This window comes from Diplocloster agilis (genome assembly GCF_019042275.1).
Taxonomy (GTDB): Bacteria; Bacillota; Clostridia; order Lachnospirales; family Lachnospiraceae; genus Diplocloster; species Diplocloster agilis.
This window is the reverse complement of sequence record NZ_JAHQCW010000025.1, coordinates 1-57,671: the sequence shown is the minus strand read 5'-3', so window position 1 is coordinate 57,671 and position 57,671 is coordinate 1. Positions and strand designations below refer to the sequence as shown.

At 49.3% G+C, this 57,671-nt stretch carries 47 protein-coding genes (1 of these 47 running past the window's edge); 5 read left to right on the top strand and 42 right to left on the bottom strand.

The window, feature by feature from the left end:
- From KTH89_RS14795 to KTH89_RS14730, 14 genes are all read right to left on the bottom strand, one after another.
- A protein-coding gene (locus KTH89_RS14795; protein WP_238722223.1) for a cofactor-independent phosphoglycerate mutase crosses the window boundary here: on the bottom strand, positions 1-5 show its start. The gene continues 1,201 nt to the left of window position 1, outside the view; the window shows 5 of its 1,206 coding nt (coding positions 1-5); the start codon lies at positions 3-5; its stop codon lies beyond the left edge, outside the window.
- A gap of 46 nt (positions 6-51) precedes the next feature.
- The gene (locus tag KTH89_RS14790) at positions 52-1,275 is read right to left on the bottom strand and encodes a homoserine dehydrogenase (protein ID WP_158346304.1); all 1,224 of its coding nucleotides are present in this window, start codon (positions 1,273-1,275) and stop codon (positions 52-54) included.
- A gap of 4 nt (positions 1,276-1,279) precedes the next feature.
- On the bottom strand, positions 1,280-1,723 hold the full coding sequence (locus tag KTH89_RS14785) for an ACT domain-containing protein (protein ID WP_158346301.1): 444 nt from the start codon (positions 1,721-1,723) through the stop codon (positions 1,280-1,282).
- Positions 1,724-2,573: 850 nt separating this feature from the next.
- A protein-coding gene (prfB, locus tag KTH89_RS14780; RefSeq protein ID WP_408639966.1) for a peptide chain release factor 2 occupies positions 2,574-3,699 on the bottom strand; the annotation gives its coding sequence in 2 pieces (ribosomal slippage) (positions 2,574-3,635 and positions 3,637-3,699; 1,125 coding nt in all).
- A gap of 106 nt (positions 3,700-3,805) precedes the next feature.
- On the bottom strand, positions 3,806-6,373 hold the full coding sequence (gene secA, locus KTH89_RS14775; RefSeq protein ID WP_238722221.1) for a preprotein translocase subunit SecA: 2,568 nt from the start codon (positions 6,371-6,373) through the stop codon (positions 3,806-3,808).
- 254 nt (positions 6,374-6,627) lie between these two features.
- Positions 6,628-8,274, bottom strand: a complete 1,647-nt coding sequence (locus KTH89_RS14770; RefSeq protein WP_238722220.1) for a thioester domain-containing protein — start codon at positions 8,272-8,274, stop codon at positions 6,628-6,630.
- A 221-nt stretch (positions 8,275-8,495) separates the two neighbouring features.
- Positions 8,496-9,026 carry a ribosome hibernation-promoting factor, HPF/YfiA family gene (hpf, locus tag KTH89_RS14765; RefSeq protein WP_158346295.1) on the bottom strand — a complete coding sequence of 177 codons (531 nt, stop codon included), beginning with the start codon at positions 9,024-9,026 and terminating at the stop codon, positions 8,496-8,498.
- Positions 9,027-9,165: 139 nt separating this feature from the next.
- A complete protein-coding gene (locus tag KTH89_RS14760; RefSeq protein ID WP_238722219.1) occupies positions 9,166-10,488 on the bottom strand; it encodes a D-alanyl-D-alanine carboxypeptidase family protein in 1,323 nt (440 codons plus the stop codon).
- Between the two features lie 204 nt (positions 10,489-10,692).
- The gene (gene hisA / locus KTH89_RS14755) at positions 10,693-11,478 is read right to left on the bottom strand and encodes a phosphoribosylformimino-5-aminoimidazole carboxamide ribotide isomerase (RefSeq protein WP_158346291.1); all 786 of its coding nucleotides are present in this window, start codon (positions 11,476-11,478) and stop codon (positions 10,693-10,695) included.
- A gap of 133 nt (positions 11,479-11,611) precedes the next feature.
- Positions 11,612-12,565, bottom strand: coding sequence for an ABC transporter permease (locus KTH89_RS14750; protein ID WP_158346289.1), 954 nt, complete (start codon positions 12,563-12,565; stop codon positions 11,612-11,614).
- A gap of 15 nt (positions 12,566-12,580) precedes the next feature.
- Positions 12,581-14,065 (bottom strand): sugar ABC transporter ATP-binding protein, encoded by a 1,485-nt coding sequence (locus KTH89_RS14745; RefSeq protein WP_158346287.1) that lies wholly within the window; start codon positions 14,063-14,065, stop codon positions 12,581-12,583.
- A gap of 92 nt (positions 14,066-14,157) precedes the next feature.
- Positions 14,158-15,213 carry a sugar ABC transporter substrate-binding protein gene (locus KTH89_RS14740; protein ID WP_238722218.1) on the bottom strand — a complete coding sequence of 352 codons (1,056 nt, stop codon included), beginning with the start codon at positions 15,211-15,213 and terminating at the stop codon, positions 14,158-14,160.
- Between the two features lie 59 nt (positions 15,214-15,272).
- Positions 15,273-16,298, bottom strand: a complete 1,026-nt coding sequence (locus KTH89_RS14735; RefSeq protein WP_238722217.1) for a zinc-dependent alcohol dehydrogenase family protein — start codon at positions 16,296-16,298, stop codon at positions 15,273-15,275.
- Positions 16,295-17,131, bottom strand: coding sequence for an alpha/beta hydrolase (locus KTH89_RS14730; RefSeq protein ID WP_238722216.1), 837 nt, complete (start codon positions 17,129-17,131; stop codon positions 16,295-16,297). The genes KTH89_RS14735 and KTH89_RS14730 overlap by 4 nt, the downstream gene beginning before the upstream one ends.
- A 337-nt stretch (positions 17,132-17,468) precedes the next feature.
- On the opposite strand from KTH89_RS14730, the gene KTH89_RS14725 reads away from it, so the two are divergent.
- Entirely contained in the window at positions 17,469-18,614 is a 1,146-nt protein-coding gene (locus tag KTH89_RS14725; RefSeq protein WP_238722215.1) for an ROK family transcriptional regulator, read from the top strand.
- 80 nt (positions 18,615-18,694) lie between these two features.
- Here KTH89_RS14725 and KTH89_RS14720 read toward each other — a convergent pair whose 3' ends face one another.
- The 8 genes from KTH89_RS14720 to KTH89_RS14685 all read right to left on the bottom strand — a co-directional run bounded on the left by KTH89_RS14720 (position 18,695) and on the right by KTH89_RS14685 (position 27,275).
- Positions 18,695-19,081 (bottom strand): hypothetical protein, encoded by a 387-nt coding sequence (locus KTH89_RS14720; RefSeq protein ID WP_158346277.1) that lies wholly within the window; start codon positions 19,079-19,081, stop codon positions 18,695-18,697.
- Between the two features lie 203 nt (positions 19,082-19,284).
- Positions 19,285-20,301 carry a LacI family DNA-binding transcriptional regulator gene (locus KTH89_RS14715; RefSeq protein ID WP_238722214.1) on the bottom strand — a complete coding sequence of 339 codons (1,017 nt, stop codon included), beginning with the start codon at positions 20,299-20,301 and terminating at the stop codon, positions 19,285-19,287.
- A gap of 323 nt (positions 20,302-20,624) precedes the next feature.
- On the bottom strand, positions 20,625-21,794 hold the full coding sequence (locus tag KTH89_RS14710; protein WP_158346273.1) for a M24 family metallopeptidase: 1,170 nt from the start codon (positions 21,792-21,794) through the stop codon (positions 20,625-20,627).
- A 31-nt stretch (positions 21,795-21,825) separates the two neighbouring features.
- Positions 21,826-22,200 carry a sensory rhodopsin transducer gene (locus KTH89_RS14705; RefSeq protein WP_238722213.1) on the bottom strand — a complete coding sequence of 125 codons (375 nt, stop codon included), beginning with the start codon at positions 22,198-22,200 and terminating at the stop codon, positions 21,826-21,828.
- Positions 22,201-22,371: 171 nt separating this feature from the next.
- Positions 22,372-23,382, bottom strand: a complete 1,011-nt coding sequence (locus KTH89_RS14700) for a LacI family DNA-binding transcriptional regulator (protein ID WP_158346269.1) — start codon at positions 23,380-23,382, stop codon at positions 22,372-22,374.
- Between the two features lie 293 nt (positions 23,383-23,675).
- A complete protein-coding gene (locus KTH89_RS14695; protein WP_238722212.1) occupies positions 23,676-24,716 on the bottom strand; it encodes an ABC transporter substrate-binding protein in 1,041 nt (346 codons plus the stop codon).
- A gap of 70 nt (positions 24,717-24,786) precedes the next feature.
- Positions 24,787-25,752: an ABC transporter permease gene (locus KTH89_RS14690; protein ID WP_238722211.1), complete on the bottom strand. Its 966-nt coding sequence runs from the start codon at positions 25,750-25,752 to the stop codon at positions 24,787-24,789.
- 20 nt (positions 25,753-25,772) lie between these two features.
- Positions 25,773-27,275, bottom strand: coding sequence for a sugar ABC transporter ATP-binding protein (locus tag KTH89_RS14685; RefSeq protein ID WP_238722210.1), 1,503 nt, complete (start codon positions 27,273-27,275; stop codon positions 25,773-25,775).
- Positions 27,276-28,034: 759 nt separating this feature from the next.
- Here KTH89_RS14685 and KTH89_RS14680 point away from each other — a divergent pair.
- Positions 28,035-29,534 carry a GNAT family N-acetyltransferase gene (locus KTH89_RS14680; RefSeq protein WP_238722209.1) on the top strand — a complete coding sequence of 500 codons (1,500 nt, stop codon included), beginning with the start codon at positions 28,035-28,037 and terminating at the stop codon, positions 29,532-29,534.
- A gap of 145 nt (positions 29,535-29,679) precedes the next feature.
- On the opposite strand, the gene KTH89_RS14675 is transcribed toward KTH89_RS14680, so the two are convergent.
- The 4 genes from KTH89_RS14675 to KTH89_RS14660 all read right to left on the bottom strand — a co-directional run bounded on the left by KTH89_RS14675 (position 29,680) and on the right by KTH89_RS14660 (position 34,338).
- Positions 29,680-30,924, bottom strand: coding sequence for a Gfo/Idh/MocA family protein (locus KTH89_RS14675; RefSeq protein ID WP_238722208.1), 1,245 nt, complete (start codon positions 30,922-30,924; stop codon positions 29,680-29,682).
- Positions 30,925-31,031: 107 nt separating this feature from the next.
- Entirely contained in the window at positions 31,032-31,856 is an 825-nt protein-coding gene (locus tag KTH89_RS14670) for a carbohydrate ABC transporter permease (RefSeq protein WP_158346258.1), read from the bottom strand.
- A gap of 1 nt (position 31,857) precedes the next feature.
- The gene (locus KTH89_RS14665; protein ID WP_158346256.1) at positions 31,858-32,724 is read right to left on the bottom strand and encodes a carbohydrate ABC transporter permease; all 867 of its coding nucleotides are present in this window, start codon (positions 32,722-32,724) and stop codon (positions 31,858-31,860) included.
- A gap of 225 nt (positions 32,725-32,949) precedes the next feature.
- On the bottom strand, positions 32,950-34,338 hold the full coding sequence (locus KTH89_RS14660; protein WP_238722207.1) for an ABC transporter substrate-binding protein: 1,389 nt from the start codon (positions 34,336-34,338) through the stop codon (positions 32,950-32,952).
- 317 nt (positions 34,339-34,655) lie between these two features.
- Here KTH89_RS14660 and KTH89_RS14655 point away from each other — a divergent pair, with 317 nt between their 5' ends.
- Positions 34,656-36,458, top strand: a complete 1,803-nt coding sequence (locus KTH89_RS14655; protein ID WP_238722206.1) for a sensor histidine kinase — start codon at positions 34,656-34,658, stop codon at positions 36,456-36,458.
- Positions 36,445-37,974 carry a response regulator transcription factor gene (locus tag KTH89_RS14650; protein ID WP_238722205.1) on the top strand — a complete coding sequence of 510 codons (1,530 nt, stop codon included), beginning with the start codon at positions 36,445-36,447 and terminating at the stop codon, positions 37,972-37,974. Before KTH89_RS14655 ends, KTH89_RS14650 begins: the two co-directional genes overlap by 14 nt.
- A 952-nt stretch (positions 37,975-38,926) precedes the next feature.
- Here the strand turns inward: KTH89_RS14650 and galE are convergent.
- Genes galE through KTH89_RS14635 form a run of 3 tightly spaced genes read right to left on the bottom strand, consistent with a single transcriptional unit; the run spans position 38,927 to position 42,022 of the window.
- The gene (gene galE, locus KTH89_RS14645) at positions 38,927-39,943 is read right to left on the bottom strand and encodes a UDP-glucose 4-epimerase GalE (protein ID WP_238722204.1); all 1,017 of its coding nucleotides are present in this window, start codon (positions 39,941-39,943) and stop codon (positions 38,927-38,929) included.
- 36 nt (positions 39,944-39,979) lie between these two features.
- Positions 39,980-41,095: a phosphotransferase enzyme family protein gene (locus tag KTH89_RS14640; RefSeq protein WP_238722203.1), complete on the bottom strand. Its 1,116-nt coding sequence runs from the start codon at positions 41,093-41,095 to the stop codon at positions 39,980-39,982.
- A gap of 3 nt (positions 41,096-41,098) precedes the next feature.
- Positions 41,099-42,022: a nucleotidyltransferase family protein gene (locus tag KTH89_RS14635; RefSeq protein WP_238722202.1), complete on the bottom strand. Its 924-nt coding sequence runs from the start codon at positions 42,020-42,022 to the stop codon at positions 41,099-41,101.
- Positions 42,023-42,221: 199 nt separating this feature from the next.
- On the opposite strand from KTH89_RS14635, the gene KTH89_RS14630 reads away from it, so the two are divergent.
- Complete coding sequence (locus KTH89_RS14630; RefSeq protein WP_158348860.1) at positions 42,222-43,112, top strand: helix-turn-helix domain-containing protein; 891 nt, start codon at positions 42,222-42,224, stop codon at positions 43,110-43,112.
- A gap of 43 nt (positions 43,113-43,155) precedes the next feature.
- Here KTH89_RS14630 and KTH89_RS14625 read toward each other — a convergent pair whose 3' ends face one another.
- The 13 genes from KTH89_RS14625 to KTH89_RS14565 all read right to left on the bottom strand — a co-directional run bounded on the left by KTH89_RS14625 (position 43,156) and on the right by KTH89_RS14565 (position 57,241).
- Positions 43,156-44,208: a DUF4340 domain-containing protein gene (locus KTH89_RS14625; RefSeq protein ID WP_238722201.1), complete on the bottom strand. Its 1,053-nt coding sequence runs from the start codon at positions 44,206-44,208 to the stop codon at positions 43,156-43,158.
- On the bottom strand, positions 44,205-45,731 hold the full coding sequence (locus tag KTH89_RS14620; RefSeq protein WP_238722200.1) for a GldG family protein: 1,527 nt from the start codon (positions 45,729-45,731) through the stop codon (positions 44,205-44,207). The genes KTH89_RS14625 and KTH89_RS14620 overlap by 4 nt, the downstream gene beginning before the upstream one ends.
- Before the next feature lie 14 nt (positions 45,732-45,745).
- Positions 45,746-46,609: an ABC transporter permease gene (locus KTH89_RS14615; RefSeq protein WP_158348704.1), complete on the bottom strand. Its 864-nt coding sequence runs from the start codon at positions 46,607-46,609 to the stop codon at positions 45,746-45,748.
- A gap of 1 nt (position 46,610) precedes the next feature.
- A complete protein-coding gene (locus KTH89_RS14610; protein ID WP_158348703.1) occupies positions 46,611-47,699 on the bottom strand; it encodes an ABC transporter ATP-binding protein in 1,089 nt (362 codons plus the stop codon).
- Between the two features lie 253 nt (positions 47,700-47,952).
- Positions 47,953-48,957: a PD-(D/E)XK nuclease family transposase gene (locus KTH89_RS14605; RefSeq protein ID WP_238722199.1), complete on the bottom strand. Its 1,005-nt coding sequence runs from the start codon at positions 48,955-48,957 to the stop codon at positions 47,953-47,955.
- 378 nt (positions 48,958-49,335) lie between these two features.
- Positions 49,336-49,959 carry a stage II sporulation protein R gene (gene spoIIR, locus KTH89_RS14600; protein ID WP_238722198.1) on the bottom strand — a complete coding sequence of 208 codons (624 nt, stop codon included), beginning with the start codon at positions 49,957-49,959 and terminating at the stop codon, positions 49,336-49,338.
- Between the two features lie 123 nt (positions 49,960-50,082).
- Positions 50,083-51,153, bottom strand: coding sequence for a Ger(x)C family spore germination protein (locus tag KTH89_RS14595; RefSeq protein ID WP_238722197.1), 1,071 nt, complete (start codon positions 51,151-51,153; stop codon positions 50,083-50,085).
- On the bottom strand, positions 51,150-52,250 hold the full coding sequence (locus KTH89_RS14590) for a GerAB/ArcD/ProY family transporter (RefSeq protein WP_158348699.1): 1,101 nt from the start codon (positions 52,248-52,250) through the stop codon (positions 51,150-51,152). The genes KTH89_RS14595 and KTH89_RS14590 overlap by 4 nt, the downstream gene beginning before the upstream one ends.
- Before the next feature lie 8 nt (positions 52,251-52,258).
- Positions 52,259-53,785: a spore germination protein gene (locus tag KTH89_RS14585; protein ID WP_158348698.1), complete on the bottom strand. Its 1,527-nt coding sequence runs from the start codon at positions 53,783-53,785 to the stop codon at positions 52,259-52,261.
- A gap of 117 nt (positions 53,786-53,902) precedes the next feature.
- Positions 53,903-54,571, bottom strand: a complete 669-nt coding sequence (locus KTH89_RS14580) for a GntR family transcriptional regulator (RefSeq protein WP_158348697.1) — start codon at positions 54,569-54,571, stop codon at positions 53,903-53,905.
- Between the two features lie 3 nt (positions 54,572-54,574).
- Complete coding sequence (gene ispE, locus KTH89_RS14575) at positions 54,575-55,447, bottom strand: 4-(cytidine 5'-diphospho)-2-C-methyl-D-erythritol kinase (protein ID WP_238722196.1); 873 nt, start codon at positions 55,445-55,447, stop codon at positions 54,575-54,577.
- A 213-nt stretch (positions 55,448-55,660) separates the two neighbouring features.
- On the bottom strand, positions 55,661-56,548 hold the full coding sequence (locus KTH89_RS14570; RefSeq protein WP_238722195.1) for a cation diffusion facilitator family transporter: 888 nt from the start codon (positions 56,546-56,548) through the stop codon (positions 55,661-55,663).
- Positions 56,549-56,593: 45 nt separating this feature from the next.
- On the bottom strand, positions 56,594-57,241 hold the full coding sequence (locus KTH89_RS14565) for a MarR family winged helix-turn-helix transcriptional regulator (RefSeq protein ID WP_238722194.1): 648 nt from the start codon (positions 57,239-57,241) through the stop codon (positions 56,594-56,596).
- Positions 57,242-57,671 lie beyond the last annotated feature (430 nt).

Here is a 57,671-nt window from a genome sequence, read left to right as displayed (position 1 = left end):
TTCATACTATCCTCCAGTGCCGCATTTTTTGCGTCTCATTAAAATTAGTGTTTAAATACGCTCTTCCACACGGATTCTTTTCAATATGCCAGGCACTTTCGCCGCTTTTTCCTCATAATCCGCCTCGCTCATCAGCCCTGTGACGAATCCGAACTCATCCTTGTATTCGGGAACCTGTACAAGCTTCACATCCCCGAACACTTCTTTTATTTTCCCCAAATCCGTGTCCGCGTTTCCGGAAATCCGCACAAAGAACTTACTTCTGGATTCCGCGATGTCACCCAGCTCCAGCTTCTGGCTGCTCCAGGATACCATGATGTTCCGGTTCTGGTGCTTCGCCGCGTCGATCACATCCGAAACCACTGCGCTGGCGGTCGGCAGTTTGCCGGCTCCGCTGCCATAGAACATCACGTCTCCTAACACATTCCCGTGCAGGAAAATAGCGTTAAATACGCCGCTCACGCTGTAGAGCGGATGATCTTCATTTAACAGAAAAGGGGCAACCATCGAATAAAACCGCCCATTCTCCTTCCGGCTGGTCGCCAGAAGCTTAATGGCCATTCCCATCTGCTTCGCATAGGCGATGTCATGTACCGTGATCTTCGTGATTCCTTCCGTATAGATATCCTGATAATCCACCTGCTGTCCCGCGGCCAGCGATGTTAAAATCGCAATTTTCCGGCAGGCATCATAGCCTTCCACATCCGCCTCAGGATTGCGCTCCGCGTAACCGCGGTCCTGCGCTTCCTTCAAAACCGTATCAAATTCCAGTCCCTCTTCCGACATCTTGGTCATGATATAATTCGTCGTACCGTTCAGTATACCGGTAATCTCGTCGAATTCATCCGCTGTCAGAGATGAATTTAAAGGCCGGATAATTGGTATTCCGCCGCCTACGCTGGCTTCAAACAGATAGTTGATATTCTTTTCCTTGGCAATCGCCAGCAGCTCGGCTCCGTGCTTCGCAACCAGCTCCTTGTTGGAGGTGCAAACGCTTTTTCCCGCCAGAAGGCAGCGTTTGGAGAATGTATAAGCCGGTTCCACACCGCCCATTGCCTCCACGACGATTTTAACCTCCGGATCATTTACAATCGTCTCAAAATCATGCACCAAAACCGGTTCCACCGGATCTCCCGGGAAATCCCTCAGATCCAGAACATACTTCACCCGGATCTCCTGGCCGGCCTTCTGATCGATGCTGCTCTGATTTGTATCTAATACTTCCACAACTCCGGACCCTACCGTTCCGTATCCCAATACCGCGATTTTAATCATCTCGTCACTCCCTAGCTAATATTTTAATATAATGAATTCCATTGTTGCGCTCAATCGTATCCAGCATTTCCGTCACATCCCCGGTTGTCGGTAAAATATCCACGCTGAGGGTCAGCGACGCGATGCCGTTAACCGGAATACTCTGATGGATAGTCAGAATATTTGCATGAAAATCCGCAACGGTCTTCAGCACCTCAGACAGTAACCCCGGTTCATCGTCCATCTGCATCACAAAAGTAATCGTCTTTCCCCGGACATTATCATGAAACGGAAATATATCGTCCTTGTACTTATAGAAAGAACTCCTGCTGATCCCCAACATTTCCGTTGCCTCCTGTACGGTTTCGACCTTTCCCGACTCCAGCAGACGCTTTGCCTCGATCACTTTCAACAGCACCTCCGGCACTGCCTTTCGTTTCACCAGATAATATTTACTTTCTTCAGCCATATGATCACCTTTCGTGTATGCGTAGGAAATACATTTGTTCTGCCAACAAAGATATTATCATACTTATTGGCTTCATGCAACCTTTTTTTGGGGAGGGCCGGAATGAGGGCCGGGATGAGAGGGAAACGGCGGGGGCCTGGCGGGTGGACGGAACCCCTTGCGGGGCGATATTCGCTTCGGCCGGACCTAAGAACGGGTAACTCCGATGGAGGGAGAACCTCTTATTGGCAGGGCCCGGGACAAACTCGCCAAAAAACGGCTCGGACAGTGTCCCGGGCCCTGCGAGGTTCTCCCTCCATCTGCGTAACCCGTTCTAAGGTCCGGCCTCAAGCGATATCGCCCCGCAAGGGGTTCCGTCCACCCGCCAGGCCCCCGCCGTTTCCCTCTCATCCCTGCAACTCATAAGGCCGGCTTCCATGTTCCACAGACCGGGTTATTGTTTTTTCTATTTTTCTATTCTTTATATGCTTTCAATTCGTAATGTAACAAAGGAAAGATTTCATTATGAATAGATCAACTGTTGACTCACAAGCACCTGAATCTCAAACTGCAGTAGTGTAGGAGCGGGCTGTCGTAAGGACCGGCCCGGAGGGCGGCGGCTCAAAAGTAACCGGGACCATATCGCTAGAGGCCGTATCTTAGAACGGGTTACGCAGAAGAGGGCGAAACCTCGCAGGACCCGGGGCACTGTTTGAGCCGTACTTTGGCGAGTTTGCCCCGGGTCCTGCTAATAAGAGGTTTCGTCCTCTTCGGAGTTACCCGTTCTTAGGTACGGCCGATGCGATATGGCCCCGGTTACTTTTGAGCCGCCGCCCTCCGGGCCGGTCCTTACGACAGCCCGCTCCGGCCCTCACTCCGCCGTCTTTTTATTCGAAAGGCTCTGCCATTTCAGATAAGCGCTGATGAAGGGGTCCAGATTTCCGTCCATGACGCTATCTACGTTGCCGGTTTCTTCTCCGGTGCGGTGGTCTTTGACCATGGTGTAGGGCTGCATGACATAAGAGCGGATCTGGTTGCCCCATCCGATCTCTTTGATTTCACCGCGGATGTCGGAGATTTTATCTGCATTCTCCTGCTTTTTCAGCATATAGAGTTTTGATTTTAACATCTGCATGGCTTTGTCTTTGTTGCTGTGCTGGGAACGCTCGTTCTGGCACTGTACCACGATTCCGGTGGGAATGTGGGTGATTCGGATCGCGGAGGAGGTCTTGTTAATATGCTGGCCGCCGGCGCCGCTGCTTCGATAGGTATCGATCCGGATGTCGTCGTCGTTGATCTCTACGTCCAGATCTTCTTCGATATCGGGCATTACATCGCAGGAGGCAAAGGAGGTCTGCCGTTTTCCCGCGGCGTTAAAGGGCGAGATGCGGACCAGACGGTGGACTCCCTTCTCGGATTTCAGATAGCCGAAGGCGTTTTCTCCCGATACCTGGAAGGTGACGGATTTAATCCCCGCTTCGTCTCCGTCCAGATAGTCCAGCACTTCCAGGGAGTAGCCCTTGGACTCGGCCCACCGGCAGTACATCCGGTAGAGCATGCCGGTCCAGTCGCAGGATTCCGTGCCGCCCGCTCCGGCATGGAGCGTGACGATCGCGTCGTATCCGTCAAACTCGTCTGAGAGCAGGGTCTTGATGCGGATCCGGTCCAGTTCGGAACAAAAATCGTCCAGCATCTCCTGGATCTCCGGGATCAGGGACTCGTCATTTTCCTCGTACCCCATCTCGATCATGGTCTGAATATCGTCATAGGTCTGCTCCAGATGGCGGCAGGTCTCTACGTCCGACTTCAGGCCTTTTAATTCTTTCATCAGCTTCTGGGAACGGTCGGTGTCATCCCAGAAACCGGGAGCTTCCATTTCCCGCTCCAGCTCTTCGATTCTCTTCACTTTGACTGCTAAGTCAAAGTGAATCCCTCACTTCCGCTAATGGAGTCTCGTATGAGCCGAGTGTAACTTTAAATTGATCTAATTCTACCATTGCTTCACCTTCTTTCCTGTATTTACCCTGCCGTATGGGTTAACTGCTTTCTATGGTTTCGCTGCTTCCTATGGGTTAGCTGCCTGTTTCACCGTTTTGTCTTGTTTTAAGCCCGGCGGCCGCAGCATTGTTTGTATTTCTTTCCGCTACCGCAGGGGCAGGGATCGTTGGGATAGACTTTCTCCGACTCACGGCGCTTGGGCGCTTTTACGGAGCTGTTGTCTTTGTTCGTTCCGGTCACTTTGGCTACCTGCTCACGTTCCGCTTTCTCTTCCACGCGGATGTGCATCAGAATGCGGACCGTATCTTCCTGGATGCTGGCGGTCATCACGTCAAACATCTCGTATCCCGCCATCTTATATTCTACCAGCGGATCTCTCTGGCCGTAGGCCTGAAGTCCGATTCCCTGGCGCAGCTGGTCCATATCGTCGATGTGGTCCATCCATTTCCGGTCGATTACCTTTAAGAGGAACACACGCTCCAGCTCACGCAGCGTCTCTGCTTCCGGGAACTCCGCTTCCTTGGCCTCGTAGAGCTTTACGCCTTCTTCCTTCAGTTTGTGTTTTAACTGGTTCTTTTTCAGGCCGGCTACTTTCTCCGGGGTGATCGGCGCTACCGGTATGATCTGGCGCAGCATCAGGTTTAATTCTTCCAGATTCCAGTCTTCCGGATCCTGGTCGTCTCCTATAACAGTATCTACACAACTTTCCGTAATATCCGTAATCATCTTGTAGATGGAATCCCGCATGCTCTCGCCGTCCAGCACCCGGCGTCTCTCTTCGTAGATGATTTCCCTCTGCTCGTTCATTACCTGGTCGTATTGGAGCAGATTTTTACGGATTCCAAAGTTGTTGTTCTCAATCTTCTTCTGGGCGGTTTCGATAGCGTTGGACAGCATCTTGTGCTCGATCTGCTCACCTTCCGGAACACCCAGGGTATTAAACATGGTCAGCATCCGCTCGGAACCAAACAGCCGCATCAGGTCGTCTTCCAGGGAAATATAGAAACGGGATTCTCCCGGGTCTCCCTGACGTCCGGAACGTCCCCGCAGCTGGTTATCGATACGTCTGGATTCATGACGTTCCGTACCGATGATCTTCAGACCGCCTGCTTCTCTGGCCGCATCGTCAAGCTTAATATCCGTACCACGGCCGGCCATATTGGTCGCGATGGTCACGGCGCCGTGAACACCTGCCTGGGCGACGATCTCGGCCTCCAGCTCATGGAATTTCGCGTTCAGCACATTGTGCTGGATTCCTTTTTTCTTCAGCATGCCGCTTAAGAGTTCCGAAGTCTCGATGGTAATCGTGCCGACCAGTACGGGCTGCCCTTTGGCATGAGACTCCACGATCTCGTCGATGACCGCTTTATATTTTTCTTTTTTCGTCTTATATACCGCGTCCTGATTGTCCTTACGGATTACCGGACGGTTGGTGGGAATCTCCACAACGTCCATTCCGTAAATCTCACGGAATTCTTTTTCCTCGGTCAGCGCGGTACCGGTCATACCGGATTTTTTGGTATATTTATTGAAGAAGTTCTGGAATGTAATCGTCGCCAGGGTCTTGCTCTCTCTTTTTACCTGCACATGCTCTTTGGCTTCGATCGCCTGGTGCAGACCGTCGGAGTAACGTCTTCCGGGCATCAGACGGCCGGTAAATTCATCCACGATGATGACTTTATCTTCCTGGACCACGTAATCCTGATCCCGGAACATCAGATAGTGGGCCCGCAGCGCCAGAATCATGTTGTGCTGGATCTCGATATTTTCCGCATCCGCCAGGTTTTCGATTTTGAAAAATTCTTCTACCCTGCGAACGCCTTCCGCAGTCAGGTTTACCTGCTTATCTTTCTCATTTACGATAAAATCGCCGGTCTCCTCGATGTCCTCTCCCATAATGGCGTCCATCTTGGAGAATTCTTTGCTCTCCTCACCGCGTTTTAAACGTCTGGCTAACATGTCGCACACTTCATACAGTTTGGTGGACTTGCCGCTCTGGCCGGAGATAATCAGCGGGGTTCTGGCCTCGTCAATCAGAACGGAGTCGACCTCGTCGATGATCGCATAGTGCAGCTCCCGCTGTACCAGCTGGGCCTTATAGATTACCATGTTATCCCTCAGGTAATCAAATCCCAGTTCGTTATTGGTTACGTAGGTGATATCGCAATTATAGGCGACACGCCTTTCGTCATTGGTCATGGAATTTAACACAACGCCAACCTTCAGGCCCAGGAACTCATGTACCTTTCCCATCCACTCCGCGTCACGGTGCGCCAGGTAATCATTGACGGTTACGATATGCACGCCTTTTCCATCCAGCGCGTTCAGATAGGCCGGCAGCGTGGATACCAGCGTCTTACCTTCACCGGTCTTCATCTCGGCAATACGGCCCTGGTGAAGGATGATTCCACCGATCAGCTGTACCCGGTAATGTTCCATATTCAGTACACGCCTGGCCGCTTCCCTGACAGTCGCAAATGCTTCCGGCAGGATATCATCCAGCGTCTCGCCGCTTTCCAGACGCTGCTTGAACTCTCTGGTCTTGTCCCGCAGCTCTTCATCGGACAGGGACATCATCGTATCTCTCATAGCTTCGATTTTATCTACGATCGGATAGATGCGCTTCAGCTCATGGTCGCTGTGGGTACCAAATACTTTTTCTATTAATTTCATACCTTGTTCGCTCCTATTTTATCTTTCTATATGGTCACATATACCACATTGTAACACCATCGGAGGGTGAATTCAACAAACTTCTCGTGAACTTCTGCGGAAATACCCCGGAATTTTTGACTTATACAAAGACAAGCCAGTATGGCCGTAACAGTATCTGTTATTGTTACGGCCTTTTGTTATGGTTTGATTTTAAGTTGGCTTTGTCTTCCGTAGATGGTTCGGTACAGGTGCTCTTTCTTTACGGGCAGTTGTCAGTGAATCTGAGGGGAGTGCGACTTTATGGGGCATTGAGGCGGTTTACAGCATGGTTCACATATACAAGGCGGTTTTGGGGGACAGGGCGGTTCCGGCGGGCAGGGCGGCTTAGGCGGGCATGGGGGGGCCGGCGGACAGGGCGGCTTAGGCGGACACGGAGGTTCCGGCGGACAAGGCGGCTTAGGCGGGCACGGGGGTTCCGGCGGGCAGGGCGGCTTGGGCGGGCATAAGGGCTCCGGCGGATACGGAGGCCTCGGTGGGAACGGAGGATATGGTGGGAACGGGGGATACGGCGGGTACGGCGGTTCTGGGGGATATGGCGGGTACGGCGGATACGGCGGCCGGTCGTTCCCCTGCGGATACATCCACCATGGAATACAGTATGGCCATCCTAAAAAGGGCGGATATTGGATACCGCATATCATACCGCCGGCATTTCCATTATTACCATTGCTATTATTATTGTTATTATTATTGTTATTGTTGTTATTATTGTTATTATTCAGTATTTGAATACCGTCGCCGTGGACTTTCTCCTTACTTACTAATTGAGGATTGGTCAGGCATACACAGATATCAGCAGACTGTGTTACAGTCTCATCTTCGGAGCTGGAGCCGATCGGCTGGTAGTTCAGCGCTGTACTGTTGGGTTTCAGCGTGATTACACGGGTTATCGTTCCGGTCAGGGTTGCTTTTACACGAAAACACAAGCTGTTCGTGCACATGCGCAGCGCGATATAGAATTCCTGGTTTAACCCCGGATTGGTTATCGGGTTACCGCAAAAGTCCATAAGTGTGGCCGTGAAATCATCATCGCATGCGCACAGAGGTTCTATCGTGATCAGAGGCTGGCCTTTATAGTTGGATAAAAGCCGGAATGGTCCTACCATAACCCGGCCGCATACAGAGCGTAATTCATCGGGACATCCGCGGAATATGAAGTAAGGGGCCGCTGTATCATCAGGTATACGGCCTTTGTTGCAGCAGTTGATCAGTTCATTACGGCAGGCGCCGGAAGATACCGCCAGGTTACCGGAGTTACCGTTTTCACCGGAGTCCGCGTAACTGCCGGCCATTTCCAGAAGTTTTAGTACCGCGGCCCGGAGCCGGTCGGACTTGGGATGGGTCCCGCCAGTGGCACAGTCCATAAAGCGTACTTCGTCCGGGGCGATCTGCCCCAGCAGTACCCACAGGGCTGTCTGCACCACGGCATAAGCATCGTTATCATCCAAAGCCGGAGAGGCTTTGTCGTCAACTCCAACCAGCGCGAAGGTATCGGAAGCGTTTACTGTGGGAAACGCGTTTGCCAGTATCCACGCCAGCATCCTTTTTTGCCGGGCAGTGGCATTTGGGAACAAGCTTTCGAATGTTGTACTTTGATAAGGGACGTCGCCATAAGGGCCGTCGGCAAATTTGTCAAGGCAGTACGCCAGCCTCTCATTTCCCTGTGAAGTAAGGAAAAACTGGAAGATCTGATTGTGATCCTCTCTGTTCAGCCGATACCGGGAAGCCGATGTGTAGGACAGGTCACAATAGCTCTCCGGTCCCGCATTTCCGTCAACGGTTCCGGTAATATCAGAACCCTCATATATAAGGAAGGGACGCGACGCAGAAACCAACCGCGTATTATCTATTTCTATCATTTCAATTACTCCTTTTGTTATCCATCGGTAATTAGTTCTTACCTAATTATAGATTATGCCGGTTAAATGAATGAGTTCCGGCAAAGAGGAGTTTTTTCAGCCGGAAGCAGTCCCTGACATTGTTTTCCGGTCCATCAAAAAGCGCTGCCGCTCAGATTTGACTCTGATAACGGCAGCGCACTTTTATTCTATTCGCTTACTGACGGTTCCGATCTATCCCTTTAGAATTCCGGTTCGATCAGCCCGTAGGTATTTCCTTTTCGTTTGTAGACAACATTTACTTCGTCAGTCTCCGCGTTACGGAAAACGAAAAAGCTGTGGCCTAACAGTTCCATTTGAATACAGGCATCTTCCGGATACATGGGTTTCATACCGAATCGCTTGGTACGAATAATCCTGATCTCGTCGTCTTCCTCATAGTCCTTGTCGATATAGGCCTGCTGGAAGTTGCCTGCCGCCTGCTGCTTTTTATCTACGATCTTGTTCTTGTATTTCTTTAACTGCCGCTCGATCACTTCTTCCACCAGGTCAATGGATACATACATATCGTTGCTGACCTGCTCCGAACGGATAATGTTTCCTTTTACCGGAATGGTTACTTCTATTTTCTGTCTTTCTTTCTCTACACTCAATGTTACGATAACTTCTGTTTCAGGAGTGAAGTACTTTTCTAACTTTCCTAACTTGTCCGTAATTGCTGCTCTTAAACCTTCTGTCACATCGATATTTTTTCCGCTGATTATAAAACGCATGATGCTCAACTCCTTTATGAATTATTCCCACATTGGAGCGTTTTACCGCATTCACATATGGTATTATTATTATACCATATTAACAGTTTTTTACAATCATTTTACCGGATCTTTGCATCGATCTCACTTTACCCGGGCGTCAAAACCTCAGCTTCCGTCCCCGTCGCCTGCGGCGCGGGCGTCTGAACAACAGGATAATAACAACTACGATTATGACAGCCAGGACGGCCGCAGCTGCAATGATCCAGGGATTGATCTTCAGAATCCCATGCGCGGAATTATTCCGGTTTAGATTGGTTGACGCCTGGAACTGATATGCGTTCTCAGTGTTTAATACGACACGGCCGGTACCGACATAGTACCCGTTATAGGTATAACGCATGCTGCCGGCCGTCTCATCATCCTGGGCGTCGGGTATGAACACTGCCTCGATCTGATCCCAGCCGGCCGGTCCGGGAATCACGATGTAATCCTCCGGATTGATGCCAAGCAGTGGCTGTTCTTTCATAAAATCGCCCAGCCTTAGTGTATTGTCAGCCGATTCCTGTTCCGCCGGCCGGACTTCCGCCTCGGACAGATTCATCCGCTTAAAGTTCTGGAAGCCGTAGTCCAGCAGCGCTTTCGTATCGGTATATTGACCCGTCTGGGAGGATTTCATAATCACGCAGATCAGATCCATATTGTTTTTGTGGGCGAAGGTGACCAGGGTATAGCCGGCGGAGGCGGTCCAGCCGGTCTTTCCTCCGATCCAGCCGTCGTACGGATATTTCCCATTGGACTTCATTTCGTGATGATTGGCCCTGGCTCTGGGTTCCGGACAGTACTCATCCGCCGGGATCGTGTAGACCATCGTTTGCGCGATCTGCCGGAATACCGGATTTTTGAGGGCCTCCTGGGAGATCAGCGCCATGTCGTAGGCAGTCGTGTAGTGATCCGCATCCGGCAGGCCGCTGGCATTGGTAAAATGGGTATTTTCGCAGCCCAGTTTTTCGGCCTCTTCGTTCATCATGTCCACGAATTTGGACAGGCTTCCCCCCACATGCTCCGCCACCGCGTAGGACACGTCATTTGCGGACGCCAGCATGACCCCGTAGAGGCACTGTTCCATGGTGAGTTTATCCCCCTCGTCGATACCGCCCAGTTTGGCATCCGAGGTGCCCACACTGAATACGGCATCATGAGAAAAGGTCACGGTATCATTCAGAGAACTGTTATTAAGGGCCAGCAAAGTTGTCATAATTTTCGTGATACTGGCCGGATATAATTCTTCGTGACTATTCTTTTCATATAAGATCGTTCCGGTGCTGGCCTCCATGATAATGGCGGACTCCGCCTCCACGCCGGGCCCCTGGGGCCATCCTTCCGGGAATTCCGCGGTTGGCACGGCCGCCTGCGCTGTCTGCGCGGGAGCTATGAGAAGTAAACATAAGATCATGGAAACCATGATATATTTAAATTTCATACGAAACATGGGATCTCCTTTTAACCTGCCTGTATTAAAAATCCGGTGCGAACAAGACCGGATCTTATCTGTAAAATAAAATTTCCGTATTTATTATAGCAGAGAATTTTGTCGGAATTTCTTAACTTTTTGTGAAATCTTTCGTTACTGCACGAAAAATGGAGAATTCTGTCAGAATTCTCCTAATCCGTGATCCGTTTTTTCTTATTCTCTGGACGCTTCGCAAAAATCCAGTACTCTATTATAATCCATGGAGCCGCCAAAAAGATCCAGCGCGCTGCCGATGGTTACATCCAGGCGGTTCTGGCCCAGAATGTATAATTGCTCCAGATGGTCAAAATTCCCAACGCCGCCGGCATAAGTAACCGGAATCCCTTCCCAGCATCCCAGCATATCCACCAGATCATATTCGATCCCCTGCGCCCGGCCCTCCACGTCCGCAGCATGGATCAGGAACTCATCACAATAGGCAGCCAGCTCATCCAGTGTTTCCGGACTCACTTTGACGTCCGTAAAGTTCTGCCAACGGTCCGTTACGATGTAATAACCGTCCTCTTTTCTCCGGCAGCTTAAATCCAGCACCAGATGTTCTCTTCCCACAAGCCGGCTGATGGCCTTCAGATTTTCTTCCTGAATTTTCCCTTCCCGGAATACATAGGAGGTTACGATCACATGGGAAGCTCCCATCCGAAGGTATTCCAACGCGTTGTCCTTTGTGATACCCCCTCCCACCTGGAAATCTCCCGGGCAGGCTTTTAACGCCAGCTCCGCCTGACGCCTTGTCGCCTCATAATAAGGGGATTCCTTGTGGTTCAGTAATATAATATGTCCGCCGCTAAGCCCGTCTTTTTGATAGAACCTGGCATAATAGGCCGCGTCCCGCTCCGATACGAAGTTCTCCAGCGCCTGGTCTCCCTGGTCCCGCAGGCTTCCGCCGACGATTTGCTTTACCTGTCCGTTATGTATGTCAATGCATGGACGAAATTTCATATGCATTTCCCTGCCTTTCTGATAAACGATACTGTTTTATACAGATTTCCGTTTGTGAAGTGGAGCATCTTTCACTTATTATCCTATATGGCAGGGGGATTGTAAATATTTACTTTTCTATTTCTGCTGTCCTCTAATTTTTCTTAAAATTTCTCTTGAAACTGTCCATACCGATGGCCAGCAACAAAACGACACCTTTCACCAGAAGCTGATAATACTCGCCCACGTTCAAAAGGGTCAGGCCATTGTTCAGCAATCCGATCACGATCACTCCGAGAATGGCACCCAGTACATCTCCCTCGCCACCTAGAATACTGACACCGCCCAATACGATACCGCTGATCACATCGAACTCAAAACCATTCCCGGTAGTAGGCTGCCCCGAATTAACTCTGGAAAGCCAGACGATACCGGCAAGGCCTGAGAAGAATCCACAGACACTGTATGCCAGCACCTTCACCTTTGTGGTATTGACTCCTGAGAGGTTGGTGGCTTCCTCGTTTCCGCCGATGCAGTAAAAATATCTTCCTATATAAGTCTTATTTAAGAAAAACGCCCCCAGGACCGCCACAATGATCAGAACAATTACCGGAATGGGGACCGCTCCCACATACCCTTGTCCCAGCACCTTAAAGGATTCGGGAAACCCAAAGATCGGCTGGCCTTTGGAAATAATATAGCTCAATCCTTTCAGCATGTTCTGCATACACAGGGTCGCGATTAGCGGTATTAATTTGCCATAGGCAACCAGAATCCCGTTGAAAGTTCCCAGCAGGGTTGTGATTAAAATCGCCGCAAGGCTTGCGGGTACCGGATGCATCCCCATATTTACCATCATAAATGCACAGACAATATTGACCAGTGTAACCTGTGCGCTGATGGACAGATCGATTCCGCCTGTCAGCATCACACAGATCATTCCAATTCCGGCTATTCCAATCATAGAAATCTGACGGAATACATTCAGAAAATTATCAAGACTTAAGAATGCCGGAGACAACACCGTAAAGAATATGATAATGCCAATCAGCAGCAATATAATTGGCAGTTTACTTGATTTTCCTATTTTTAACGCGATTCCTTTCATCTCTCTCCTCCTTCATTATGTCCCGGATGCCAGTGACAGAATACGATCCTGGCTGAACTCATCTTTGGATAGCTCTCCGGTCTTGCGGCCCTCGCACAATACGATAATACGGTCAGAAACACCGATCAGTTCTTCCATCTCCGACGAAATCATGAGAATACATTTTCCTTCCTCGGCCAGCTGATTCAGCAGCTTGTAGATTTCCTGTTTTGCCCCAACGTCGATTCCTCTTGTAGGTTCGTCGAAAATCAGATATTCGCAATTGGCCCCCAGCCATTTGGCCAACACGACCTTCTGTTGATTGCCGCCGCTTAAGTTCTTGGCTTTCTGCTTCATGGTAGGGGTCTTTATATTCAACGCAGTCTGCTGTTCTTGGGCCATCTTCCCTTCCTGTCTTTTACTGATCATGATTCCCCTGGAAATCCGGGGCAGGGACGGCAGAGATATATTTTCCTGCAGGTCAAAATCCAGCAAAAGCCCCAGCTGCTTTCTGTCTTCCGGGATCAGGCCCATCCCGCAGCGTACCGCCTGCTTCGGGGAACGGATCGCCGTCTGCTTCCCGTCCAGGTAGAGCTCGCCCGCCTCCGGTTTTCTCAGGCCATAGATCAATTGTGCCAGCTCCGTCCTGCCTGCCCCGACCAGACCGCCAAGGCCCAGTATCTCCCCATGCCGGACGGACAGGCTGATGTCCTTCACTCCGTTTCCGGAAAAGTTCCTGATCTCCAGCCCTACTTCTCCGATTCTGCTGTTCCTGGCCGGGAATGTCTCGTTCAGATCCCTGCCCACCATATAATGTATCAGCTCTGTTTTATCCGTATCCTTTGTGTTCAGGGTGGTTATGTATTGTCCGTCCCGCAGCACAGAGATCCGGTCTGTAATCTGGAATACTTCATCCAGTCTGTGTGAGACGTAGATGATAGTCACGCCTGCTTCTTTTAGTTTTAAAACCAACTGCAGCATAGTCTGGACTTCTTCCTCCGTCAAAGCGGCGGATGGTTCGTCCATAATCAGCACTCTGGCATCCTTTGAAAGAGCCCTGGCAATCTCGACCATCTGCTGATAGGCCACGGTCAGCTTACCGACCGGTTTTCTGACATCTATTTTGATACCCAGATCTTCAAATATCTTCCGGGAACGTCTTTCCATCTCTTTCCGCTCGATCATCACGCCTTTTCGAACCGCAGATCCCAGGAAGACATTTTCCGAGACGGAAAGGGCAGGTACCATCATTAATTCCTGGTAAATAATCGCTATGCCCAGATCCTTGGATATCTTTGTATCCATGGCATCTACTTTTTTTCCATCCATGTAGACCGCGCCGCTGTCCGGCTGAATCGCACCGGCAATCACTTTGATCAGTGTTGATTTTCCCGCGCCGTTTTCTCCCATAAGTGCATGGATCTCCCCTTTTCGAAAATCCAGGCTGACCTTGTCAAGAGCTTTTACACCGGGGTATTCCTTCACGATTTCCTGAACCGATAGTATGTTGTTATTTTCCATATCTTCACCCTTTACTTCTGAAATTGGGATTCCTCCTGTTCTTTTAAGCCGCGAAGCCTGCCCTATATAAGGCAGGCTCCGCATGATTCCCGCTATTTCAGATATTCATCCACATTGGAGCTGTCCACGACCTCATTGGGAGTATAATAAACTTCTTCATAGCTGCCGCTAAAAAGCGCCTTTAACGCCTCCATAATTCCATCCGCCTGTCCTTTCGGGCTGCCAAGACTTACCGACATTTTAAAAGGAGTGTTATTTTTGATCTTTGTCAGCGCCTCGTCTGTTCCGTCGATGGAAAAGATACCCACTTCGTCGGCACCTGTTCCTTTTGCTTCCAGCACTTCACTCGCGCCCAACGCTCCTCCGTCGCCAAAACACATAAATGCCTTCACCTCCGGATGAGCCTGCAAAATATTTTCCGCATTCGACATCCCGTCGGTTACATTCGCTGCGGAAGCCGATGCCACTACCTGCGCATTCGGAGCCGTCTCTTTTAATCCTTCTTTCATGCCGTCCACACGGTCGATACATTCTTTGATCGAAGGCCATTCATAGATCGCGACTTCCGTCTTGGCATCCTCTCCGAATGTTTTGTTCAGCCATTCGCCGCAGGCGGTCCCCACCATTTTTCCTACGGTAAAGTTATCATTAATATAGGAAAGATCCGCTTCCGGGAACGAGACCCCGTCCGCCATCATATAGATACCTTTGTCATGGGCTTTCTTTGACACATCCGTCAGAGAATTCGCATCTGCCGGCTGAACGACTACCACATCCACGCCGCTGGTCACAAAGTTCTCAACCTGGGTAATCTGCTTTCCGGAATCCGCGCCATTATCCACCGCCGCGACTTCCCATCCCAGTTCATCGCACATTTCCGTGATATACTGTATCTTGGCTGCCCAGGTGGGATTCGCCAGATCCTGTATCGTATAGCCGATCTTATAACTGCCTTTATCTCCTTTTTGATCCTCCGCCTGATCCGCTTCAGGGGCTGCCGTGTTCTCGTCCGTCCCGGCCTCGGTTTCCTGGGGCGTTGCAGAAGTATCCGAGTTTGCAGGTTCCTCCGCTTTTGAGGTACATCCTGTCGTCATCATGATTCCGGCCACCATAGCTGCCAACACACTTTTCATAAACTTTCTTTTCATTTTTCTTCTCCTTTTTATTTTATATTTTTTAAAACTTTCCTCATTACTTCAAAATCCATTTAATTCCAAGGTGAAACGACGTATTTTCCCATAGATCTTCGTTCCGGACTGCTGAGTATGTCCGCCAGGTCCTCAAGCCCTGCGGTTTCACAAATCATGGACTGTACATCCACCTGTCCGGAGTCAATCAGATCCAACGCCCTCTTCTGGGTATAGGGGTTAATATAGGAGGATTTCAGTTCGATTTCTTTTTCGAATATTTCAAAAGGCCTTATGGTAAGCTCATCGTCAGGCTTCGTGAGGCCGAACATCATCACAACCGATTTTTTCCCCGCCAGATCTATGGCCTGACGGATTGTATTTACATTACCAACACATTCAATGACCGTGTCCAGTCTGCTGATTCCCTGTTCTGCCAACAGCCTTCCGGCATCCGCCCCGATCTGGTTTATACACAGATCTGCTCCCATTTTATGTCCCATTTCGCGTTTTCCTTCTACGGGTTCCAGCAGTACAACCTTGGCCGCCCCCGATAGCTTGGACAGCTGAACCATAAGCAGGCCGATCATTCCTCCGCCGATAACCGCCACATGGCTGCCGGGTCGAATCCCGCACTGGTCAATGCCATGCAGACAGCACGCCAAAGGTTCCGTCATCGCCCCCTGCTCAAAACTGGTGTGTTTCCCCAACCGATATACCTGTCTCTCATCTACGCTGCAGTATTGGGCAAATCCACCGTTTACGGTGGTTCCATAGCCGGTCATGTGCTCGCAGAAATGTGCGATTCCATCACGGCAATACACACAGTTTCCACAGTAATGATTCGGATCCACACTCACTCTCTCGCCGGCTTTTATTTTTGTGACCAATCTTCCTGTCGCTTCGACAACTCCTGAAAATTCATGTCCCAGAATCGTAGGCGGCGTACAGGCTGCCGCTCCTTTATCCCCTTCAAAAATATGTACATCGGTTCCGCATATGCCGCAGGCCTCTACCTTGATCAGAACATCTCTGTCGCCTACCTGCGGCATCGGTACCTCCTCCACCTTAATATCATGCTTTCCATAAAATACTGCTGCTTTCATTGTCTGCCTTCTTTCTTTAAATGTTTGTTTAAAAATTCCAAAACCATATGTTTTGTCTCTTCCTGTATAAATGGCTCATCGGCGTGTTCCGCGCCCTCCAATATACAGCACTCTGCCGGGATTCCCCGGTCGGTCAACGCTCTGTACAGCTCTTCGCTCTGTCTGGGCGGAACCTGTGTATCCGTATCCCCATGCAATAGCATGGTCGGAGGGCACTCATCCTTTAATAAGTTCATGATGTCGGGATATTGTTTAAAATCGGGAGGTACCGGTACAAGCTCCGGGCAAAAATCCATCTCCGATGGTTTTGTCACCGGATAGAAAGCCACAACCGCCTGCACATTTTCCGGAAATTCCTCATATCCACCGGTCTTATACTCTTGGTCCTCGCCGGTCACACCTGCCAGCAGACTCAGATATCCGCCGGCCGATTCTCCGGCCAGGGCAAAGCGCTCCGGATCCAGATTGTATTCTTTAGCATGGGCCCTCAGAAACCGGATCGCTGCTTTGATATCCTCCAGTTGTTCCGGAAACCTGGTACGGCATGTAGTACCGTATTCCACGCTTGCCACTGCGTATCCCCTCTTCGCGAACCAGACAAGTTCCGGAATCCAGACATTCCGGTCCATGGTAGTAAATCCGCCTCCGCATAACCAGACGATCAACGGCAGCTTTTCTTTCCTGTCGTATTCAAAAAACTGTCTGCTGCGCATCAAGCTTAATTTCAGCGGCCGGTAAGTGGCGCCGCACCATTCGCTGCGCTGCCCATAGACAATTTCTGACGCTAAAGTGACGACTCGGTTTTCTTTTGGGATTGACATATGTCGTAGCATTTCTTCCTCCCTTTTATAATTCACTTATGCAAATGTGTTTTGTTAAACTAATTATTATATTATCAGAATTAATTCCATATAACAATTCCCAATTTTGCTAAATTTTAGGATATTTTTTTGTGTATTTTTTCTAAACAAATATAAAATCAGTTTGAAATCTCAATAAAAATACTCTCGTAAAGTGAAAAAACGATATTCATTAAAATATAAAGAACCAAAGTTATAGGGATGGTTATGCAATATTGACCTTTTCTAAAGGAAAGATTGACTTTTTACAATCTTACTGTTATATTGTTTTATATACAACTTTTGTAAAAGTCTTATGAGGTGAAAACATTTGAATGCAACAACCCTAACATCCACAGATTTAAAGAAAATCAACAGAAGTAAAGTATTTGAAAACATTTATAATAATAAAATCACCTCCCGGCAGACCATTGCCACCGATCTGAATCTCAGTCTGCCCACCGTTAACCAGAACCTGAAGGAACTGGAGGAGATGGGACTCATCGAAAAAAATGGCCTGTATCAGTCTACCGGAGGCAGAAAAGCGCAGATGATCTCCTGTGTCCACACGGCCCGGATTGGGATCGGGGTGGAAATTCTAAAATCGATCTCCTACATATCTGCGATCGATCTGTATGGCCACTCGTTGGAAGAGTCTTCACTTATGCTCCAGTTTGACAACTCGGAAGAATGCTTCCGCAAATTATCGGACTGGATCAACCAGTTTATCCGGGAAATTCCGTATCCCGAGGAACATATTCTGGGAGTGGGCATCGGAATTCAGGGTCTTACCTCTCAGGATGGTAAAAAAGCAACCTATGCGGAGATCCTGGGCGCCACGGATATGTCCCTGGACAGTTTTTCCAGGTATATTTCCCTCCCCTGTATCTTAATCCACGATTCTGAAGCTGCCGCCTTTGCCGAGCTTTGGCATCAAAAAGACATTACCGACGGTGTCTATGTATCGCTGAACCGGAATCTAGGAGGAGCGGTAATACTCAACAAACACATCTATCACGGACAGGAAGCCCGAAGCGGCGTCTTTGAGCATATGTGCATGGTGCCGGATGGAAAGCCCTGCTACTGCGGGAAAAAGGGCTGTATCGAAGCGTATTGCTCCGCCAACAGTCTGAAAGAATTGATAAAAGAATCTGGCATAGACGAAGATTTCAACAGCTTTTTTAACTATCTGCGGCATGGGGACAAGATTCGTCGGGATATCTGGACCGCCTATCTAAAGAATCTGGCACTGGCGATCAGCAATATTCATACGGTCCTTGATAATGATGTGATCCTGGGCGGGCTGGTTCAAACCTATATCCGGGAGGAAGACATTACGGATCTTTATCATTTTGTCCGGGAATATTATCCATTTCCGCTTCACAATTTCTCTATTAAGCCGGGAATATGCGGAGAACGGTCTGCCACCATCGGCTGTGCTCTTTACTATATTGACGAATTTTTGAAGGGTATCTGAATTTGTACTCTCATTTTAAGAAAAAGCGAAAAAGGACACCGCCTTGTGTGGCAATGTCCTTTTTTGGATTACCGTATTTATTATTGTGCTGCTCCGTTAGGGGTAGCGGTCGTTTCAACGCCATCGTTGGTTCCGTTTCCGGTCAGATCATCCGCTGCGTCCTTAACGCCGTCTACTGCTTCATCAACTGCGCCGGCAGCTCCGTCGATAATGTCTCCGGCAGCGTTTCCTGCCGTACCGTCATTATTATCGGTGGCATCGGTTCCTTCGGTCGCGCTGTTGTTGGTGGTTCCGGGCGTTGCGGTAGCGGCAGGTGTCGCTGTGGCATTGGTTCCGGATTCCGTGGTGGTGCCTGTACCATTATCTGTGGTGTTGTTATTATTTTTCTTGTCGTTGCTGCAGGCCGTAGCCAGGCAAATCATAAGTAATACTGTCACACTTAAGAATAACTTCTTAAACTGTTTCATAATAGTATCTCCTTTTCCATATTCTATAGACAGCAATGTTCTTGCTTTTCTGTTTTTAATATGGGCAGTTTTCCTTATTTTATACATGAATTCTTTATGGAAATCACAAAGCTTATTCTATAGTATAAGGTCATATTGGAGATGCTATTTATATATATTAGAAGCCTAGTTCTTTACCGATTAGAATCACAAGAATGCAGATTCTATTTTTCCTGTGATCTCTTCTTGAGAGAACCTCCCTCATAAAATTCATAGTTCAGTATGTAATTGGTGATCTGGCATTTTGTCTTGGACTCGGCATTCCGAATGATATGCTCCACCGCTGTCCGGGCCATTTTCTCCACCGGCTGTAATATACAGGTAAGACTTGGCCGCACCAGCCCCGTAAAATCAATTGCGTCAAAGCATACCACCGAAATATCCTCCGGTACATACAGTCCCGCCCTCTCAAGAGCAAGGATTGTGCCGCAGGCCTGCATGTTATTCGGTACATAGATCGCTGTGGGAAGCGTGGGCCGGCTTAAGATCCGGCCGACCAACTTTGATACGCTCTCTGAGTTATATTCGCCATAGTATACATCTTCATCGCCACAGGGCAGTTCATGATCCCGCATACAATCGCGAAAACCCTTGAGCCGGTCGATGGCTGTCGTCTCTTCTACGATTCCTGAGATGGCCACGATATTCTTATGTCCATATGAAATCAGTTTTTCCGTCAACTCATAACCTGCTTTGTGGTTATCTATCCCCACAAATGAATAGCTGTTTTTGGTTACCCGAGGTATATTATCCACGAACACCACATTTCCAAGTTCATTTTCCCGCTCATAGATGTCGTTCTGGCATGCCTGTGAGATAATAATACCCATGACATTTTTGACTTTTAAAAGATCGTAGTACATCTGCTCTCTCGTAATATCTTCATCGGTATTGCAGAAGATCATATTATAGCCGTGATAGCTGAGCTCCCTGTCTATCGCCTGCAGCATCCGGGGATAGAACACATTCGTGATATCCGGCAGGATTACGCCCACGATGGAACTGCTGCTGAGCTTTAACGATCTGGCCATATTATTTGGCACATAAGATAATTTATTGGCCGCGTCCATTACCCGCTGCCTGGTCACCTCTGAAATCCGCCCTTTTCCGTTCAACGCCCTGCTTACGGTTGATATAGAAAGCCCCAGGTATTCGGAGAGATCCTTCAGATTCGAACTCATACCGTATACCTGTGTATGTAACAGCAGATGGCGCGGATCTGCTCTTCAAAGGAGACGTCATTGCAGGGCGGCATGACGGTTAATTCTGGTATTTGATTCATATGGATTCATCCTTTCCTCAGTATCTTTGATTTGAGCAAACGTTTGCGCTTGGTCTAAAATTTTCTGCCCTGGCGCAGCTGTAGCATCTTATGCAGGCACAGGACAGTATTTTTAGTTTGGGGACATGTCCATTTCAGTTTGGGACATGTCCGTTTCAGTTTGGGACATGTCCATTTCGGTTTGGGACATGTCCGTTTCAGTTTGGACATGTCCCAAATTGATTAGCACTCTATCTCGTGAATGGTGCCGATCTGAGGGCTGAGCAGGTCACAGCCGGTCTCGGTGATGACAATGGGTTTCTCCCAGCGCAGTCCGAAGTTCGGTCCCATAGCAAAGGTGTCGATCTGGAATGTCATGTTGGGTAACAGAGGATAATCGGAAATGGTCTCCATCCACGGAGCCTCCACTTCAATCAGGCCCAGACCATGGCAGGGTCCATACAGAAGGTTCTCTCCGTAGCCATTCTCCTGGAAGTATTTGATGAAGTCCTTGGCTACATCTGCTGCGATCACTCCGGCTTTTAGCTGTTTCTCGGTCCACATATGGGCTTTCAGGCAGAATTCCACCAGGTCTTTTTTCAGCCCGGTCAGCGGGCCCATGGATACGGGCATACCGATGGAGGGAGAGTATCCGTCGATCTTGGCAGCCAAGTTGATCTGAACTATATCACCCTTCTGGATTTCCCGGTACGAGGAGCGGGAGATCGCATGCTGGGTGGATTTTTCAGAAAATACATAGAGCGGAAGCCCTTCATACTCGCCGCCGTTTTCATAGATCGCTTTCTGGGCGATTCCCACCATCTGCAGCTCGGTCACTCCGGGACGCAGGGCTTTGATCACTTCCTGTGTGGCGATCTCCGTAATCCGAGCGGCTTCCCTTAGGCAGGCGATTTCATTATCGGATTTCACACTTCTTAACGTGGTCATAATATCATCACAGCGGATCAGTTCCGCTTCCGGATAACACTCTTTAATACCTTCGTAGATTACCAGGTTCGTATCCAGCCAGGCAGCCATTCCGATCTTGATGTGGTCTCCGGTAACGCCTAATTCTTTGAAGACTTCCCGGAAATTCGTGGGATGCAGCTCCGGATACTGGGGATTGGCTGACTCGCGGTATTCGCGGAGCACGCGTACCTTGTCAATGTGGCCGAAATCGGAAGCAAAGATCTGGCTCTCAGGACCTACCATCAGCGCACAGTCACCGGACGGGGTGATCGCCACGCCGGCCCGCTCGAATACCGGCCAAAAGCCGGATAGATATCTGGTGTTCGCATAGTCCGCTTCCGATCCGTTTACCACTAATATATCCAACCCGCGCTCGCCGGCCAGTTTCGCTGCCCTGGCGATTCTCTGTTTATATTCTTCGTCCGGAATCATTACTCTTTTCATTTACTGTTCCTCCATCATCTTTTTTATTTTATTAATCTTCAAAGCCGTAACCCATCACCGTATAATAAGCCAGGTTCGTCTGCCTCGCGTCCAGTCTGCCGTACTGTACGATTACCGGTACGTCACTTTCCACTTTCATCGCATACTGCCTGCCAAGTGATTGGGTGTGAGCTCCGAAATATTGCTCTTCATGGGTTTTCATACACCGCACTCTGTTCGCCCCTATCGTAATTCCTTCTGCGGTATCCGGATCCGCATCCTCGTAGTAAAATACAACTCGGATATGCGCATCCCGGTCATTGGGGTTTAAAACAACCACGGACTCATGTCCCTTTAATTCACTGTCGCCAAACGGCGGTCTGTCTCCGTCCGGAAAGAACCAGACTTTTTTTCCATAATCTTTCACGTTTCGTCTCCTGTCTTCAACATGCATGTTCCCTGAAATTATGGAAATTCCAGAATGCACGTACTGTTTTATACAGTTCTCTTTTTTGCACAACGGGTGAGCAATCGTTTGCTCACCCGTTAAACCACCACTGTAATCTTTTTTGCTATTCGCCTCTGCCGAAGCGGCTGATTAATTGATTTTTTTCAGTGATCTTCCCTCAATAAATGTATAATCCAGAAAATTTGTAACGGTTTTAAAATGATTTCCATCGTTTTTCAGATTGTCAATGATCATCTGTACAGCGGTCTCGCCAATCCGCTCTATCGGCTGGCTTACTCCTGTGAATACCGGTTCAATCAGCCTTGCGTCGTCCTGTCCGTCAAAGCAGACAAGGGAAACATCTTCCGGTATCCGGATGCCCGCCTCTTTCAGCGCATACATTGCACCGAAGCCCTCTACGTTATTATGGGCATATATTATAGAAGGAAGATTGTCGTGCTCGATTAGTTTTTTTGTAATTTCATACCCGCTGTCATAATGGCAGTCGCCTATGTAATGCCGTTTTGGATTGAAGGGTATTCCGTAATCCGACAGGCAGTTTTTGAATCCCGCCACACGGTCGTTGCTGGAAGATTCATCCAGGTTTCCGCTGATCATAGCGATGTCACGGTGGCCGTGTTCGATGATTTTCTGTGTCAATTCATAGGATGCCCGCTCATTGTCCACGCTTACAAAGGAATATGGTTTATTCGTAATATACGGCGCATTATCCACAAATACATAGTTTCCAAGCTTGCTTTCTTTTTCATAGATATCGCTCTTACACGTTGTCGCGATGATCATTCCGCTTACTTTCTTGGACTTCAGCAGTTCAAAATAAGCCTTTTCCCGTTCAATATTCTCATTCGTGTCACAGAATATAATACTGTAGCCGGCGTCCCACAACATCTGATCCATACTTTTCAGCATTTTCACATAAAAAGTATTGGCCACATCCGGGATGATCACTCCAACGGTGGAGCTCCTCTGCATCTTTAATTCCCGGGCTGTCTCATTCGGACGATAATGAAATTTCTCTGCAGCTTCCAAAACTTTTTTCCGGGTCTCCTCACTGATCCGCCCTTTGTTATTCAATACTCTGGATACGCTTGAGGTAGATAATCCCAGATATTCGGCGATATCTTTTAGTGTTGCGCTCATAGTTTCTCCTGTATTTTAGAATTTCCATATCGATCCTCTGCCGCTTTCGTAAAGAAGAGGGGTATAAAGGATCCTTTGCGCGAGATGCTTTTATTCCGGTATGTTATGGATATGGTTGCTTAAATTGTAACATTATTCCATTTTATGCGCAATCCTAATCCGTTTGCGCTGCAACCAGTGCTGCAACCAGCTTTTTGCGCTGATTTTACCAGCTTCTTTGCGCAGTTTAGCGGTACGGACCCTTTCTCCGGATCGTTTTTCTTCCTATGACAGTCTTTACAGGTTCTTGCTGCTTAATCGTACAGTAACGGCGCTATTTTCGGATCGTCCATATTGCTGGCGTCATACCAGTAACATCCGGTATCGATAAAGGATTCAACACTCTCTCCATTCATCAGCTTCACTGCGGTTTCAATTGTCTTGTAACCCATCCCAACCGGATCCTGGGTAATAGCTCCTGCGATTTCTCCGCTTTTGATCGCTTCTTTCATAGCTGCGGAAGAGTCAAAACCTACCAGTTTAACATCTTTTAACTTATTTGCTTCTTTCAGGCCATTATAAGCGCCCACGCAAGCTCCTTCGTTGGATGTATAAATCAACTGGATATCCGGATTCGCCTGCATCATACTTTTAGCAACTTCTGCGGATTTTAAGTGGTCGCCTTCTCCATACTGCTCATCGACGATCTCGATATCCGGATAGTCCGCCGCTATTTTATCTTTGAACCCAACAACTCTTTCCACTGCGTCAACAACTGTCTGGGAATGTCCGACAATACCAATTTTTCCTTTTCCTCCCAGAAGCTCAGCCGCATGTTCTGCTGCCAGCGCGCCGGCTGCCAAACTGTCGGTGGAACATTTCGCCTCAGATTCCGCTTCTCCGACACCAGCGTCAAAACCTACCACTTTGATTCCTTTTCCTTTTGCTTCCTGAAGAATACCGGCTACGGCTTCATTGTCAATTGCTGCCATACACACTGCTGACGGATTGTTCCCCAGCGCGGTTTTCAGCATGTCGACCTGTTTGTCTACCATAGTCTCCTGTTCCGGCCCTTCAAAAGTAATTTTCACGCCCAAATCAGCAGCAGCCTGATCAGCGCCGGATTTTACCGCCTGCCAGAACTGATGTGAGAATCCCAGCGCGATCATAGCTATATAGGGTTCTTCACCATCGGCTGCGGGAGCGGAAGTGTCTGCATCTGCGGGAGCCTGGGCCGATGCATCTTCGTTCTGCGCGGGTTCACTTTTTGCCGGTTCCTCACTTTTGGAACCGCATCCTACGGCAGCGCCTGCCACCATCGTTAAGGTTAAGAGAACTGCTAATAACTTTTTCATTACTTTTACCTCCTTTTATTTTGATAAGTAATGGTATATGCTAAGCCCTTATGGGCTGATAGCCGTTAGATCAGCCTTTTTTTCTTCTCATCTGGTCAAAGAATACGGCCAGAGCCAATACCAGGCCGACGATGGCCGACTGTATCTCGGTGGATACGGCCATGATCCGAAGTCCATTGGTCAAAGAGCTGATGATCAATGCACCGATCAGGGTTCCCACGATACTTCCCTCGCCGCCGGTCAGGGAGTTGCCTCCGATTACGGCCGCCGCGATGGCTTCCAGTTCATATCCGGGGCCCAGCTGAGGCTGTGCCGAATTCAAACGGGAGGACATAACCAGTCCCGCTACGCCGCAGAACAGGCCGCAGAGAGCATAGATGCCGATTTTCCACTGATTTACCTTGATACCGGAGAGCCTGGCCGCCTCCTCATTGGAGCCGATCGCCAGATCATACCGTCCGATCAGGATTCTGGAGAACAATATGTGTGCGACTATCGCCGCAATCACCAGAATAATAATCGCATTGTAGAAACCGGGTATCCCTAAAAATTCGCCGATCGCGATGTTCTGGTATCCGTCCGCTCCTGTAAAATAGACGGGTTTGATGCCGGAGACTACCAGGGAAAGGCCTTTTGTAATCATCTGCATGGCCATGGTGGCAATAAACGGCGGAAGCATCATCTTAGCTACGGCGAATCCGTTAATAGCGCCACACAGGGTTCCTACCAGGAATCCGAACAGGATCGCAAGCCAGATCGGAAAATGCCAGACAGTAAACGCCGTACCGCTCATAACGCAGGAAAATGTCATAACCGTACCAACGGATATATCGATTCCTCCTGTGATAATAACGAAGGAACATCCCAGAGCCAGCAGCCCGTTTACACAGGTGGCCAGCAGGATCGTCATGATGTTGTCATAACTGGCGTAGCTGGGCTTCATAATGCTGAAAAAGATAACCAGCAGAAAAAAGGTAGCCAGTATAATAAGTTTGTGGGAAACATCTTTATTTTTCAATAAACTTTTTACTTTCATTGTTCTTTCCTCCTTCTCCCTTATGCCTCTCGTTTGGTGGCATATCCCATGATGACATTTTGATCAATTTCGTCTCCCGTCACCTCTCCGGTGATTCTGCCCTCGCACATAACCAGAACTCTGTGGCAGGTTCTTATAATCTCCGGCAATTCCGATGAGATCACGATGATCGTTTTGCCCTCAGCCGCCAGCTGATTCATCAGCTTGTAGATTTCATTCTTTGCTCCGATATCGATACCTCTGGTCGGTTCATCAAAGATCAGAATATCGGAATTCCGGGTCAGCCATTTGGCAAGTACGACCTTTTGCTGATTTCCACCTGATAGAAGTTTTACCTTCTGTTTAATTGAAGGAGTTTTGATGCTCAGCGATTCTTTTTGCTTTGTCGTATTGTCACGAGACTTTTTAAAGTTGATAAATACCAGCGCTTTCAGGAAGTCTGTCATATCCGCCATACAGACATTTTCATCTACCGAAAGCCCCAGCGCCAGTCCGTACCGCTTCCGGTCCTCGGACAAATAAGCGATCCCTGCGTTTACTGCGTCGCTGGGAGAGCTGATCTTCACAGGCTTGCCGTGTACCAGGATCTCTCCGCTCTCGTGGGGATCGGCGCCGAATATGGCACGGGCCGTCTCTGTCCTTCCCGCTCCCACCAGGCCGGCCAGCCCCAGGATCTCTCCCTCTCTGGCCTGGAACGTCACATTCCGGACCATACGGCCGGCATTCAGATTCCGGACCTCCAGGGTAACTTTATTGTCTTTCTGCGTAAATGCATCCTGTTTTGTAACAAATATTTCCCGGCCGACCATCATCTTGATAATCTGGTCGATGGAGGTATCCTTCGTATTCACGGTATCCACATAGCCGCCGTCCCGCATTACTGTGATCCGGTCCGAGATCTGTTTCAGCTCTTCCAGCCTGTGGGAAATATGTATAATCGCCCGCCCCTCTTCACGCAGCATCCGAATGACCCGGAACAGGTCTTCGATCTCGTTGTCCGTTAACGCCGCGGTGGGCTCATCCATAATCAGAATCTTGGAATCATATGAAAGCGCTTTGGCTATCTCTACCATCTGCTGTTTGGCTACGGTTAAATCCCCAACCTTTACTGTGGGATCAATATCCTGATTCAGTCTCTCGAATAACTTTTTGGCTTCCTGGTTCTGTGACTTGGCATCCAGGAAAACCTTGGCTTTTGTCTTGTACTCCCGTCCAATGAAAATGTTCTGCGCAGCTGTCAGATGGTTCATCAGATTTAACTCCTGATGGATCATGATGATGCCTTTTCGCTGTGCATCTCTTACATTGTTAATGCTGATTTCCTCCCCGTTCAGCAGGATCTTGCCGGAATCCTTCGTGTAGACGCCGGTCAGCACCTTCATCAATGTGGATTTCCCCGCACCGTTTTCGCCGACCAGAGCATGTACTTCCCCTGCTTTGAGTTCAAAGGTCACATCATCCAGCGCTTTAACTCCCGGAAACTCTTTGCAGATATGCTCCATTTTGATTAGTTCTCCAGCCATTTCCTATCACCTCTTTCTCCTTGCTGTTCCTTCCACCGGTTACCTTTTTCATATGCTTCATAAGTTTATCCGACCGCTCGGACTCATTTTTCAGATATGAGCAATCGATTGCGCAATCAGGAATAAAAAATAGTAGCGGAAATACAATATGTGCTACTATCTGATGCCTATGAAGTTTTCCCTCTGGATAACTCTAGCTTATTACACCTGAAATTATCTGTCAACGACATTTTTTGCGCAAAATTGATGCGCAATTCCGACTATTAAGCTGTGCTTATAAATCAAAATATGGGGATAAACAAAAAGAATCTTGATTCATTCAAGGTTCTGAAAGGAACTTTTTTCGTATACAGTTTGAAATTCATTACTCTTTTTATTATATTTTTTAATATGTATTTGTGCATATATTCCTTTTGGTTTGCGCATTTTGCGCATGTTTCTATGTATTTTTTCTCATTTTTATTGGATTTGTTTTTATTTTTTCGTCATTAATTCTAAGTATTGATGGTTTTGTTTGTTTTTTATGCGCACTTTAACTTCGAAATCCGTGAAGTTTTTATTCTTTATTTTTTGCGCATTTCACTTGTCACTCTGCATTATGCGCAGTATTGTGTGAAGTTTACTACTGTGTTAGTATTGAAAATAAATTAGTTATTTATCATCCTATCGTACGGATAACGATCATCCAATATTCAGCCTGTTAGTTAACAACTTTTATGATAAGATATTTCTACTAATCATAACCCCGGAGGTATTCATATGGAAATCATAAGCTTTCGAAAGGAACAGCTCCCTGTCATATCCTCTTTTATCCTGGATACGTTACATAAGGATCCGCAGCTCAACCATTCATCCCAACTGATTCAGCGTTACACGGATATGTTTTCACCGGACGGATTAGCCGGTCTGGCAGAGTCCTTGAAGTACCGCTTTATCCTATGCCGCGATCAGGGCGAGCTCTGCGGCGTCTCGATCCTTGACACGTCCGGGAACATCCTCTGCCTGTGCGTCCGGGATATACACCGGAATCAGGGGATCGAAGAGCTTTTGTTCGCGGAAATCTTAAAAATCTGCGAAAGGGATCTGGTGGTAACCCGGGTTACTGTCCATACAACCGAAAGTATGCTGCCCCTCTTTAACCGTCTGGGCTTCCAGGTATACAGCAAGGAACAAACGCTGCAGGGTTTCCCCTGTCTCTCTTTGGACTACATGATCTTACCTGGTAATATGAAAAGTCAAAACACCCGGAAAAGGACCGCGTTCGCTGTCATTATATCCGTCACATGCACGCTTTTAATCCTCGCGTTCTCCGTATTTCTGGTTCTCACGGCAGGCTCCTGGCTGAAAAATGAATGGGACCGTCTGCAAAGCAGGCTGTCGGAAACCTTCGGAAATTCATCCGGCACCATCCTCCCTTATCAGGAAACTCCTTATTCCGATACGCCCGGCGGGGGCTTCTACGGTGAGGGGCTGCAGCCCGGCATGGAAGAACCACAGCCGGACGACCAGAGTGAGGATCTGGATACTCTGGCTGATTTTCCTGTCTATCAGTCGGACGATCTGCCTTATATCCTGACGGAAGAGTCCTATATCGAATATTCGGAATCCGATAAAGAAACTGTGGATTTTCGCATCTTCTATCCAAGAATCGAGGGGCTTCAAAACGCGGACGAACTCAACGAAAAGATTAAAGCGATGGCCATGGCCACCGCAAACCGGACTTATCTGGAGCGGGATGACCAATTTATGGATTCCCTGGAAGGTTTGAATCAGTACTACTTCGCCAGCGACGTTCAGTACCGGGTCACTTACCAGGGCGGGGAATTATTGAGTATTGTCTTCGAGGATCACTACTTTTCCGGCGCCTTAGTGCTGGAGTTTCTGGACATCCGCACCTTGAATCTGAACCTGAACGATGGTACGGTGTACGAAACTTTTTCCGATATTGTAAATGTGGATGATGCATTCCAGTCCTTCTGGTATGACAGGATGTTACAGGAGGTCCCCCGTTCACGGGTACTGAACGGTCTCACCCAGGAACAGTTCCGCGGGATGCTGGATGGAGAGGTTGTGGATGGCAGGTATTATGTGAACTACTTTTTGACAGCCGACGGATTTGAGCTTGGATTTACCTACCACTATAACAGCGGGGAAGAAGGAGAAACTGTCATCCAACGTGGCTGGATGAGCGCGCCGTGCTGGGATATTGAAATGTATGGGTTTTCTAACGATAGTGATTTTTGGGATTTACTGGAATAAGCAAAAAAGGACAGGTCCCCTCGTCATATTTGCACTTTGGGGACCTGCTGTATTCCATAAAAATGAAAAACCTCACCGGATTTTCATCTCAGCAAGGTTTCTCTATACAAGTACAACCTATGTACGATAAACGCAAACTTGTTATTTATTCAAACTCTACAATCTCTCCCCCATGTACTCTGGAATACTCCGCAGCGAACGCCATGATATGCCCCTGCAGAGACAGCTCTGCGGAAAGCTTCTGGTTCTCCGGATCAGGATAAGCCAGCGCGTGTACAAAATTCTGCATAATGCATTCGTCCCCTCCTGAATGCATTGTCTTCGGAGTATGTACCTTTACTTCCGTCTCATTGCCGGATGCAAAATCTTTCACCACAAATTTATCATCATCGATACAGCCCTCTATCTCACCTTTGGTTCCCATAATCTTCGTCTGGCGGATGATATCCATGGTAAACGCACTGGCCTGGAAGGATACGGTAATGCCGTCTTCATATTCGATGTTCACCACCTGGCGTTCCACCGCGTCGTTATCACACTGATATACGCAGCGGCTGTAAGGGCTCTCCTTCAGGTGTTCCAGAAATGCCTGTTTGTCATCGGTCCGCATCACGATATCCCGGAAATTCTGCCGGGATTTTCTATCCTCCAGATACTTGTATGCAGAATACATGCAATCCTTATTGTGAGGACATCCGTCCATGCAATTCTCAGTCGCTCCTTCCGGCATATTCGCCCTGGTAAAATAGGACAGGGAACCGAAGGAAGATATTTTCTTACATTTTTTCCCGCCCAGCAGGAAATTAAAGATATCCGTGTCATGGCAGCATTTCGCCACGATCATCGGCGTTGTTTCCTTCGTATTATGCCAGTTTCCCCTGACATAGCTGTGGGCAAAATGCCAGTAGCCAATATTTTCAATGTGATGAATCGACTTCACCTCACCGATTGTCCCCTTGTCGATCACGTCTTTCATGGCCCTAAAGAAAGGTGTATGCCGGAGGACATGGCATACCATCAGCAGGATACCTTTCTCTTTCGCGGCATCCACAATCGCCTGGGTCTTCTGTGCCGTCTCCGCCATAGGTTTCTCCAGCAGGATATGATACCCCTTCCCGATGCAGGCCATGGCCGGCTCGTAGTGTTCCTGATCCTGCGTGGCGATAATCACGCCGTCCAGCTCCGGGTCCGCGCTCAGCAGATCATGCCAGTTGGCAAACCTCATCTGCTGCGGGATCTGATGGGCATCCGCGAAGGTATCCCTTCGGTCGGCCTGCGGTTCCGCCACACATACAAACTTTACTTCCGCAGGGTATTTCAGCGCGTACGGCGCGTAGCAGTTCGCTCCCCGCTCCCCTGCGCCGATCAATCCCAATCTCATCTGTCTCATATCAATCACCTCAATTTTCTAATTTGGGACATGTCCATTCCGGTTTGGGACATGTCCATTTCAGTTTGGACATGTCCCAAACCGATTTGGACATGTCCCCTTTTGCATTAGCCTTTGACCGCGCCGGATGTCATACCGGCGATAATGTACTTCTGGCCGAAGGCATAGACAATCATGATGGGCACGATAATCATTACCATGATAACGCAGACCAGGTTCCAGCTTCGCTGGAATTGTCCGAAGAAGCTGTAGACCATGGTGGTCATGGGCATCTTCGAGGAAGTGTTCATGACGTAGAACGGCGTGATAAAGTCATTCCAGGCGTTCATAAAGTTCAGGATAATCACCGTAACCGTAACCGGTTTTAACAGCGGGAATACAACCTTCCAGAACAAGCTGGTGCAGTTGCAGCCGTCTATGATGGCCGCCTCATCGATTTCTTTCGGAACCGTTCCGATAAAGCCGTAGTACAGAAAGATGCTAAACGGTGTCACCAGCGCAGAGTAAAGAAGGATCAGCCCCACCCGGGTGTCCATCAGGTGGAAGCGCTGGAGTACCAGGATCGCCGGAACCATGTTCAGCGGCGCTACCAGGCCCACCAGGAAAAAGTTGTATACAAACTTGTGGAGCTTCGTCCGTCTTCTGGACAATACATAGGAACATAAGGCCGCGCCTACGGTGGCGATGATGACTGTGAATACGGACACGATCGCACTGTTCATGAACGCGCCAAAGATATTAACCTGTTCCATGACGTCGCCGTAGTTGGTAAATACCCATTCCACCGGCAGCGCCAGCCGCATGGAAACCGAGTCGCCCTGGGTCTTAAAGGAGTTCAGTACGATAATGATCAACGGGATAAATACCAGTATGGAAATACACCAGAGGATGACTGCCTTGACTACTCTCATAATCTTATGACGTTTTGACATCTTAATCCTCCTCCTTTGCCATCGCCCGCAGTACGCCGAACGCTACGATGCAGGTAAAGATAAACATGACGAGTCCCATTGCCGTCGAGAATCCGTATCTTCCGGAACTGTACTCTTTGTAGATCACCGTATTGAGCACCTCGGTCTTTCGGGCCGGGCCACCGTTGGTGAGCACGAACACCAGGTCGAACACCTTAAGGCCGGCGATCAGGTTTAATACCAGGTTAATGGTAATGGACGGCAGCAGCTGGGGCAGTATCACGTAGCGCAGCTTCTGCCAGCTGCTGGCCCCGTCGATATCGGCAGCCTCCAGATAATCCTCGGAGATCGCCTGCAGGCCCGCTATGTAGATCACCATGTTCTGGCCCACCAGCCGCCAGATCTCGACGATGATGACCGCCACCAGCGCCGTGTTGATATTGCCGAGCCAGTCATTGGCAAGGCCTCCCAGGCCGATTGCCCTTAAAAATTCATTAACCACACCATAGTCCGGATTGTATATTGATTTGAAAACCAGTCCGATAATCAATGGGGATAACATTACCGGAAAGAAGAAAATGGTTCTCAATAGATTTCTTGTTTTAAACTCCTTATTCAGTGCTAATGCCATTCCAAGGCCGATTACATTTTTAAAAATGGTTGTCGCAATTGCAAATATCAGTGTGTTGACAATAACGAGAAGGTAACGCTTATTTGTGAAAATGTCTATGAAATGTTGGAGGCCTACAAAATGAATTTGATCGTTTACCGCGTTCCAGTCCGTGGTGGACAGGGCCAGACCCATGAAGCTTGGGATCATAAAGAAAACGACGTACAGCACGAGCGGGAGGAGAATAAAATAAGAAGGATAAATCTTTTTCTGGTTCATGAATTACTCTCCTTTCATTAATTTGCCTTGTATTTTAAGGCATATAGGTATACCCGTAGGGTGTTTCAATAGTTTGCCTTGCATTTTAAGGCATACAGGTATACCCGTAGGGTGTTTCAATAGTTTGCCTTGTATTTTAAGGCATACAGGTAAAGATATTTCTATTTTTAAGGGGTGCCTCGTACGAGACACCCCGTTTTATCAACAGGCGATCCGAACCGCCAATTAGAATCCCTCTACGCCTGCGTCTTTTGCAAGTGCTCTTCTGGAACTATCAAACTCTTCCAGAACCTGTTTCGCAGTTAAGGAACCGGTGAACATTTCCTGACAAAGCTCACTGATCTTGCCGCCATCGTAGAAGAGTACGCTGGCTTCTGCACCGGCAGCCTTCTTATCGCCGCAGATGTTCATAAGATCTGTGAATGCCTTAGTCGGAGCTGCGGTAATATCTTTCACAGCAGACTGCATATACAGAGGTTTTTCTTCATACAGTTTCTTAACATTTTCCGGACGGGCCAGGAAATCAAAGAACTGTTTTGCTTCATCAATATGTTCGCTGTTTGCATTGATACATTTGGTCGTTCCGCCCGCTGTCAGGGTTACATACTGATTGTCAACCAGAGGGCTGGGGAACATGCTGTAGATATCGGGATCCAGGTCTTCCTTAAACTGGGTCTGGATTTCGTTGGGGTAAGAACCATGGATAATGATCATTCCGTATTTTCCATCGGTCATAGCTTCGTAGGAGTTATCGTAAATGTTGGACATATGGTTTTCACCAAAGTATCCTGCTTTTTCCATTTCCTGAAGCTGCTCTAAAGCGGTTACGAATTCGGGAACATCGGCAAATCCGATCTGGTTGGAATTCAGCTTATTATAAAGTTCAGGGTCATTGGCCAGAGCCAGTGCGCTGGCGCCTTCCATCCAGTAATGGGTGTGCCACAGGTCTTTTACAAATTCATAAACCGGAGTGATGCCGGCTGCAGACAGTTTGTCACAGGCTTCTTTGAATTCCGCATAGTTGGTAGGAACTTTGATTCCCAGTTCTTCAAACATTGCCGGCTGATACAGTACGCCGTTGGTGTCATCCACACCTGCGATGTTCTGGGCATACAGCTTGCCGTTGTAGGAAGAGGTCTGGATCGCCCAGTCTTCCTGGTTCGCTACCCATGCTTCGTTGGACAGATCTACCATGTTCTTTTCCGGGTTGAAGTCGTTTAATTTGGTTCCTGAGTAGGACATGAAGATGTCCGGGCCTTCACCGGTGTTTAATTTGGATTTGATAATGGTCTGGTACTGGTCATCGGGGCTTAACTGGAAGTTGATGATGATTCCGGTTTCTTCTTCGAAAGCCTTGGCCAGATCACGGTCCACATCCTGAATCCAGTTCTGGGATGCCGCGAAGTTTAAGGTTACGCCTGCGGAAGCTTTGCTTCCTGCGTCGTCCGTTTTCGCGTCGTCTGTTGCCGCATCTGCTGCGGGAGCCTCTGATTCCGCCGGGGCTGCAGTGTCCTTGTTTTCTTCTGTTTTGCTGCCGCAGCCGGCCAGCATTCCGATTACCATGGTTGTGCAGACTGCACAGGATAATAATCTCTTAACTAATTGTTTTTTCATATGAATCCTCCTTCATTGATTTACACAATTACTTGCCCTTTCCCTCTTGCTTGGCTTTCCTTGTTTTGTTGTACTCATTATAGCTTCGGGTGGAGGATTTTAAAATGCACGATTCTGAACAGTTATGTGGACGATTTTGAACTCTTTTATGAAATTCAGGTGGAAAATGTGAACGCTCCTTTATAGTAATTCTTCCGAAACGCCTTTCCTTCCCTCTATTTTTATGCTATATTAACTCATAGATAATACGTGAATACCATAAATCCCTTTCCCCCAAAAGCAAAAGCTTCCTACATTTTAATATGAAAGGAGCTTCTATGAAACCCAGACACTTCACGTCCATCAAGACTAAAATATTTGTATCCTATGGCTTCATCATACTGATACTGATTATTTTGGCCAGTAATCTATACTATTTCACCGCGTACCACGCTTTTCTGGAAAATTACACGACCAGCTCCAAGCAGCTCTCCAAGATTGTATCCCAGCAGATCGATAATCACATCCAGATCGTCAACGATCTGCAGAAAAAGATCCTGGAATCCAATGATATCCGGGATTACATATTTGAAGGCGCCAATCAGGGGGACCCGGCCGAAGACCGCGCATTTCAGCGGATGATCTACATGATTACCGGTTATGATATGGCTTTCTACCATATGAATATCCTGGATCTGGAAGATAACATCCTCATTCCCTTCGGCGCCCGTTATGACTCATTTTCCTACGAGCTGACGCCTGAAATTAAGCGTACGGTCGTTGATCCCGCCACCGCCCTTCGCGGAAGCCGGATGATCATCGCGCCGGGTAAGGGCAGTCTGTACAAGGTAGATCCCGACGTTGCTACCTTGTCTTTTGTGCGCTCTTTTCCCAGATACAGCGATTCCCTCTCTGATCCCAAAGGCATCATTGAATTCCAGATCGACCTCCGCTCCATCGATCAGATTATCCATGACGTTCTTCTTTCTTATGATAATAAGGCAGAATCCGTATACATTTACGACGAAAATCAGGATCTGGTCTATCCGGAACAGTTGTCCGGGACGTTAAAGGATTTTTATATCGGCCTGGATACTTCCGTTGAGACAAATTATAAAAATCCGGAGACCGGGGAATCGGAACTGATTACTTCCTACCACTCTCCCAATACCGGTTTCACCGTTCTCATCGTAACCCCCGAGACATCGCTGTTAAGTGACAAGATGTTCTTCCGCAATATCGGCCTGCTCATCGCGTTCGTTTCCCTGCTGCTGCTGATCACCATCACTTACCGGCTCGCCGACGGCATCTCACTGCCGATTATAAAATTAAAGGACAGTATATCAAAATTACAGCTGGACACGATTTCCCAGGAGTCCCAGTATCAGCCCAAAAGTAACCTGAACGAGCTGGAGCTCTTAAGCAACGCCTACAATCACATGCAGCTGCGTCTGAAGGAATCCCTGGATGACATCGTCCAGGCGCGCACGCTCTCGATCCATTCTCAGATCATGGCGCTGCAGGCTCAGATGGATTCCCACTTTTTATACAACACCCTGACGATTATCTCCATCATCGCAGAGGAAAATGACGACATGCAGGCTTCCGAAATGTGCCTGAAGCTCACCCGCATGCTCCGGTATATCACGGAAGATTACTCCATGACCACCACCTTCTGCGGCGAACTGGAACATGCCCGCAATTATACGGATCTGATGTCCATACGTTTCGGAGACAAGATCCACTTTGAATACCATTCGGACCCGGCCCTTGACAAACTGCCGATCCCCAGGCTCATCATACAGCCGTTGATCGAAAACTGTGTAAAATACTCCCGAAGCGATGATCATACGCTGCACGTCACCATAGATTCCTTTATAGAAGATGATTTCTGGTTTACCAGGATATCCGATAACGGACCAGGCTTTACCGAGGAATCCGAGCATTCGATCTATCAAAAAATACAAAAGCTGGACAACGAATCGGAATATCCCCAAATCACCATCAATGGAATGGGCGTGGCCAATATCTATCTCCGCCTGAAGCTTTTCTACGACAATTACTTTATATTCCGGATCGAGCATCCCGAGCAGGGGGCATCCATACTGATAGGGGGAAAAATGAATTATGAGGAAAACTGAAATCACTGTGATAATAGCGGAAGACGAGCCGATTATATTAAATAACATAGCAAAAAAGGTAGAAAACACCGACCCGCGGATCCAGGTTATCGGAAAGGCCCAGAACGGCCGCGAGACCCTGGCTCTCCTAAACGGTCAGGTTCCCGACCTTCTGATCACGGATATTGAGATGCCGGGCATGAACGGCCTGGAGCTGATCCGGGAAGTGCGCAGGCTCTACCCCCAGGTACATATACTGATCCTAAGCGGATACAGTAATTTTGAATACGCCAGAACCGCAATCAAATACGGCGTGGATGATTACCTGTTAAAGCCCATATCCCAGAGCGATCTAAGCGCCATCCTGACCAAGATGACAGAGACCATCCTGTCGGAGAGACGGCAGCTGGAACGGAATATCCTCTCCAAGACCCTCCACGGAGACTCTCCTGAGATCCTTAGTCCCAGCAGCTTCCCGGATGAAAACTTCCTGATGGTTCTGGTACATCTGGGCAATCTGCCCTCCCGCTACGCCGCTCTTATCCACCCGGCTAACCTGCGGGACCTGTGGGAACAAATCGACTTCAACACATTCTTTTCCGCCCACGCAGAAGTGGATCACACCTGGATCATCGATGAGGCGAATCTATACCAAAAATTCATCATTCTCCACATCACGGACCGGGAAATCCGTCCGGCCCTGATGGCCATGCAGCTAAACAACTTTGTACTGGAATCCGGTATCACGCTTCCTTACCACATCCTGTTCCACACCGTCACCATAGGCTATCCCCAGATCTGGGAAACCGCGCGGGATATGCGCACCGCGCTGCCCCAATATGTCTCCATGTACGCACAGAACTACTCGCTGTATCCGGAAGGCCCCAAATGCCCGCTTCCAGACCATCAGCAGAAAAGGGACCATATCAATTTCCTATACCAGCTGCAAAATGACACCTCCTATCTGCAGTATGTAACAACCACCCTGGACTCATACGCCGAAGCCGGATACCCCCAAAGCATCACCGACGACTTTATCCGCGAGGCATACCACGCCCTTCCCGTAGTGTTCAAAGTGGATGACAAATCCGCCCTGGCCGCCATGTCGGACACGTTATCCCATCTGAACACCTGTGAAACCCGGGAGCAGATGAACCAGCAGCTCCGCATTTCCATAGAAAATATGCTTCAGACCCAGTCCACCGCCTCCGGAAGCGAGCACCTCTATCACCAGCTCAAGCACTACATCGAGGTAAATTACAACCAGAAAATATCCCTGGACGACCTATCCGACCGCTACGGCTACACTCCTTCCTACATCAACCGCCTTTTCAAAAAAGAATGCGGCCTGTCCCCGCTCCAATACCAGACCAGCCTGCGCATCGCAAAAGCCAAAGAGCTTCTAAGCACCCAGGCAGATATCGATATCAAAACCATCGCCTCCACCATCGGCTACGACGATTCCCGCTATTTTAGCCGCGTCTTCAAAAATGAGGTAGGAACCACTCCCAGCGAGTGGGTGAGAGACCGGAATTGATGCTGTGCTGGGGCCGGCGTGAAAACGGGCGGGGGTGCGGGACGGGGGCCAACGCTTCTGCGGTGAAAAACTTCGGGATGGACTAAGAGCGATGGGCGGGGGCGGAAAAGAACCCCTTATTACATTTTTCTACGCAAACTCGCTGCGCTCGGACATGCTCCGAAAAACGGGGGTTCATTTCCACCCCCGCTCATCGCTCTAAGTCCATCCCTCAATGTTTTTCACCGCAGAAGCGTTGGCCCCCGTCCCGTACCCCCGCCCGTTTTCACGCCTACTCTGGTGCCAGCGGTATATGGATGCTCCGTTAGCTCTGACTCTCTCTCAATTAAAATTCCTTACAGATAAATTCTCGCCCCAGTCATTCCAAAAGCAGGAGTGTACTGGGGCGAGAACTGAGCCTGGGGAATGGGATACAAAAGGAACGGCTTGAAAATACGTGAGGCTTGAACTTGGGACGGTTTAGCGCGGTGATGGGAGACCCCCGCAGGGGCCGGCCCCTTTCTTCCGGGGTGGGCTTGCCTGCTGGTTCGGGCGGAGGTCAAGGGCGGTATCCGGGGACGCTCCCGGCGGCCGGGTTCTTTTGTGCCTCCCTGGGAGCGCATAGGGCGGCTGAGCTGCTGCTTAGTGAAATCAAAAAGCCGGGTTCAGGATGCACGGCGGACTTCACGTCCGACGGGCAAGAGCCTCTGAACCGGGAACACCTCACGTGTTCCTGGTGAATAGGCTCGGTTCCTGAACCCGGCTTTTCGATTCCACTTAGCAGCAGCCAGCGCAAGCCCTCCGCGCTCCCGGGGGGGCACAAAAGAACCCGGCCGCCGGGAGCGTCCCCGGATACCGCCCTTGACCTCCCCCCGAACCAGCGTGCAAGCCCACCCCGGAAGAAAGGGTCCGGCCCCTGCGGGGGTCTCCCATCACCGCGCTAAACCGTCCCAACCTCCGCCCTCAAGCAGTCTCAACCCGGTTCATATCCGTTCGGGTTCCCAGACTGCCAGCGCCAGGCGTCTTCACACATTTCGTCCAGCTGGCAGAGGGCTTTCCAGCCCAGCTCTTTGTAGGCCTTTGAGGCATCCGCGTAGCAGGTGGCGATGTCTCCGGGACGGCGGGGTTTTATTTCGTAGGGGATCGGGGTTTGGCATACTTTTTCGAAGGCGTGTACCATTTGAAGGACGCTGTATCCGTTTCCGGTGCCCAGGTTGTAGATGCTGACCCCTTCTTTTTTCTTCAGGTGTTCTACGGCTTTGACGTGGCCTAAGGCCAGGTCCGTTACGTGGATGTAGTCGCGGACACCGGAACCGTCGGGGGTGTTGTAGTCATTGCCGAAGACTCCCAGGGATTTTAGTTTGCCGGAGGCTACCTGGGTGATATAGGGTACCAGGTTGTTGGGAATGCCCTTGGGATCTTCTCCGATCAGGCCGCTTTTGTGGGCGCCGATGGGATTGAAGTAACGCAGAAGGACGACGTTCCATTCGGGATCGGCGGTGTGCAGATCCTGCAGGATTTCTTCCAGCATCAGTTTGGTTCTGCCGTAAGGATTTGTTACGTGCAGAGGGAAGTCCTCGGTGATGGGGACGGTGGCCGGATCTCCGTAGACGGTGGCGGAAGAACTGAACACGATGTCTTTTACTCCGTATTTTCGCATGACGTCGCAGAGGATCAGGGTGCCGGTGATATTGTTCCAGTAGTATTCCAGGGGTTTGGCGACAGACTCGCCCACCGCCTTAAGGCCTGCGAAATGAATGACGGAATCGATGGATTCCTGCTCGAACACGGTCTCCAGACCATCCCGGTCCAAGAGGTCAACCTCGTAGAATTTTACGGTTTTGTTGGTGATCTTTTGCACCCGTTCCAGGGATATGACACTGGAATTGCACAGGTTATCGACAACGACGACTTCGTAGCCTTCGTTTAACAGTTCCACACAGGTATGGCTGCCGATATAGCCGGCTCCGCCGGTTACTAATATTGACATAGGGTTTGCTCCTTTTCTTTGCTAGGCTTTAGGGTTTCAGCTGTATTTGCGCACGATTCCGGCCATCCGGTCCATTTTTTCTTCCATGTCGGCCACCAGCTTAAACTGGGTTCTGGCGCGGTCCAGATTGTGCTGTTCACGGTGGATCTTGAAGTATACGTCTCCCTGGAGATAGTCGGTCAGGAAACGCATGCCGCATTCGTAGGTCATCATTTTGGCTCCCATCGGCAGCATTTCCAGCTCCTTGGGGGTCAGGCTGCCCTTACAGCCTTCGATGAATCCTTTGGTGTATAATTCAAACAGGTTCAGATCGCAGGAGATCTTTAAGAGGTCTGTCTCATCCTCCGCCCCCGTGCTGGCCCCGAAACGGATGGAGTCCCCGAAATCATTGACGGCCAGGCCGGGCATAACCGTGTCCAGGTCGATGACGCAGATTCCTTTTCCGGTCTCCTTGTCGATCATGATGTTATTTAGCTTTGTATCGTTATGAGTAACCCGCAAGGGAAGGGCCCCGCTCTTTAAGAGGTCTCCCAGAATGTGGGTGTCCGCCTCCCGGTCCAGGACAAATTGTATTTCCTGTCGGACGCTTTTTGCGCGGTTGTATACATCGTCCTCCAATGCCTTTTTAAAGATCTCGAATCGGGATGCTGTGTCATGGAAGCCCGCGATGGTTTCGTGCAGAGTCTGGGCCGGATATTTGGACAGTAAACTCTGGAAATTTCCGAAGGCAACGGCGCTCTGATAGAAATCATCGGGTTTTTCCACCAGATCGTAGCTGACGCTATTCTCAATGAACTGATAGACTCTCCAGTAGCAGCCGATCGAATCTTTGTAGTACATTTTTCCGTCTCTGGCAGGTACCAGGTTCAGGGTTTCCCGGTCCGGGTCCCCGCCGTTCTCTATGATAATTCTGCGCAGATAGGTGGTCACTCCCACGATGTTTTCCATCAGTTCTTCAGGGCGGGTGAAAATCTCATGATTCATCCGCTGAAGAATATAACGCTTTTCTTTTTCATCCGAAATCCGGCACACCAGCAGAAATGTATCGTTGATATGTCCGCTTCCGTAGATATCGGAACGAATGACTTCTCCCTCAAGCTGAAACTGTTGGATCGCTTCCATTTTTTTGGAACAGGCTGTTGTTCTGTCCATCTTCTATTCCTCCCAAAGTTTCTGCGGATATAATCCCGCGTCTTTCATTTCTTTAATCGCTTTTACTACGGTTTCCTTATCTTCCCGGTAGGTAACGCCGTACCAGCGGTCCGGGGATTGAAGGACCTGCACCGTGGCTTTGCCTTCACGGATCAGGCGGTCCACTACGAAGGGCAGGAAGTATTCGCATTTCAAAGGATTTTCCCGCAGGCCTTTTTCTAAAAATTCCGCCATTCCGTTCTCTATCTCTGTAAGGAAGCTTTTCCCGAATCCCCAAAGGTTCATGGATACGGTACTGTGCTCCGGGATCGCGGTCCAGGTAACGCCGTCATCTTCGGTGTAAGCCGCCTGTTCTCCTCTTTTCTCTATCCGGGTCCGCTCCTGGATATCGGTCAGAAATCCCTGGCTGTCCGTCTTACAGATGCCACGGGCCACATGCCCGTTTTCCGTCAGTGTGTTTTCCAATACATATCCCACCATCGCGTAGCGGTATTTTCCGTCGTCCTCATGGGTGGACAGATAATCGTAGATCTGCGAAAATGCATGGGCTCCATAGTAATCATCCGCGTTGATGACAGCGAATGGTCCGTCGATCAGATCCCGGCAGCTTAACACCGCGTGTGCCGTTCCCCACGGTTTCGTTCTTCCCTCCGGCACCTTAAATCCCTCCGGGATATCGCCGACTTCCTGGAACGCGTATGCTACTTCCATGTATTGCTCCAGCCGGTTGCCGATCACTTCCCGGAACGCCTCTTCGATCTCCTTTTTTATGATAAATATTACTTTCTCAAATCCGGCCTTTTGTGCGTCATACAAGGAAAAGTCCATGATGATATGTCCCTGGTCGTCCATTGGTTCCATCTGCTTAAGTCCGCCGAAACGGCTCCCCATACCTGCCGCCATCACTACTAATACTGGTTTATTCATATTGATTCCCTCCAATCTTATGGGTTTAGTGTAATACAAAAAGAGCAGGCATGCTTTAGCATATTTTATGGAAATTTTGCACAATCTTCATTATATCCTTGAAACCAATAGCATTGCAGCGTATTATAAAGGTAATTCTTGTCATTTTATTTTGCACAATTTGCATGACTATGTGTCAATAGGGAGTTTGGGAGGTATTATGGCATACGAAAGTATACGATTGAAAAAAGAATTTGTCATTGATCAGATTGTAACCATTCATTACTTTGAATATATGAGCGATTTTTCCTATCCCGGGGAGTCCCATGATTTCTGGGAGCTGCTCTGTGTGGACAAGGGCGTCGTCAATGTGCAGGCGGACGCCCGCACCCACACCCTCAAGGCCGGGGATCTGATCTTTCATAAGCCCCGGGAGTTCCACAATGTAAAAGCCAACGGCGTGATCGCCCCGAATCTGGTGGTGATCTCTTTTATCTGCAAATCGCCCGCCATGGTTTTCTTTGAAAATAAAATTCTGAAGGTAGACAGCGTGGAACGGGAAATTCTGGCCCGTATCATCGCGGAGGCCAAAGCAGTCTACTTAAGCCGTCTGGATGATCCCTTCAGCGAGAAGTTGATCCGGCGGACGGATGGACCGTTTGGCGCGGAACAGTTAATCCAGATGTATTTGCAGCAGCTGCTGATCCTGCTGGTCCGCCGTTGCCAGACTTCTTCGGACAGCCCGTCCCATCCCAAATCCCTTGCGAAAAACAGTGAGGATGAATTGTTCTACCACCTGTTGGAATATATGAATACCCATTTAACGGATCATCTGACCATCGATCAGATCTGCCGCGATAATCTGGTCAGCCGCTCGGTCCTTCAAAAGCTGTTCCAGGAGCGGGCCGGCTGCGGGATTATCGATTATTTCTCCAAGCTCAAGATCAGCGCCGCAAAGCAGCTGATCCGCAACAGGAGCCACAATTTCTCTCAGATCGCGGATGAACTTGGCTATTCTTCCATCCACTATTTTTCCCGGCAGTTCAAGAAGATAACCGGGATGACCCCTTCTGAGTATTCAGGATCTATTAAGGCTTTGACTGAGAGATGAGTACTTGGTTCTTCCTCTTTTAAACGTACTTCTTTCCTTCCATCTACTGCAGGATGTTTTCTTCCACCTTCTGCCCGGCTTCCAGAAGCGGAAGGACCCGGTCCGCGCTGATCAGGTAGACATTGGAGTTATCGGCCGGTTTTGCATAGTAGCCGCCGTCTTCATCCTGGCTGCCGATCATCAGAACGAACTGCTGGGGAGTAGTGACCGTCTCGGTATCGCCCCCGTCGCCTTCTTCGTTGGTCTCGATGGTATAGTCTACCGTCAGCGTAAGCGCAGGCTCTGAAAGACCGTAGACAGAGAGGTCTTTGCTGTTGTATTCTTTCAGGCCGGTGTAGGAAGCCTCGGTAACATTCTGCAGCAACTCTTCTGCGTATTCGGTACGGATACCGGCTTCGGAGCCGTCTGCTCTGATCAGTTTCCAGTTATAGGCATCCGTATCTCCGGCTTTTTGGATACTTACTGATTCATCGGCGCCTGCCAACGTCAGATTGGAAATGGTGTCCATAGAGATCGCAGGATAACTGTCTGCTTCCACAAGGGACATCAGATCAGATTCGAATCCGCTTACCGCTGTGGATGCCACTGTATATACCCCTGCCTCTCCCTGCACCGCTGCGTAATATTCACCGGTGATGCTGTTGGTGTCTCCGATCAGAACCGTAATTTTCGTTCCGTCCGTGTCCTGCAGGGTGATCTGGTTGGACGGCTGGTCCAGCCCGTATTCCTCATAGTTCTGGTCGTCTTCCGCTACCGTGGAAGTCCCTTCCAGGGAAGTCATGCCCGATACCATACTGTCCAGCGTGTTCTTATTAATCGGAATGCTTTCATCCCCGTCGTAATACCAGTTTTCGGTGTCGTCTTCGCTTTTCTTATGGAAGGATAAGGTCTGCCCGTCATGAAGATAGGAAATATGATCGACATGATCTGAATCCATACTCACAATCTGTACGGTATCAGCCTGGGAAGCCGCCTGTTCTTTTTCTTCTTCCCTCTTGGCAAAGTTTACCACGGCCAGGTAGATTCCGATAAACACAGCCAAAACAATTACCGCAAGGATCAGATTTCTGGTTCTGTGTTTCTTCTTTCCTGTCATCGGTTCTTCCTCCCCAGCCAGATTACCAGACCGGTTATTAATACCGCCAGTGGAATCACTACGATACAACCCAGGAATCCTAACAGGGACCCCATAGCCGTCATAGACAGTGAAGTGTTGTCTATGCTCTTGCTGGGAATCGAAACCGTTACCTCTTCCCCGTTGGTCAGCCAGGAGACAGCTTTACTCACCAATTCCATGTTTCCGCCGACCACCTGGGCGTCTGTACCCTGGTCAAACATCAGCTCGGACGTCAGGCATACGATTCTCGTCTCTTTTGGCGATGACTGGCTGCCTGTATCTGTACTGTTCATATCTTCCGCATCGCTAGTATCTTCCGCATCGGTACTATCTCCTGCCTCCGCGACTGTCTCGGTGACCGCAGCGCCTACCATAAAGGGACCGTCAATATCTCCATCTTCTTTTTCCATAGTAGTGACATTGGCCGGATCCGGTTTCGAGTAGGAGGAATCGCTGGTCTTTAACAGGGCGCTGACCTGAACCGTATCACGATGATCCTGGCTTTCCTGCAGCCCCTGTGCCATAGGCATCAGCACGTATTTCTCCAGCCCGCCGGTGATCTCATGAGATTCCTTATCCGGTACGATATAAGCCTGACCGGAACCGGTATAATGGTTCGGATCTCCCTCCACGACCACTCCTTCCACCCGTTCCAGGCCATAGTCCGCCAGCAGAGCGTCCAGATTCGGCTGCGGGGTACCGCCGGTATAACCGGCAACGATAAAGGCATGGCCTCCCGCCGTCAGGTAATTTTGTATCTTGGCTGTCTCCTCCGAAGAGAGATCGGCCATAGGAGAAAAGACAAACAGAAAATCCGCGTCCTCCGGCACCTGTTCAGCCGTTATGAGGTTCAGATCCTCGATCTCAAGATTCTGTTTTTGCATCAGGCTCTTCAGGTTATCGGTCATGGGGATCTCATCATGGCCGGTCAGGGCATATGCCTTCCCCAGATTTTCACTGGTGACATAGGAAATCGCGCTGGTAATCTGACCCTCCCCGTCGAAGCCGGTTATGGTGCTGCTGTAGGTCGTGTAATCCATCTGATATTCGTAGATCTGATCCGGGCTCAATGCTTTTTTCCGGTCGCCGCATTCCACGATTACACTGTTATTATATAGCTCCATATCCTGATAACTGTTTAGGAAAGCCGGATTTTTAACGGGGTCCCGGATTTCGAATTTTATATGACTGCTGGCCCCGGCATAGTTCTCCAGCAGCTTTTTCGTGGTCTCGTCTTCCTGACCGCTCTGCGCCACCAGATAGATCTGAACGTCTTTTGTCAGAGCGTCTAACATCTCTGTGGTCTGGCTGCCGATCTGGGTCAGATTCTGGCCGGTCAGATCGAACTCCCGGAACTTGGAGGGCAGCGCGTTCACCGCCATATTGATCACAACGATAATGGCCAGAACGATCAGCGCCAGCCCCATACTGTAGGACCCGTGCCTCAGCCTTTTATTTTTTACTCCCTTGCGGAAGCTCTCTTTGATATTAAATTTCTTCATTCTCGTCCTCCCTCCTAGCTCCAGCGTCTTTTTTCAATGGACTGATATGTCAGGAAGCAGAACAATCCGATCACGGACAGATAGTAAAGCACCGCGCCCAGATCCAGTGTTCCATTGACAAAGGTATTAAACCGGGACATGATATCCAGCGAATTCAGCACCTTATTGATTGCTCCTGCCAGCCAGGCGGACTTCAGCAGATAAACAGCGATCAACGCCCCTTCGGCTGCCAGGCCGACCACCACCGGCACCACTACATTTTTCGTCATTCCATAGATGAGAAATACCAGGGCAATAATCAGAACCGTAAAAGCAATCAGGGATGTTTTCGCAGTGTCAGATACCATACCGCTGATTCCGCCCATCAGGAAACTCAGAAAAAGCACGCCAAAGCTTACCACAGCCGCGATGATCTGGCTCTCCGTAATGGAGGAAATGAACATTCCAACCGCAATAGCCGCCGCGTAGAGAAGCAGGAATCCAAAGATTACCGAGTAAGAGCTCAGAAACGGTACTTTTCCAAACAAGGCCAGGGCCAGCGGATAAAAGCAGATAATCACCACCGGTAACAGGATAACCGAAACCATGGCCAGAAATTTACCCATCACGACCTTCCCAATGGACACCGGCGCGGTCAGCAAAAGCTGGTCCGTCTTGCTGCGCTGTTCTTCCGCCAGAGAGCGCATCGTAAGGATCGGAACCACTATCAAAAGCGTAATGCTGGCTCCCGACAGCGCATATCCGATAAACGGAGACAACGAAAGCAGATTATATGCATAAAAGTAAATTCCTACCGCCACCAGCGTCAATGCCGCGACAACATAACCAATCATAGAGGTATAATAGGATTTCAGTTCTTTTTTATAAATGGCTAACATCTTATTTTTCTACCTCCTGTTTCTGCTCGGTTTCAGAGTCAGCGGACTCTTCCCGGATGCCGGCTTCTTGCTCGACTTCCTCCGCGATCGTCAGCTCCTCTTTTTTCTTCCGCCGCCTGAAGAGGGAACGCTTTGCTTTTTCCGCTTCCGCCTTTGGCTGTTCCGCCGTCAATTCGAGGAATACATCCTCTAACGACATATTCGACTGCTTCATTTCCAGAATCGGGCATCTCTCACCGGCGAATTCATAGGACAGATCTTCCCGCAGGTCGACCATCTCGTTGGTTTTGATGGTCACAGCGACGCAGTCCGGTGTCGTGGAGGAGTGGATTTCGAATTCCCGGATCTGCTCCATCCCCTTTAGGATCTGCTCTACTTTCTCTTTCGCTCCCTTGACCGTCAGTTCCAGCACATTGGAACCCAGAACCAGCTTGCTTAGATTGTCCGGCGTATCGCTGGCCACCAGTTCTCCGCGGGAAATGATCATGACAAAATCACAGACCGCGCTGACCTCGGAGAGAATATGGGAACTCAAAATGACCGTATGGTGTTTTCCCAGATCTTTGATCAGGTCGCGGATCTCGATAATCTGCTTGGGGTCCAGCCCTACGGTCGGTTCATCCAGAATAATCACCGGCGGATAGCCGATCAGCGCCTGCGCCAGCCCAACACGCTGACGATAGCCCTTGGAAAGATTTCGGATCAGCCGGTCCTTTACATCCAGTATTTTGGTCCGTCCCATGATTTCCCGGATCATCTCCGGACGTTTTTCCTTTTCCACCCCTTTTAACTCCGCGCAGAAATTCAGGTATTCCAGGGGCGTCATATCCATATACAGCGGCGGCTGCTCCGGCAGATAACCGATACATTTTTTCGCCTCTTCCGGTTCCTCGAACATATCGTGACCGTTAATCAGTACCTGGCCTTCGCTGGGAGCCAGATACCCGGTGATTATATTCATCGTTGTGGATTTCCCCGCGCCGTTTGGCCCCAGGAAGCCGTAGATCTGGCCCTCTTCCACCTCGAAGCTCAAATCATTTACCGCGGTGTGGCCGCCGTACCTCTTCACTAGGTTTTTCACTTCTATCAAGCTGTTCCCTCCTTAGACTTACGTGTCATAAATCTGCTTTATTATAAACTACCTTTGTGTTTATTGTGTGAAAATAGTAAGAAAATTCTGGTAAGTTTGGATGCTCAATCTGACCGTTAGATCTTCGTGTAATTGTAGCGGTATTTGTCCTCACCTTGTTGTTTTATTATGAAATGAAAAGCTGCCGCACCGGCCCTTAAAGCCGAAGTGCGGCAGCTATCTACCCGTATACCCAGACAAGCTTACCCGGTCCTCACCAGTAATTCCGGACGGCCTCTTTTGCTTCATCCGAAGTCAATGGGAATTCCCTTTTGATTTCCAGTATCGTTTCATCCTGTGTTTTGTCCGATTTCCTGCACAGTGAAACAAATGCCCGTATTCCTTTCTGCATTCCCTCACGGATTCCCTCCTGCATTCCTTCTTTTCTGGCCTGGTTAAGCTCTGAAAAGCGGATATCCGCTTCGTACTTCTCTGTCAGCATCGACATCAGCTCCTTCTTATTCTTCGCCATATCGCGAAGTTCATCCTGGATTTCCTGATACATATTTCTATTGGGCCCATCCCCCTTTATTGTAAACCGGTCCCCGTTCACATCCGCCAAAAATGCCAGGAAACAGCCCAACTCCTCCAGTTCCGGCGGGCATCTGTGCTCCAGGATCTGGTTTAAACATTTATCCAGCTCAATATATACCACCTTGGACAGATCAGACAGCTGCACCCCCGTATCCGTTTCGTTTTTCCGATAGTGAATAAATTTCGGATTGCTCTGAAACCGACTCGGACTCTCCTTCATAAACACTACCGCGTAGGTCGTCGGTATATCCGGAAAACTCATCTCTGATTTTTTATTTCCCTTTTCCACAGAATATTGCAGCATAATAAGGTCTGATACATATACGTCCATTCTTTCGGTAATAAATTCTTGGGCCTTTCTCTGCATCTCCATATCGAAGATACCTTCATCCGACATAAGGGCCAATTGATCTAAAATAGTATTTTTTGAATAAATAGACACTTTCGGCGGCGCCGTATTAAGAGACCCCAGTGCAACCAGCTCCTGATGAAAAATCAATTGAAAGATTTTCGTCACCCGGTCCGGGTGGAGATCCGGGTGAAAGGCCTTTTTAAACGGCAGATCATAGTATAGCTCCGGCAGCCTCTTCCCAGCCTCGATCTGGTCAAATTCCTCCCGGATCCTTTGCGGCATGACAGCCTTTAGAGCCTCGTAGTTCTCTGAAATTGTCCGTGTTTTCTTCATTCATTTTCCTCCTTTAAGTATAGTAAAATTACTGGAAATTGGCAATAGCGAACGCTATGCGCTTGAGAGATAAAAACTGATAAGATTTGCATTCCATTAGGAAGACTTTCCTATGGAATGAAAGAAAACAGCAGTGCTAAAACTGCTGAAGATTTATTAATGATATCATAAAAATGATGATGCGTCTATCATAAGAATATCTATTTTTTTAACCTCTTGTTCAAAACGTATACGGTAAATAAAATAAAAGCCCTGCCTTCTATATCTGCAGGGCCTATCCCCAGCAAAAAACTTGCCGGGTCTCAACACATCGTAATACTTTTGAAAAATCCGTCCATATTCAGCCGGACCTGCCAGATCAGCCCCCCAGCGCTCCGGTCACTGATTCAAAAACGTAAGATATTTAAAGCGTATTCTGACCTCCGGTTCCCCTGTGACAGCCTCGTACTCCTGCTCAGTCAGGACATTTTTCAGCATCTGTTTTTCTTCCTCAGGAATGACTGCGTGGACAGCGTCAACAAAGCACAGATTCGGGTAAAGGACGCACCACCAGTTTTTCCCCTGGGCTTTTCCGATTTCCACACGCAGCGCTTCATAATATCCTTCGGGGAACGTGCAGTCCCCGTATGTCTTGATGGGAAAATAGGCCTGCTCCAGTCTGGCGGCTGCCGGATATTGGTATCCTTCTTGCCGGATAACGGTTTCAGCCAGGGTTTCGATATCATCCAGATGGGCTTTAATCCTGTCTCGTGTCTCATCGATGCCGTCCGCACCGGCCAGAATCGTCTGCATATAGCGGACGATTTCGCTTTTCACTTTTAATTTGAGCGCCTGATCCTGCTCGGTATCACTGTTGGCTATGACGTGAAATCGAATGATCTGGCCCGCGATTCCCTGCTGGATCTGCTGCGCGCCTTCGGTTTTTCCGGCTGTCAGAAACGCGCCGGTAAATCCAAGGAAAAGAGATAGGATCACTACGAATATATTATTTTTCAGTTTCATTATGTAAACCTCCTGATGGAAATGTAATGGTTTCTTGCTCTATCAGGAGAATTGACGTATCAAATGGATTCTATACAAATATTTTTTAATTTTTCTTTCTGCATGCCACCGCCACGGGCATCCTTATTCGAACTTCAGCGAAACTGTCGGCAGCAGGCGGATCGCCTTTTCATATTCCTGCTGACGGTCCCGATAATCCAGCGCGATCTTACGGCTTCTGCTGCCCACGATCCGGTAGCTGTCCAGCAGATCCACCTGGTATTCCTGCTGCCACAGGCCGTAGATCTCACGAATCCTGGTTTCCATCTGTTTCACAGCGGATTGCTCGATCTGCCCTACCGTATCATGACTGTTGGTGTCGCCAACCACAACCCTTGCTGTTCCGTTTAGCTTCAGTTTATAAACCACCTGTGTGTCTTCCCGGTCAAATACGGATTCTATGCGGTTGTTCCGCACTTCGATTATATTCCCTTCCTGGGTCTGGAAGCTGAAGGGGGCCTTTACTCCCCGTGCGAAAAAGATCACGTCGCTTTCCCCCACGCTTAGTTCTCCGATATAGGCAAGCCGGGAACAAATGCCGTAGGCGGTCACCGCGATCTGTTTGCCATCCACATCCACTACCGGGATCATAAGTACGCGGTCCTGATTATGCCAGTGATTTAACAGATCCTGCAAGGTGACGGCCTTTTCCTCCGTCAGGTAGTCACCGTTTTCGTACATATTGTTCAGGAAACCGCCGGCATCTTCATGCGCGGCTACGATTTTTGTGGCTGTTTCATCGCCCAGGAATATTTTCGTACTCCGGGCAAATGCCTCCTGTTTTTCAAAATACTCCAACAGCTCCAGCAGCTGTTTGGTATCTGAAAACAGTTCCCGGTTCAGTACGATAGCTTTCAAATGGGAATAGTCCAGATGTTTATCCGAGCGAAGATCATAGATTTTCTCCGCCTCGTACAGACTGGCCGCGGTTATTCCGGTTTCCGGCAGGTCTCCTGCGGTTTTGTCCGAGGAATCGCCGGAATCACTGCCCTTATCGGAGGCCTTGGGAAAACCATAGGTCACATATAGCCCTTCCTGGGTATGATCCACTCCCAGGGCCAGCACGAAGGCTTTGTCTTCCAGCTCGTCTTTTCTGCCGCACCCCGCCAGCATCAGTATCATTCCCACGCAGAGGATAACGCCGATCCGTTTCATTCCTTTGCCTCCTTTCGTCTGCCCTGCATCCAATCCAGGAAAAGCAGCAGTACCGGAATGGCGATGGCCGCGGGCATCCCGATGTACTTCATATAGCTCATATAGGTCTGATAGATAGACTGATAATTGTCGGCCCAGCTGGCCAGCAGCAAAATGACTGCCGCAAACGGGATCAGATAAATGTGCATTTTTTCATTTCCGATCAGCTGCCGGGAGACCAGGCTGCTATAAAATATACAGGAATTGACAAATGTGAATATACTGACCAGCCAGATAACAATCAATATGCTGTCAAAACGGCCCAGTACATTCAGAGGCGTCCGGACAATGGTCATCAGGGAGATAATAGGCCAGTTCTTGGCATAAGTGCCGCCCACGCCGAAGGCGCTGACCACCAGCAGGATAAAGACCAGATTAAACAGTCCCACGATCACTGCTCCGTGCATGGTGGTACGGTAAATCCTGGCGTCCCGTTTCATAAACGGGATGACGAACAGCATCATGCCCAGGATACTGAAAAAAATCAATACGCCGTATCCGCCCGCTGCCACCTTCGGCACCGTACTGACGAAGATCGGAGCCAGATTATCAAAATCCAGATCTTTGGCCGTAAACAACAGCATGATAATGACCGGCCCCAGCACCAGCCAATATAGAATCTCGGTCATCCTGGCCCTGCCCTCCATGCCGCCGGCCGCCGCATATACCGCCAGCACCAGCAGCACGATCATGATAATCTGTACGGAAGTATCCGGCAGAAGCACCTGCCGTACCACTTCCCCTAACAGCCTGGACGCGAAAGCTCCGGAAAACAACAGCTGCACCAGATAAAATGCCCCGATGATATCCATACCGATCAGCCCGCAGCGTTTCCTGGCATACTGCATATATTCCCCGTCGATCCTGCGCCCCAGCCGGCAGAGCAGCAAAACATAGAGGGTGACGAATACGAGGCCCACGGCCATGGCCAACACGCCGTCACGGCCGGCCGCTCCAACCGTGATTCCCGGAATTACCAGGCCGGTAATCCCGATCAGCTCCATGACCATCATTCTCTTTAATTGCCGGAGCGAGATCCGGCGGTTATTTGAAAACATCTGTTTTTTCACTCCTTATCCCCGTGCTTTCCCCGGAACCGGATCCTGGCATCCCGCCGCGCAAAAATGGGCCGTCTCGTCATGCGGAACACCGGCGCACGCACGATGGAATCCCGCTCATCATGATAGGAATTCATATCCGATGCGACAAACGGCATCAGGTAAGGGATGCCGAAGCTTTTCAGCTGGGACAGATGAATCAGTATGGCCAGCATACCCGCCATCCATCCGTAGATTCCAAGCCATGCGCTCATGAAGATCAGGAAGAATTTCAACAATCGGAACGCAGTCGAGAATTCTTCGTTTGGTATAGAAAATGAGCACAGGGCGGTGAGCGCGACCACAATCACCACGATCGGGCTGACCAGATTGGCGCTGACCGCCGCTTGGCCGATAATCAGGCCGCCCACGATACCGATGGTATTGCCGATCGCCCCCGGCAGACGCACTCCCGCTTCCCGGAGCAGCTCAAATGCCAGTTCCATCAGCAGGATTTCTACCACCCCGGGAAAGGGCACGCCGCTTCTGGCTTCCGCAAAGGACAGGATCAGCTCCGTCGGCAGGATCTGTGTGTGGAAACCGGTAACCGCCAGATAAAGGCCCGGAAGACTCATAGCCAGAATTGCCGCCACATACCGGAGTACGCGGATGAACGAGACGATCTCAAACCGGTTGTAATAATCATCGCTGGCCTGAAAAAAACTGTTATAACTGGTGGGCAGGATCAGCGCGACCGGGGAATTATCGGAGATCAGCACCACCCTTCCCTCCAATACGGCCATGGCCGCCCGGTCCGGGCGCTCCGTCGTCTGAAACTGGGGGAACGGGGATCTCCAGTTTTCTTCGGTCAGCTGCTCGATCACGCCGCTGTCCAGCACGCCGTCTATTTCAAATTCCGACAGACGGGCCGTTATATTTTCCAGAAGGCTTGGATAAACCAGATCATCCATATAGACAAGCGCCACCATCGTGTTGGATCTTTGCCCGATGGGCTGTTCCTTTACCTTTAACCTGGGGTCCCTGATCCGCTTCCGGATCAGGGCCGTATTCACCTTTTCCGCTTCCGCGAAGCCTTCTTTGGATCCGCGCAGCACTTTTTCCGACTCGGCCTTCGGCACGCCCATATTGGGATATCCCTTGCTGCTGATCTTGATGGCTTTGTCATAGCCGTCGATAAACATGATCGCATTGCCCGCCATCAGCGCCGCCACCGCCGTCTCCATGGTTGGCAGTTCTTTTACATCGGAGATTCCAAGGCCGTTGCAGCGGATATATTCATAGATTTCATCTCTGGTCATGTCCCACATCCGGTTTATCAGCTTGCCGATCACCGAATCCTGCAGCATCATATTGCTGACCGCCACTTCCACATAGGCCACGAAGCAGTCCACCTTCTGATCCCGGCCAAGCCGCATAGGTCTGCGTATTACATCGTCACAGTCCTGAAACAGACGGTTAAACACCTCCAGATTTTTTTGCAAGTCTTTCGATAAATTTTGCTCCGGTTTCTTTTGGCTTTGTTGATCCTGTCCCATCAGATTTTCCCCCTTTTCTTTATTCCCTAAGAGCACTTTCCTATGAAAAAGAAAAAAGGATAAGACAAGTCTTATCCTCATTTACTGGTATCTTATGTAATTTCTGAAATATTATTCCTAACCCTTAAGCGACTTCTCAATTGCCTTTTTCTGGTTATCGATATGGACTATAATGGCGTCGCGTACTTTTTCCTGATTGCCGGCTTTTAATGCGGAGATAATCTTTTCATGTTCCTTCACAAGTTTAGCATGGCGTTTGTAATCCTTCAGATATTCCATACGGTACCGGTACATCTGTTCCCTGATATTATTCAGAATCTGATTCAAACGGGCGTTGCCGGTAGCCTGATAGATAATGTCATGGAAATGCATATCCGCGTCCGCGATCATGGTCAGATCCCCGGAATCGATAATCTTTTCGAACTCAGCAGAGGCCTCTTTTAATTTTACCAGCTCTTCCTTCGTAATCCGCTCGCATGCTTTGCTGCCGGCCAGCTCTTCCAGAGCCCGCCGTACTTCCAGCACATCCTGCAGATCGGATTCGGTAATGCTGGCCACCTCCGCGCCTTTTCGGGGAATCATCACCACCAGGCCTTCTAACTCCAGCTTACGGATCGCTTCCCGCACCGGTGTACGGCTGACTCCCAGCCGGTCTGCCAGCTGTATCTCCATCAGCCGTTCCCCGGGCTTTAGCTCCCCTTTCAGGATCGCCTGACGCAGTGTATTAAATACCACATCCCGCAGCGGCAGATATTCGTTCATCGTTACTTTCAAAAAATCGTCCATCGTCTACCTCCTCGTATTAAATACGCCTGTCAGATATACCTGCTTTGCCAACGGCCCGTTCTTTAACTTTTGATAAGCGGCTCTGGCCTTCCCCGGGTCATCGAACAGCCCGAACACAGTGGGGCCGCTTCCGCTCATCATGGCGTTCAGCGCCTCGTATTCCATCATCACTTTCTTGATCTGCGCGATCACCGGATATTCCGGTATCGTGACCGATTCCAGCACATTTCCCAGATTCCCGGCTATCATATGCAGATCCTGCCTCCGAATTCCTTCCAGTATCCGGTCAATGTCCGGATGGTTTCCGATCGGCCGGGAATCCAGCTGCTGATAGACAAACTTTGTCGATACGCTGACCCCAGGCTTCGCGATCAGCACCTGGCACTCCGGCATAGGAGGCAGGGCGGTCAGCTCTTCCCCGATCCCTTCCGCCAGGGCCGTGCCCCTCATCACACAATAAGGCACATCCGCACCGATCTTAACCCCCCGTTCCATCAGCTGCTCCTTTGACAGGCCGAGCCGGAACATCTGGTTCATCCCGAACAGCACGCTGGCCGCGTCGGTGCTTCCTCCGGCCATACCTGCCGATACCGGTATATGCTTCTCCAGCCGTATCTCCACACCGGTTCCGATCTCAAACTCATCCAGCAGCATCCGCGCCGCCTTGTACACCAGATTATTTTCGTTGGTCGGCAGATAGTACAAATTTGTCTTCACCGTGATCCCCGGTTTATCTTTCTTCACCAGCGCGATCCGGTCAAACAGACGCACGGTCTGCATGATCATACGCACCTCATGATATCCGTCCTGACGGATGCCCAGCACGTCCAGCCCCAGATTAATTTTCCCCATTGCCTTTAATTCGATCCGCTTCATGTTTCCCTCCATAAGCGCGTTTTCCCGCACATATCGGTATACCATTTCTGGGTGAACTTCTTTTGTTCAGCCTTTTCCGCTTGTATTATGTATACAAGATATTATAAACAAGTTCCAACAAAAAAGCAACCTCCAGGGATGGAAATTGCTGGGAAGATCATATGACTGGCGAAAGTAATATAAACCATAGCCTCCGGAACGGGACTGCCCTTGTCACGCTTGGCTTGCTACATCCCAATACAGGGTAGCGTCCATCCGCAGCTCCCGCTTAATTTTCTGCTTAATGCAGGACAGGGCCTGAGTGCCGCGTTTGTTCTCCTCTGTCTTGGAATAATCCAGTTTGATATAAACCAATCTGTTTTCCGGTCCATAGTCATGCAGGGATATTTCCTCCACAGACCCGGCCGGTATAAACTGCGTAACAATCTGCATAATTTCTTCCTCAGTGTCCGGATCGGCCCCTTCGCCCAAAAGAAGGACCATATTATCCCCGAAAGAACTGGCTCCCGATTTCAGAATCGCGGCCGAAACGATAATACCCAGAATCCCGTCAACCGGTAAGTTTGTATAAGGGGCCGCCAGGATACCAGCCAGCGTAACTGCCGTCACAATAGCATCGGACAGGTTATCGATCCGTATGGCTTTCAGGACAGAAGAAGCGATCATGCGGTTCAGCCGTTTCATATACCAGGCCATGCATATCTTGCTCAGGATACCGATAACCAATGCCGCGGCAGCCAAAGCAGTAACCGTAATTTGCTGCGGGTGTTGCAGCCGTTTTACCGCGTCTATAAAGACAGAAATTCCGGTAAACATAATCAGCAGCGACACAATCAATCCACATATATACTCCATCCGTCCATGCCCATAGGGATGCCTCTTATCTTTTTTCCTCCCGGAAAATGAAAAGCCTAAAAATGCCACAAAAGACGAGGCGCAATCCATAAGATTATTCAGAGCATCTGCGGTAATCGCCACACTGTTGCTCAGCACGCCGGCAGCCGCCTTTATCACGACCAATGCCAGATTTACGCATATTCCTATAATCCCGGTCTTTTTTCCAACAAGATCACGGCTCTTCTCACACGACTCCTCTATCATTTTTATTACGCCTCCTCTCCTAAGATAAAAAATCTGACTGCGCGGTTAATCCTGATCCCCGTGCCGGTCCAAAGGACGCCCGGATCTGTTACGTCCGCAGCCACGCGTACCACGTTCACGCGGTCTGCCATGAGAATGTGCATTTCCAGACGGCTGACCCCCTCTTCCGCGCATAGCCATCAGATGGTCGAAGGCTTCATCGCCCATTCTGGATCTGGTTTTCTCCATCCACTGTTCCATATCCTCTTTCTTATCCACTCCAAGGTCCGCTTCCAGTTTCTCAATCACACGCTCCAGATAACCTCCAAAAGCCAACTGTTCTTCCGGGCTTAGGCAGTCAAACGGATAAGAAAAATCCGGTTTCTCCTGCCGGGCGTCCCTTCCCTTGTCCGTTAGTTTTACCACCATAACGCGCTTGTCATTATCCGATGGTTCGCGGGTGATATAGCCGGCCTTCTCCAGCTTGCCCAACAGTTCACTTAAGGACTGTTGCCGTATGTCCAGCAGATAAGAAAGATCTTTGGTGCTTATCTCCGGCTGCATCTTCAGGATAGCCAGTACACGCCCCTGTCCCCTGGTCGGGTCCGCAAAGGGCCCCCGTCCTCTCCGGTTCTGCAGCTGGTGACGCTGTACCAGCCATTGCAGCCGCATTAGTTTTTCAAATAAATCTTTTTCATTTATAATATCCGACATCCATATTCCTCCTTTTTTAACAGGTACCTGTTTATTCATATTATACAGGCACCTGTTAAATTTGTCAACATTTTTATAAGGTACCTGTTCTATTAATCATTTTTACATCTTTCCGCCTCTGTAAAAATCCGCCGGACCCGTTTCAACATAAATCCATATCTTCCAGACCGGCGAATCGTTCACCGCAACCCCAGAAACCAGTCATAAGTTACCGTATCATTCAAATAAGAGGCTGTCGCACTCACTTTGCGTTCTTCCCGGAGGCTTCGTATGTCTGCTGCTTACGGCTTGGAACCGCGGGCGGTATCCGGGAACGCTCCGGGCGGCCGGGTTCTTTTGTATCTCCCTGGGAGCGCATAGGGCGGCTGTGAATACGCTTAGTGAAATCGGAAAGCCGGGTTCAGGATGCACGGCGGACTTCACGTCCGAC

Bases quoted from the DNA above. Each gene is read 5' to 3' on its own strand.
- KTH89_RS14790 (WP_158346304.1), bottom strand. From the start codon at position 1,275: ATGATTAAAATCGCGGTATTGGGATACGGAACGGTAGGGTCCGGAGTT.
- KTH89_RS14785 (WP_158346301.1), bottom strand. From the start codon at position 1,723: ATGGCTGAAGAAAGTAAATATTATCTGGTGAAACGAAAGGCAGTGCCG.
- secA (WP_238722221.1), bottom strand. From the start codon at position 6,373: ATGAAATTAATAGAAAAAGTATTTGGTACCCACAGCGACCATGAGCTG.
- KTH89_RS14770 (WP_238722220.1), bottom strand. From the start codon at position 8,274: ATGATAGAAATAGATAATACGCGGTTGGTTTCTGCGTCGCGTCCCTTC.
- hpf (WP_158346295.1), bottom strand. From the start codon at position 9,026: ATGCGTTTTATAATCAGCGGAAAAAATATCGATGTGACAGAAGGTTTA.
- KTH89_RS14760 (WP_238722219.1), bottom strand. From the start codon at position 10,488: ATGAAATTTAAATATATCATGGTTTCCATGATCTTATGTTTACTTCTC.
- hisA (WP_158346291.1), bottom strand. From the start codon at position 11,478: ATGAAATTTCGTCCATGCATTGACATACATAACGGACAGGTAAAGCAA.
- KTH89_RS14750 (WP_158346289.1), bottom strand. From the start codon at position 12,565: ATGAAAGGAATCGCGTTAAAAATAGGAAAATCAAGTAAACTGCCAATT.
- KTH89_RS14745 (WP_158346287.1), bottom strand. From the start codon at position 14,065: ATGGAAAATAACAACATACTATCGGTTCAGGAAATCGTGAAGGAATAC.
- KTH89_RS14740 (WP_238722218.1), bottom strand. From the start codon at position 15,213: ATGAAAAGAAAGTTTATGAAAAGTGTGTTGGCAGCTATGGTGGCCGGA.
- KTH89_RS14735 (WP_238722217.1), bottom strand. From the start codon at position 16,298: ATGAAAGCAGCAGTATTTTATGGAAAGCATGATATTAAGGTGGAGGAG.
- KTH89_RS14730 (WP_238722216.1), bottom strand. From the start codon at position 17,131: ATGCTACGACATATGTCAATCCCAAAAGAAAACCGAGTCGTCACTTTA.
- KTH89_RS14720 (WP_158346277.1), bottom strand. From the start codon at position 19,081: ATGAAACAGTTTAAGAAGTTATTCTTAAGTGTGACAGTATTACTTATG.
- KTH89_RS14715 (WP_238722214.1), bottom strand. From the start codon at position 20,301: ATGAGTTCGAATCTGAAGGATCTCTCCGAATACCTGGGGCTTTCTATA.
- KTH89_RS14710 (WP_158346273.1), bottom strand. From the start codon at position 21,794: ATGAAAAGAGTAATGATTCCGGACGAAGAATATAAACAGAGAATCGCC.
- KTH89_RS14700 (WP_158346269.1), bottom strand. From the start codon at position 23,382: ATGAGCGCAACACTAAAAGATATCGCCGAATATCTGGGATTATCTACC.
- KTH89_RS14695 (WP_238722212.1), bottom strand. From the start codon at position 24,716: ATGAAAAAGTTATTAGCAGTTCTCTTAACCTTAACGATGGTGGCAGGC.
- KTH89_RS14690 (WP_238722211.1), bottom strand. From the start codon at position 25,752: ATGAAAGTAAAAAGTTTATTGAAAAATAAAGATGTTTCCCACAAACTT.
- KTH89_RS14685 (WP_238722210.1), bottom strand. From the start codon at position 27,275: ATGGCTGGAGAACTAATCAAAATGGAGCATATCTGCAAAGAGTTTCCG.
- KTH89_RS14680 (WP_238722209.1), top strand. From the start codon at position 28,035: ATGGAAATCATAAGCTTTCGAAAGGAACAGCTCCCTGTCATATCCTCT.
- KTH89_RS14675 (WP_238722208.1), bottom strand. From the start codon at position 30,924: ATGAGACAGATGAGATTGGGATTGATCGGCGCAGGGGAGCGGGGAGCG.
- KTH89_RS14670 (WP_158346258.1), bottom strand. From the start codon at position 31,856: ATGTCAAAACGTCATAAGATTATGAGAGTAGTCAAGGCAGTCATCCTC.
- KTH89_RS14665 (WP_158346256.1), bottom strand. From the start codon at position 32,724: ATGAACCAGAAAAAGATTTATCCTTCTTATTTTATTCTCCTCCCGCTC.
- KTH89_RS14660 (WP_238722207.1), bottom strand. From the start codon at position 34,338: ATGAAAAAACAATTAGTTAAGAGATTATTATCCTGTGCAGTCTGCACA.
- KTH89_RS14655 (WP_238722206.1), top strand. From the start codon at position 34,656: ATGAAACCCAGACACTTCACGTCCATCAAGACTAAAATATTTGTATCC.
- KTH89_RS14650 (WP_238722205.1), top strand. From the start codon at position 36,445: ATGAGGAAAACTGAAATCACTGTGATAATAGCGGAAGACGAGCCGATT.
- galE (WP_238722204.1), bottom strand. From the start codon at position 39,943: ATGTCAATATTAGTAACCGGCGGAGCCGGCTATATCGGCAGCCATACC.
- KTH89_RS14640 (WP_238722203.1), bottom strand. From the start codon at position 41,095: ATGGACAGAACAACAGCCTGTTCCAAAAAAATGGAAGCGATCCAACAG.
- KTH89_RS14635 (WP_238722202.1), bottom strand. From the start codon at position 42,022: ATGAATAAACCAGTATTAGTAGTGATGGCGGCAGGTATGGGGAGCCGT.
- KTH89_RS14630 (WP_158348860.1), top strand. From the start codon at position 42,222: ATGGCATACGAAAGTATACGATTGAAAAAAGAATTTGTCATTGATCAG.
- KTH89_RS14625 (WP_238722201.1), bottom strand. From the start codon at position 44,208: ATGACAGGAAAGAAGAAACACAGAACCAGAAATCTGATCCTTGCGGTA.
- KTH89_RS14620 (WP_238722200.1), bottom strand. From the start codon at position 45,731: ATGAAGAAATTTAATATCAAAGAGAGCTTCCGCAAGGGAGTAAAAAAT.
- KTH89_RS14615 (WP_158348704.1), bottom strand. From the start codon at position 46,609: ATGTTAGCCATTTATAAAAAAGAACTGAAATCCTATTATACCTCTATG.
- KTH89_RS14605 (WP_238722199.1), bottom strand. From the start codon at position 48,957: ATGAAGAAAACACGGACAATTTCAGAGAACTACGAGGCTCTAAAGGCT.
- spoIIR (WP_238722198.1), bottom strand. From the start codon at position 49,959: ATGAAACTGAAAAATAATATATTCGTAGTGATCCTATCTCTTTTCCTT.
- KTH89_RS14595 (WP_238722197.1), bottom strand. From the start codon at position 51,153: ATGAAACGGATCGGCGTTATCCTCTGCGTGGGAATGATACTGATGCTG.
- KTH89_RS14590 (WP_158348699.1), bottom strand. From the start codon at position 52,250: ATGTTTTCAAATAACCGCCGGATCTCGCTCCGGCAATTAAAGAGAATG.
- KTH89_RS14585 (WP_158348698.1), bottom strand. From the start codon at position 53,785: ATGGGACAGGATCAACAAAGCCAAAAGAAACCGGAGCAAAATTTATCG.
- KTH89_RS14580 (WP_158348697.1), bottom strand. From the start codon at position 54,571: ATGGACGATTTTTTGAAAGTAACGATGAACGAATATCTGCCGCTGCGG.
- ispE (WP_238722196.1), bottom strand. From the start codon at position 55,447: ATGAAGCGGATCGAATTAAAGGCAATGGGGAAAATTAATCTGGGGCTG.
- KTH89_RS14570 (WP_238722195.1), bottom strand. From the start codon at position 56,548: ATGATAGAGGAGTCGTGTGAGAAGAGCCGTGATCTTGTTGGAAAAAAG.
- KTH89_RS14565 (WP_238722194.1), bottom strand. From the start codon at position 57,241: ATGTCGGATATTATAAATGAAAAAGATTTATTTGAAAAACTAATGCGG.